The 57671-nt window shown below is 41.5% G+C and carries 55 protein-coding genes (2 of these 55 only partly in view); 15 read left to right on the plus strand and 40 right to left on the minus strand.

Going from position 1 to position 57671, the window contains the following annotated elements; genetic code table 11:
• A protein-coding gene (locus AFM12_RS17460) for an ATP-dependent helicase (protein WP_055151001.1) crosses the window boundary here: on the plus strand, positions 1 to 249 show its end. It extends 2103 nt beyond the left edge of the window; only the last 249 of its 2352 coding nucleotides appear in the window; its start codon lies off the left edge, out of view; its stop codon occupies positions 247 to 249.
• A gap of 173 nt (positions 250 to 422) precedes the next feature.
• Here AFM12_RS17460 and AFM12_RS17465 read toward each other — a convergent pair whose 3' ends face one another.
• The 3 genes from AFM12_RS17465 to AFM12_RS17475 all read right to left on the minus strand — a co-directional run bounded on the left by AFM12_RS17465 (position 423) and on the right by AFM12_RS17475 (position 4130).
• Positions 423 to 1871 (minus strand): sulfatase family protein, encoded by a 1449-nt coding sequence (locus tag AFM12_RS17465; RefSeq protein WP_229308529.1) that lies wholly within the window; start codon positions 1869 to 1871, stop codon positions 423 to 425.
• A 109-nt stretch (positions 1872 to 1980) separates the two neighbouring features.
• Positions 1981 to 2988: a pYEATS domain-containing protein gene (locus tag AFM12_RS17470; protein WP_082391400.1), complete on the minus strand. Its 1008-nt coding sequence runs from the start codon at positions 2986 to 2988 to the stop codon at positions 1981 to 1983.
• A 2-nt stretch (positions 2989 to 2990) separates the two neighbouring features.
• The gene (locus AFM12_RS17475; protein ID WP_131458452.1) at positions 2991 to 4130 is read right to left on the minus strand and encodes a hypothetical protein; all 1140 of its coding nucleotides are present in this window, start codon (positions 4128 to 4130) and stop codon (positions 2991 to 2993) included.
• A gap of 140 nt (positions 4131 to 4270) precedes the next feature.
• Between AFM12_RS17475 and AFM12_RS17480 the strand changes: the two genes are divergently transcribed.
• Positions 4271 to 6265: a tetratricopeptide repeat-containing sensor histidine kinase gene (locus AFM12_RS17480; RefSeq protein ID WP_055151012.1), complete on the plus strand. Its 1995-nt coding sequence runs from the start codon at positions 4271 to 4273 to the stop codon at positions 6263 to 6265.
• Positions 6266 to 6322: 57 nt separating this feature from the next.
• On the plus strand, positions 6323 to 6502 hold the full coding sequence (locus AFM12_RS17485) for a hypothetical protein (RefSeq protein WP_055151015.1): 180 nt from the start codon (positions 6323 to 6325) through the stop codon (positions 6500 to 6502).
• A 31-nt stretch (positions 6503 to 6533) separates the two neighbouring features.
• On the opposite strand, the gene AFM12_RS17490 is transcribed toward AFM12_RS17485, so the two are convergent.
• Together AFM12_RS17490 and AFM12_RS17495 are read right to left on the minus strand one after the other, a co-directional pair.
• On the minus strand, positions 6534 to 8018 hold the full coding sequence (locus tag AFM12_RS17490; RefSeq protein ID WP_055151018.1) for a C1 family peptidase: 1485 nt from the start codon (positions 8016 to 8018) through the stop codon (positions 6534 to 6536).
• A gap of 157 nt (positions 8019 to 8175) precedes the next feature.
• Positions 8176 to 8892 carry a pyridoxine 5'-phosphate synthase gene (locus AFM12_RS17495; RefSeq protein ID WP_055151021.1) on the minus strand — a complete coding sequence of 239 codons (717 nt, stop codon included), beginning with the start codon at positions 8890 to 8892 and terminating at the stop codon, positions 8176 to 8178.
• 77 nt (positions 8893 to 8969) lie between these two features.
• Here AFM12_RS17495 and AFM12_RS17500 point away from each other — a divergent pair, with 77 nt between their 5' ends.
• Positions 8970 to 9422, plus strand: coding sequence for a GatB/YqeY domain-containing protein (locus tag AFM12_RS17500; protein WP_055151253.1), 453 nt, complete (start codon positions 8970 to 8972; stop codon positions 9420 to 9422).
• A gap of 63 nt (positions 9423 to 9485) precedes the next feature.
• Complete coding sequence (locus tag AFM12_RS17505) at positions 9486 to 10031, plus strand: CvpA family protein (RefSeq protein WP_131458454.1); 546 nt, start codon at positions 9486 to 9488, stop codon at positions 10029 to 10031.
• A gap of 48 nt (positions 10032 to 10079) precedes the next feature.
• On the opposite strand, the gene AFM12_RS17510 is transcribed toward AFM12_RS17505, so the two are convergent.
• From AFM12_RS17510 to AFM12_RS17525, 4 genes are all read right to left on the minus strand, one after another.
• Positions 10080 to 10787: a zinc metallopeptidase gene (locus tag AFM12_RS17510; protein ID WP_055151026.1), complete on the minus strand. Its 708-nt coding sequence runs from the start codon at positions 10785 to 10787 to the stop codon at positions 10080 to 10082.
• A gap of 149 nt (positions 10788 to 10936) precedes the next feature.
• The gene (locus AFM12_RS17515) at positions 10937 to 11929 is read right to left on the minus strand and encodes a lysylphosphatidylglycerol synthase transmembrane domain-containing protein (protein ID WP_055151029.1); all 993 of its coding nucleotides are present in this window, start codon (positions 11927 to 11929) and stop codon (positions 10937 to 10939) included.
• Between the two features lie 71 nt (positions 11930 to 12000).
• Complete coding sequence (gene panD / locus AFM12_RS17520; RefSeq protein ID WP_055151032.1) at positions 12001 to 12351, minus strand: aspartate 1-decarboxylase; 351 nt, start codon at positions 12349 to 12351, stop codon at positions 12001 to 12003.
• Positions 12352 to 12445: 94 nt separating this feature from the next.
• The gene (locus AFM12_RS17525; protein ID WP_131458456.1) at positions 12446 to 12790 is read right to left on the minus strand and encodes a c-type cytochrome; all 345 of its coding nucleotides are present in this window, start codon (positions 12788 to 12790) and stop codon (positions 12446 to 12448) included.
• 122 nt (positions 12791 to 12912) lie between these two features.
• Here AFM12_RS17525 and AFM12_RS17530 point away from each other — a divergent pair, with 122 nt between their 5' ends.
• From AFM12_RS17530 to AFM12_RS17550, 5 genes are all read left to right on the plus strand, one after another.
• Entirely contained in the window at positions 12913 to 13821 is a 909-nt protein-coding gene (locus tag AFM12_RS17530; protein ID WP_055151038.1) for a TIGR01777 family oxidoreductase, read from the plus strand.
• Between the two features lie 155 nt (positions 13822 to 13976).
• Positions 13977 to 15344 carry a LamG domain-containing protein gene (locus tag AFM12_RS17535; RefSeq protein WP_055151041.1) on the plus strand — a complete coding sequence of 456 codons (1368 nt, stop codon included), beginning with the start codon at positions 13977 to 13979 and terminating at the stop codon, positions 15342 to 15344.
• 166 nt (positions 15345 to 15510) lie between these two features.
• Complete coding sequence (locus AFM12_RS17540) at positions 15511 to 16389, plus strand: LuxR C-terminal-related transcriptional regulator (protein WP_055151044.1); 879 nt, start codon at positions 15511 to 15513, stop codon at positions 16387 to 16389.
• A 144-nt stretch (positions 16390 to 16533) separates the two neighbouring features.
• Positions 16534 to 16962: a 3-coathanger stack domain-containing protein gene (locus tag AFM12_RS17545; protein WP_131458458.1), complete on the plus strand. Its 429-nt coding sequence runs from the start codon at positions 16534 to 16536 to the stop codon at positions 16960 to 16962.
• Positions 16962 to 17252: a LytR/AlgR family response regulator transcription factor gene (locus AFM12_RS17550; protein ID WP_055151049.1), complete on the plus strand. Its 291-nt coding sequence runs from the start codon at positions 16962 to 16964 to the stop codon at positions 17250 to 17252. Before AFM12_RS17545 ends, AFM12_RS17550 begins: the two co-directional genes overlap by 1 nt.
• Before the next feature lie 66 nt (positions 17253 to 17318).
• Here AFM12_RS17550 and AFM12_RS17555 read toward each other — a convergent pair whose 3' ends face one another.
• From AFM12_RS17555 to AFM12_RS17600, 11 genes are all read right to left on the minus strand, one after another.
• Positions 17319 to 17672, minus strand: coding sequence for a hypothetical protein (locus AFM12_RS17555; RefSeq protein ID WP_055151053.1), 354 nt, complete (start codon positions 17670 to 17672; stop codon positions 17319 to 17321).
• A gap of 287 nt (positions 17673 to 17959) precedes the next feature.
• Positions 17960 to 18172 carry a YgaP family membrane protein gene (locus AFM12_RS17560; protein WP_055151056.1) on the minus strand — a complete coding sequence of 71 codons (213 nt, stop codon included), beginning with the start codon at positions 18170 to 18172 and terminating at the stop codon, positions 17960 to 17962.
• A gap of 78 nt (positions 18173 to 18250) precedes the next feature.
• The gene (locus tag AFM12_RS17565) at positions 18251 to 18877 is read right to left on the minus strand and encodes a Crp/Fnr family transcriptional regulator (protein ID WP_055151059.1); all 627 of its coding nucleotides are present in this window, start codon (positions 18875 to 18877) and stop codon (positions 18251 to 18253) included.
• 727 nt (positions 18878 to 19604) lie between these two features.
• Positions 19605 to 19973 carry a DUF4304 domain-containing protein gene (locus AFM12_RS17570; protein WP_055151063.1) on the minus strand — a complete coding sequence of 123 codons (369 nt, stop codon included), beginning with the start codon at positions 19971 to 19973 and terminating at the stop codon, positions 19605 to 19607.
• A gap of 126 nt (positions 19974 to 20099) precedes the next feature.
• Entirely contained in the window at positions 20100 to 21236 is a 1137-nt protein-coding gene (locus AFM12_RS19950; RefSeq protein WP_374754278.1) for a DUF5677 domain-containing protein, read from the minus strand.
• Positions 21223 to 21276 carry an SEC-C metal-binding domain-containing protein gene (locus AFM12_RS20070; RefSeq protein ID WP_082391407.1) on the minus strand — a complete coding sequence of 18 codons (54 nt, stop codon included), beginning with the start codon at positions 21274 to 21276 and terminating at the stop codon, positions 21223 to 21225. Before AFM12_RS20070 ends, AFM12_RS19950 begins: the two co-directional genes overlap by 14 nt.
• A 166-nt stretch (positions 21277 to 21442) precedes the next feature.
• Complete coding sequence (locus AFM12_RS17580) at positions 21443 to 23308, minus strand: tetratricopeptide repeat protein (protein ID WP_055151069.1); 1866 nt, start codon at positions 23306 to 23308, stop codon at positions 21443 to 21445.
• A gap of 83 nt (positions 23309 to 23391) precedes the next feature.
• Positions 23392 to 23784, minus strand: a complete 393-nt coding sequence (locus AFM12_RS17585; RefSeq protein ID WP_055151072.1) for an EthD family reductase — start codon at positions 23782 to 23784, stop codon at positions 23392 to 23394.
• Positions 23785 to 23873: 89 nt separating this feature from the next.
• A complete protein-coding gene (locus tag AFM12_RS17590; RefSeq protein ID WP_082391402.1) occupies positions 23874 to 26786 on the minus strand; it encodes a M16 family metallopeptidase in 2913 nt (970 codons plus the stop codon).
• 45 nt (positions 26787 to 26831) lie between these two features.
• Complete coding sequence (locus AFM12_RS17595) at positions 26832 to 27686, minus strand: DUF2911 domain-containing protein (RefSeq protein WP_055151075.1); 855 nt, start codon at positions 27684 to 27686, stop codon at positions 26832 to 26834.
• Between the two features lie 117 nt (positions 27687 to 27803).
• A complete protein-coding gene (locus AFM12_RS17600) occupies positions 27804 to 30326 on the minus strand; it encodes a DUF5686 family protein (RefSeq protein WP_055151078.1) in 2523 nt (840 codons plus the stop codon).
• Between the two features lie 74 nt (positions 30327 to 30400).
• Between AFM12_RS17600 and AFM12_RS17605 the strand changes: the two genes are divergently transcribed.
• From AFM12_RS17605 to AFM12_RS17615, 3 genes are read left to right on the plus strand one after another with little or no spacing between them, the layout of a single operon-like run.
• The gene (locus AFM12_RS17605; protein WP_055151081.1) at positions 30401 to 31435 is read left to right on the plus strand and encodes a GHMP family kinase ATP-binding protein; all 1035 of its coding nucleotides are present in this window, start codon (positions 30401 to 30403) and stop codon (positions 31433 to 31435) included.
• Positions 31428 to 32000: a D-sedoheptulose-7-phosphate isomerase gene (locus AFM12_RS17610; RefSeq protein ID WP_055151084.1), complete on the plus strand. Its 573-nt coding sequence runs from the start codon at positions 31428 to 31430 to the stop codon at positions 31998 to 32000. Before AFM12_RS17605 ends, AFM12_RS17610 begins: the two co-directional genes overlap by 8 nt.
• Complete coding sequence (locus AFM12_RS17615; RefSeq protein ID WP_055151087.1) at positions 31997 to 33238, plus strand: HAD-IIIA family hydrolase; 1242 nt, start codon at positions 31997 to 31999, stop codon at positions 33236 to 33238. The genes AFM12_RS17610 and AFM12_RS17615 overlap by 4 nt, the downstream gene beginning before the upstream one ends.
• Here AFM12_RS17615 and AFM12_RS17620 read toward each other — a convergent pair whose 3' ends face one another.
• The 10 genes from AFM12_RS17620 to AFM12_RS17665 all read right to left on the minus strand — a co-directional run bounded on the left by AFM12_RS17620 (position 33239) and on the right by AFM12_RS17665 (position 42363).
• The gene (locus AFM12_RS17620) at positions 33239 to 33868 is read right to left on the minus strand and encodes an SCO family protein (RefSeq protein WP_055151090.1); all 630 of its coding nucleotides are present in this window, start codon (positions 33866 to 33868) and stop codon (positions 33239 to 33241) included.
• A gap of 133 nt (positions 33869 to 34001) precedes the next feature.
• Positions 34002 to 34565, minus strand: a complete 564-nt coding sequence (locus AFM12_RS17625; protein ID WP_055151093.1) for a toxin-antitoxin system YwqK family antitoxin — start codon at positions 34563 to 34565, stop codon at positions 34002 to 34004.
• 4 nt (positions 34566 to 34569) lie between these two features.
• Complete coding sequence (locus AFM12_RS17630) at positions 34570 to 35412, minus strand: YHYH protein (RefSeq protein ID WP_082391403.1); 843 nt, start codon at positions 35410 to 35412, stop codon at positions 34570 to 34572.
• A gap of 59 nt (positions 35413 to 35471) precedes the next feature.
• Entirely contained in the window at positions 35472 to 36125 is a 654-nt protein-coding gene (locus AFM12_RS17635; protein WP_055151099.1) for a hypothetical protein, read from the minus strand.
• 272 nt (positions 36126 to 36397) lie between these two features.
• Positions 36398 to 36916, minus strand: a complete 519-nt coding sequence (locus AFM12_RS17640; RefSeq protein ID WP_055151102.1) for a Spy/CpxP family protein refolding chaperone — start codon at positions 36914 to 36916, stop codon at positions 36398 to 36400.
• A gap of 1 nt (position 36917) precedes the next feature.
• Positions 36918 to 37226: a hypothetical protein gene (locus AFM12_RS17645; protein ID WP_055151105.1), complete on the minus strand. Its 309-nt coding sequence runs from the start codon at positions 37224 to 37226 to the stop codon at positions 36918 to 36920.
• Positions 37219 to 37794 carry an RNA polymerase sigma factor gene (locus AFM12_RS17650; protein ID WP_055151108.1) on the minus strand — a complete coding sequence of 192 codons (576 nt, stop codon included), beginning with the start codon at positions 37792 to 37794 and terminating at the stop codon, positions 37219 to 37221. Before AFM12_RS17650 ends, AFM12_RS17645 begins: the two co-directional genes overlap by 8 nt.
• 276 nt (positions 37795 to 38070) lie before the next feature.
• Positions 38071 to 40170, minus strand: a complete 2100-nt coding sequence (locus AFM12_RS17655) for a tetratricopeptide repeat protein (protein WP_055151111.1) — start codon at positions 40168 to 40170, stop codon at positions 38071 to 38073.
• Positions 40171 to 40305: 135 nt separating this feature from the next.
• Entirely contained in the window at positions 40306 to 41682 is a 1377-nt protein-coding gene (locus tag AFM12_RS17660; RefSeq protein ID WP_055151114.1) for a LamG domain-containing protein, read from the minus strand.
• A 30-nt stretch (positions 41683 to 41712) separates the two neighbouring features.
• A complete protein-coding gene (locus tag AFM12_RS17665; protein ID WP_055151117.1) occupies positions 41713 to 42363 on the minus strand; it encodes a hypothetical protein in 651 nt (216 codons plus the stop codon).
• A 186-nt stretch (positions 42364 to 42549) separates the two neighbouring features.
• On the opposite strand from AFM12_RS17665, the gene AFM12_RS17670 reads away from it, so the two are divergent.
• Positions 42550 to 43812, plus strand: coding sequence for a hypothetical protein (locus AFM12_RS17670; protein WP_131458460.1), 1263 nt, complete (start codon positions 42550 to 42552; stop codon positions 43810 to 43812).
• Here AFM12_RS17670 and AFM12_RS17675 read toward each other — a convergent pair.
• The 9 genes from AFM12_RS17675 to AFM12_RS17715 form a co-directional block, all read right to left on the minus strand.
• Positions 43809 to 44771, minus strand: a complete 963-nt coding sequence (locus AFM12_RS17675; RefSeq protein WP_055151123.1) for a ThuA domain-containing protein — start codon at positions 44769 to 44771, stop codon at positions 43809 to 43811. The two genes, AFM12_RS17670 and AFM12_RS17675, sit on opposite strands and share 4 nt — an antisense overlap.
• An 89-nt stretch (positions 44772 to 44860) precedes the next feature.
• The gene (locus tag AFM12_RS17680) at positions 44861 to 46411 is read right to left on the minus strand and encodes a DUF1501 domain-containing protein (protein ID WP_055151126.1); all 1551 of its coding nucleotides are present in this window, start codon (positions 46409 to 46411) and stop codon (positions 44861 to 44863) included.
• A 2-nt stretch (positions 46412 to 46413) separates the two neighbouring features.
• On the minus strand, positions 46414 to 48006 hold the full coding sequence (locus AFM12_RS17685) for a DUF1800 domain-containing protein (RefSeq protein WP_055151129.1): 1593 nt from the start codon (positions 48004 to 48006) through the stop codon (positions 46414 to 46416).
• A gap of 95 nt (positions 48007 to 48101) precedes the next feature.
• Positions 48102 to 48524, minus strand: coding sequence for a hypothetical protein (locus AFM12_RS17690; protein WP_055151132.1), 423 nt, complete (start codon positions 48522 to 48524; stop codon positions 48102 to 48104).
• A gap of 66 nt (positions 48525 to 48590) precedes the next feature.
• Positions 48591 to 50165: a serine hydrolase domain-containing protein gene (locus AFM12_RS17695; RefSeq protein WP_055151135.1), complete on the minus strand. Its 1575-nt coding sequence runs from the start codon at positions 50163 to 50165 to the stop codon at positions 48591 to 48593.
• 140 nt (positions 50166 to 50305) lie between these two features.
• A complete protein-coding gene (locus AFM12_RS17700) occupies positions 50306 to 51280 on the minus strand; it encodes a hypothetical protein (RefSeq protein ID WP_055151137.1) in 975 nt (324 codons plus the stop codon).
• 161 nt (positions 51281 to 51441) lie between these two features.
• Positions 51442 to 52320, minus strand: a complete 879-nt coding sequence (locus AFM12_RS17705; RefSeq protein ID WP_055151140.1) for an SMP-30/gluconolactonase/LRE family protein — start codon at positions 52318 to 52320, stop codon at positions 51442 to 51444.
• A gap of 136 nt (positions 52321 to 52456) precedes the next feature.
• Positions 52457 to 53329, minus strand: a complete 873-nt coding sequence (locus AFM12_RS17710) for a hypothetical protein (RefSeq protein ID WP_055151143.1) — start codon at positions 53327 to 53329, stop codon at positions 52457 to 52459.
• Positions 53330 to 53422: 93 nt separating this feature from the next.
• The gene (locus AFM12_RS17715; protein WP_055151146.1) at positions 53423 to 54907 is read right to left on the minus strand and encodes a glycine--tRNA ligase; all 1485 of its coding nucleotides are present in this window, start codon (positions 54905 to 54907) and stop codon (positions 53423 to 53425) included.
• 204 nt (positions 54908 to 55111) lie between these two features.
• On the opposite strand from AFM12_RS17715, the gene AFM12_RS17720 reads away from it, so the two are divergent.
• Positions 55112 to 55960, plus strand: a complete 849-nt coding sequence (locus AFM12_RS17720) for a sulfurtransferase (RefSeq protein ID WP_055151148.1) — start codon at positions 55112 to 55114, stop codon at positions 55958 to 55960.
• 429 nt (positions 55961 to 56389) lie between these two features.
• On the opposite strand, the gene AFM12_RS17725 is transcribed toward AFM12_RS17720, so the two are convergent.
• A protein-coding gene (locus tag AFM12_RS17725) for a T9SS type A sorting domain-containing protein (RefSeq protein ID WP_055151151.1) crosses the window boundary here: on the minus strand, positions 56390 to 57671 show its 3' portion. The gene runs 1691 nt beyond the window's last position; the window shows 1282 of its 2973 coding nt (coding positions 1692-2973); its start codon lies beyond the right edge, outside the window — the gene reads right to left on this strand; it ends in the stop codon at positions 56390 to 56392.

A 57671-nucleotide genomic window follows, 5' to 3' on the forward strand; every position in this document is an offset into this window, starting at 1 on the left:
GTACTTAATAATCTGAAGCCTGTAGGTACAGCCAAACCAGCCCCGGAACATAAACCTTCAGGTAATTTTGTGCCTTCAAACCCTTCAGAACTGAAAGCCGGCATCTTGGTAGAGCACCCGAAATTTGGTTTTGGAAAAATTACAAAAATGGATTTGATGGGTAGCAGCCATAAAGCTACCGTGGTTTTTGATTCGCATGGGGAGAAGACACTGTTGTTGAGTTTTGCTAAACTGAGAGTTGTCGAGTAGGTTTGAATTCTAACCAAGTTTCGACGCACTATTGGGCTCTTCGGAAACAGTTGCTTCCATTAAAAGTTTATGCTGTTTCCGAGTCCTCCTCAGAGCTTCAGCAGTATTTTTCCGTGATAGATTCTCCCTGCCTGTCGGCAGACTGGCGTCAGGGACTATGCGGTATTCCCGCTTTACTTATCTCCAAGCTTCCCACCACCGCCACCCAGATAGGGGTAACCATCAAATCCGGTATAATTAGGCTCGTTTGCTCTTGGGTCGTTTAAGTCTGTTTGAATACTTTTTAATTGCTCCCTGAGCTTCATTAAGATGGATTGGTATTGAGCATACTCAGCAACATTATTGATTTGCCCGGGATCATCTGTGAGAATATAAAGCTCTTCCTCCGGTCGTTTCGCGAAAGCCAGATGAAAGGCCTCAGGATACTCCTCTTTGTGCTCAGCAATAAAATCTTTGGTTGGGCCTCCGTCACAGTCGGCATACCACTGATTTGGGAAGTTCGTGAAGCCAATTTTGCCTGTTCCGGCAGGCCACTTTTGAGGTTTGTAATTTCTAATGTAAAGGTATTGAGGAGTCCGTAGTCCTCTGGATGGGTAGCCGCCCATGTCTGGTTTTTCCTGAGCAGGTACATGTCGCTCCCGGCCAAAGGTAATTAGCTGCTGACCTGAGGACTGGCCATCAATAACCGGCTTAAAGCTTTTTCCTGTCATGTCTTTTGGTATTTCGACTCCGGCTGATTCCAGCAGGGTAGGTGCAATGTCGGCAAAGGAAATAAAGGATTCCGTGATGAAAGGTTCTTTGATTTGATCACCCCATCTCAAAGCAAAAGGAACCCGCGTGCCGGAGTCATATAGATTGCCTTTGCCGCGTGGGAAGGGCATGCCGTGATCGCCGGTCATAATGATAATCGTGTTTTCTAAAAGATCTCGTCTTTCCAATTCTCGAATAGCCGTTCCTACCAGCCTATCCCATCGTTCTACTTCATAGTAATAATCGGCGACGTCATTTCTAACGACTTCATGATTCGGGAAATGCGGGAATAAATGGACTTTCTCAGGGTCAATTCCATGTTTTTTACCCGCCCCTTTTTCATAAGGGCGGTGAGGATCAGGGGTGCCCAGCCAGAAGAAAAAGGGCTGATTATCCGGAGTGGCTTCCAGAAAGTCTTCGAGTTCCTCGTAACCTTGTCCGCTAGGGTGCTCTCCATGAGCAGCAATCCAGTTGTCTAAACTTCCGGGTCCCCAGGTCTTTTTAAGGTTTCGACCTATCCGATACCCCTGATCTTTCAGGAGATGAATGAAGCTTTCATGTTCTTCGGGTAGTGTACTCCATAAATTAGCTCCGGAACCGAGCTCCCAATGGTATTTACCGGTAATGAAGGCATTTCGACTTGGTGTGCAGGAAGGACTGGACACATATGCGTTCTCAAAGAGGACGCCTTCGGCTGCCAGACGATCAAAATTTGGAGTCTGAATGGCTAAATCGCCGTACGCTCCTGCATGTGGCCAGCCCCAGTCATCAGCAAGGCAGAAGAGGATATTCGGCCTATTTTTGGGCTCTTCTTTCCGAACGTTTAACCCGAAAAGACCCGCAAGAGATAATAAAAGAGCGAAATATTTCAACAGAGTAGGGTTTTGGTCTAACCGAAGTTAGCCAAAAAATATAAATTTATTTATAGAATAAAAAGAAATTTCAGAAATGATTGAAAATACAATAATAAAGATATTTTCATTATTGGTTTCTTTCTCGGAGTAAATCGTCCTTTTCAATAAGATCAGGAATTTGAATTTTATGAGAGAGGGTTATTGGCTTTTCACCCTTAAAATAGATTCTGGCTTTTAATTCAAAATTTCCCCATACGCGAAGCCCAAGTCCGAAATGATTTTCGAGGTTGGTGCTGATAACCATCGGGTTCTGAAAAGAGTTATGAAGTAGGTACTCGACCGTATCAATTTTGGCTAATTGCTCCTCACTGCTCTGAAGATAGACTTTGACTTCATAGATTTCTTTTCGCCTGTGTTGATAAGTACTTACTAGTTGAATATGGCTCTGTTGCAGATTTTCGGGCAACCCATACAGGCTTTGTAAAGCTTCTTTGTCAATTTCACTCAATTTACCATCATTATTATACCGTGGATTACAGTAATTCAATACAGAGTTGGTGTCACAAGGGGATATAAACCAGTCCCCTTTCCAGCTTTTCTCTCTTCGGGAACAATCAGGGAAGATACATTCTGACCTTTCTTGTTGGTGGGCAAAACCCAGGGCATGACCAAATTCATGAACAGCGATGGATTTAATACATTCTTCCGGGTACCTCTTGCAGCTGGTGTTCCATTTTTCAAAATCAAAATTAAGAACCATTCCTTTTTTTCTGAATCGAAGCTCTCTGCCAAGACCTCTCGTATATGCCCCGGCCCCTTTGTCTTCTACAAAAATATGAATGTCTCCATTTTTTTCGCTTGCAGGGCACCAGTCGGTAAACCGTACCGCAGAGCTTGCCTGCCATGTTTCAGTAATTGCCTGCCGCACCCATTCGCGTTTCAGGGAGTCTTCAGGGGAAGGGTTTTCCCAACAGACTGAAATCGTGTTTCCTCTCCAAAGGGCATTTTTTAAAGGGAATGCATTCAGGATGGTATTTGGAACACTTGGAGTTTCTAGTTCTCTTTGTACCTGATCCTGGGCCCAAAGCATGGTACACGGAAATAAAGCCCAAAAACAAAGGACGACTAGTTTCATATTTAATCAGCCATTTCCTCAATCGAAAATTGTGTTATTTCCATATTGTCAGCGGACCGTTCGACTCCTCCAACGGGGATACGCCGAAGAACGGGTACTGAATCAGGACTTGAAATACGCTTGAAATAATTTTCCACAGTTAAGGTTTTTTCGCTTATCACAGTAGAAGAATTGGGGTCAATGGTTTTAACAGTAACCTTGGCGTCGGAGCTGAAACCTTTTTCTAAAGGAGAAAGTATCTCTTTCTTTTCTGAGGAGGATCTAGCCTTTCCCACTTTAATAATAGCATCCTGAAGAGTGGAGAATAGTACTATTTTGTTGAAATCCGGCTTTTGAAAAACTAGTGATTTTCGAATGGACCGGCAAGGTAAAATCTCCATGACAGGTTCAATTTCTTCATCCCTCGTCTGAGCCGTTAAAGTACCCATTGCAACGAGATGATTGAAATTGAAATTTTCAATAGTTGATAATGTAGCTGAGTTTACAGAGCGAGAGAAGGCCTCGGTGAAGCCAAAAGTGAAAGCCGATGCCCCGACCCTGGACGAAACCGGTACTACCTTGTTTCTACCTGCATTAGCAAGTTTGATGACACCACAGGATGAAAAAAGTAAATTTAAAACGGCCATTTTCGGGACCATATCTTCCAAAATTCCCATGTCACCTACAGCAATTGGAAGATCAAAAATTGAATTGCGGCAATCAGCCATTACAATCCCCAGAGCGTGCTCTTTCTGATCAATGATCCGTGCGACTTCATCCATTTCAAGCTTATTATTAAAAAAGCCGTTCAATTTAAAGGTTGGAAACCGGCTTGATGACCGGGAGGGGAATTCTGACCGTCCGGTATAATAGAAAAGAATCAGGTCCCCAGGCTTTTCACGGAGGTTTGTTAAAGTACTGATTACTTTTCGGGTATTGAAATTGGAATTGCTTAGAACAATGGTATGTAAGGGATAATCCAATGTAGAGCTGGCTTCAGAAGCCATATTAATCATTAATTCTTCATCGGCCCGGCTGGCCATTCCTAATTCCGGATCTTCGATATCTGAAAGAATAATAAGATGAATTGTTCGCTTTTGAGCAGAGAGAGAGAGGGTAAGGGTAACCCAAAACAAGATGAAAGAGAGTGTTTTTATTTTCATGACTTTAAGGTTAGGTAGGGGTTTACTGTTTTCAGCAACTCCCTGTTTCTCAATCAATTTAAGGTATTTAAAGACAATAATTTTCTGATTTGAATATTTTTTGGCAAAAGGCTGCTTAACTTGTCATATACCCTAATGCCATGTTCAAAAGATTACTGTTTATTCTCGCTTTGCCCATTTTATCTTTTGCTCAGTCGATATCACCCACCGACAGCTTAGTTCAGCTTTTAAAGACCCCAATTGCTGATACCACCAAGGTGTTGATTTATGAAGAGGTGGCTCTTCAACTGATCTATGATCAGTCACGCGAGGCTTTGAAATATGCTCAGAGAGGCCTCAAACTCGCAAAAGATATACATTATAAACTAGGTGAAGCCCGATGTTTGAATCGTATTGCCATTATTCAGCGGGTCAATGGAAATTATTCGGCTGCACTTCAGTATCACTATGATGCTCTTGCCATTGCCCGGGAGCTTAACGATCACGAAGGAATCTCAAAAATTCTAAGTAGCATGGGGATTTTGTATGCTGAACAGAACGATTTCAAAAATTCTATTCAGTATTATGCGGAAGCCCGAAAGGAGGCTAAAAAGGTGAATTACCAAAGAATCATTGAAAACACCTTACTGAATACAGCTACGGATTACGCCCTCATGGGGAATCTGGATTCAGCACTGACCTATAATCAAAAAGCTTATGAAAGTGCCTTGGAAACAGGGAATAATCTGAGCATCATTCTTTCAAATATTGCAGAGATTAATTTTAAGAGAAAGAATTATGAGCAGGCTTTTGAGAATTACAGGGCTAGTATCAACGCCGGCGAAGCCTTGGGTCAGAATCACTCGCTGAGTCAGACCTACTTAAAATTTGCAAAGCTTTTTCAGGCCGTAGGTCAAAAGGATTCGGCGGTCTTTTATGCCGGTAAGTCCCTTGAATACAGCAAGGCTACTCAGCATTTGGAATACCTTGTTTTGGCTAACCGGCTTTTATCTGAATTGTATGAACCTACCGATTTACAAAGAAGTTTTGCTTATTACAAGGCGTCTGAGGTTGCCAATGATAGCTTGAATAGTGTGGACAAAACATTACGCCTGCGGCAGGTGGAATTCAATGAAGAAATGCGAAAGCAGGAACTGGAAGTTATCCGGGAAAAAGAGTTGGCTCAAAAGAAACAAGGAATCTTGATCGGCTTGCTGGTCGGTTTTATTTTGCTCGGAGGAATTATCTACCGCAACTACCTTCAGAAAGCCGCTACCAATAAGTTATTGAAACAGCAGAATGAGGCGATACGGGAAAGCAAGAATGAGCTGGAACAATCACTTAAGCAATTGAAAATTACTCAAAACCAATTGATACAGTCTGAAAAATTGGCTTCTATGGGCGAATTGAGTGCCGGTATTGCTCATGAAATACAAAACCCAATGAATTTCGTCAACAATTTCGCAGAGGTAAGTCAGGAGCTCATTGAAGAATTCAGAGAAGAGCTGGATAAGACAGAATTACCCGAATCGCGGAAGAATACTTTTGCTGAACTTTTGGCAGAGTTAGAGACGAGCCAATCCCGTATTTTTGAGAATGGTAAAAGAGCTAGTGGTATAGTACAGGGAATGCTCGAGCATTCCCGTGGTAAAACCGGTGAACGAAGGGAAATCGATCTAAATAAAATGTGTGATGAATACCTGAGACTTTCTTTTCATGGTATGCGTGCCAAAGACAAGAGCTTTGCTTCCGGTTTTGAGCTACAGCTTGATCCAAACCTTCCGAAATACATAGGCGTGGTCCAGGAATTAAGCAGGGTGATTCTTAACCTCATTAATAATGCATTTTATGCCGTGCATAGCAGAAAGAAAAAGATGTCCGAAGATTATCAACCCATGGTAACTGTTCAAACCGTATTTAGAGAAAAAAATACGCTGGAAGTCAGAGTTGGTGATAATGGTGAAGGTATTGCTCCTGAAATTAGGGATAAAATATTTCAACCATTTTTTACAACTAAGCCTGCCGGAGAGGGTAGTGGTTTGGGGTTATCTATTTCATACGATATTATTACTAAAGGACATAACGGCCGATTGGAAGTACAAAGCGAGGAAAATACAGGGACAACATTTATTGTCACTCTTTTCACAGTGTCCTGATTATAATTCGTAACTTGTTTAAGTTAACATTATTAGAAACCATTGAAAATTAAGAACATGAAAAAAAAGACCCTAACCTCAGTTTCTTTTCTATTGCTACCTATTCTTTCACTTGCTGCCCCTATCGGAACACATCGCCCGGATGGATGCCCGGAGTGTGGATTTGATTATACCGGTATTGCCATAGGTGTGGTTGTTGGAATAATAGTCGGATATTTGGTTGGCAAGAGAAAGTAAACTTTTGCGAACTACTTCTTTGGGTTTTGGACTAGAAGAGAGGTTTCCTTTCTACTTGTGAAAATGAAATCAAAAGAGGGACGACTTGACCCTCATGATCACCTTTGAGTTCAAAACCCATTTTATGTTTTAGGTACTGAACCTGATCTCGTGGAACCAAAAGGTCTCCGAAGACTGCCTGTAATTGTTGAGGAAAACTTCCATTCATGGCATTCATGTCTTCAATCAGCCAGGAAATTCGGGGAATCTGTATCGGAGAAAATAAAATACAGATGTACTCCTGACCGAACGGAGGCCTGAGCTGAAGAAAAGATTCATCATTCGGTAATTGGAAGAGACTTTCCGGGCCGATGGGGGGCTGGTCAGTCAATGTTTCGGGATAAAGTTTTTGAACGATTCCGCTTTTCTCACTCTTTGTCAGCAGATAGATGTATACCTGGTTACCGGTTCTTACCTGTACCCTGTAGTTTGTCTGAGTTTCCTGATTGGGAAGAAAGTACTGCACCAGACTGTCTTTGGCCTCTGAGGCCTGAGTCTGAATGGAGTTATTGAGTTCAAAATTAAGAGAGTCTTTTTGTTGTGACATCATGTATTCAAAGTAGAACTCACCTGACATTTCAATTTCACCGGGCTTTGAATCGGGCTTTACAAAGGCCTGATATCCATATTTTGCATGCTTCAGGAAGTCGGAATATCGAATCCAGAAAAAACCTTCGTCTCCAAAGTCAGGTCCATAGCTGTTTACCGCATGAAAGGCTCCACCAAATTTTTGATCATCATAACCAACAATACAGATGGCATGACCGCCCAGAAGTTTTTTTGACTTCTCAGGCTGCCATAGACTGTACCGGTATTCATCGCTAAGGCTAATATTGAATAACTGAAGAATCGAAAACCAAAGTTTCTTGAAAAATCCGGGGCTACTTAATGAACTGGTGGTCACTATGGCAGCCACCACCGGACTTCTTTCGGCAAGGGCTTTCTTAGTGATATTGACCTTGTCCTGATTGTTTTGGATGAGCGTAAAAAGTGTGGTATAATCCAAAATTTTAGAGTCTTCGCCTGTCTCTATTAAGGCAGTTGAAGCACAGGAAGGGTAAGGTAGAAGATTGTAATCAGCCGCCCCATTCTTTTTCATGAAGTCAAAGGCGTCAGTCAGAAAAGTTCCGAATTGACAATCTATATCCAAACTGTCTTTGATGGCATTATAGGTGAAAGAAGGTGAGAATCGTAACTTATCGATTTCGGCCCGGTCTGTCAGGTTTAAATCGATCGCCTTCATGATCGTTCGCATATAATAGGTGGTCGAAATACCCACACAGGTACTGTGTTCGCCCTGATCGATCACCGAAGGAACATACATAGAGAGATCTACACTTGCCGGCAAGGCTGCCGTTTCCAGTTTTAAATACAACTGCTTTTTGGCTTTTAAATCATAGGCCACTGAATCGTCTAAATTAAGGCCTTGGCTGAAAAGAGGAAGAGACAGAAGTAGAAAGAAGATCAACTTGTTCATTCTGAGGGCTTTGAAAGTTGAATGAAAGTACGAAAAAGAAGAGAAAGATTTTGGGAAGCGTTTATAAAATTTTCAATAAATAATTGAAAATTTTATAATTTCAGTAAAAAATGAAAATAATTACTAATAAAAATTAACTTTTCGTAGAATTGAACTTTTACTGTAACTGTCTTAAATACATCTGAATAGTATTTTCCAAACCCAGATAGAGAGCATCAGAAATTAGGGCGTGCCCAATGGAGACTTCCAGTAAGCCTGGTATATTTTGATGAAAGTAGGCGAGGTTATCCAGACTGAGATCATGACCTGCGTTAAGCCCTAAACCGAGCTCATTTGCCTTTTCTGCGGCTTTTACGAAAGGAGCAATAGCCATTTCTTTGTTTTGTGAATAATTAGTGGCGTAGGCTTCAGTGTATAATTCTATTCTGTCAGTCCCCGTTTCGGCAGCCCCTTCTACCATTTTTACGTCAGGGTCAACGAAAATAGAAACCCGAATTCCCTCTTGTTTGAAAGTAGAAATCAGTTCTTTCAGTAAGTCTTTGTTTTTGATCGTGTCCCAGCCAGCATTTGAAGTGATAGCTCCAAGTTTGTCGGGCACCAGAGTAACTTGTGTAGGATTGGTATCAAGCACTACTTCCATAAAACGGCCTTCGGTAGGATTCCCTTCAATATTATACTCGGTGGTTACGATTTTTTTGAGATCATAAACATCATCGTAGCGGATATGTCTTTCATCCGGTCTTGGATGGATGGTGATGCCCTGAGAACCGAAACGCTCACAGTCTTTAGCAACCTTCACGAGGTTTGGTACATCTCCTCCACGGGAGTTTCTGAGGGTGGCTATTTTATTGATATTGACAGATAATTTCGTCATTTTTGCTCGTCCTATTTTTTACAAAATTACAGCGATTCATTCACAATGCTTCGTTGAATCAGAAAAAACCAAATTACATGTCTTTAAAATCAAAAATCGACGCGGATATTAAAGCGGCCATGCTGGCCAAAGATAAAGTGAAATTACTGGCTCTTAGAGATGTCAAAAAAGTGATATTATTGGAAGAAACGGCAGCTGGCAAAAGTGGAGAACTGACAGAAGCGGATGAAATGCGAATTCTTCAAAAGGCCGTTAAACAAAGAAAAGACTCCGCTGAAATCTACAAGCAACAAAACAGGCCTGATCTTCTTGAAAAAGAGGAGGCTGAAATCGCAGTGATTGAAAAATACTTACCTGAGGCCATGAGTGAGGACGACTTGAAAAAAGCTCTGGAGGAGGTGATTGCCAAAGTGGGAGCCACTTCACCCTCTGATATGGGTAAGGTAATGGGTATTGCTACCAAGACTCTTGCCGGTAAGGCTGATGGCCGAGCCATCTCAGCCATGGTGAAAAGCCTGTTGGCTAATTAATGTAATTATTCAAAGTCTGCCGATAAGGCAGACTTTTTTAGCTTTCCTAAAACCTCTACATCCTTGAATTCCATTGACATTCTTTTATTAATTCCCATTATCATGGGGGCATATACTGGCTTCAAACGCGGTCTGCTGGTGGAGGTTATTGGTATTCTTGCTCTTGTCATCGCTATCGTTTTCGGTTTCAGATACCTCGGTTTGGGGATGGACCTTATCGGCGAGTTTACCGGCGTAGATATGTCGGGCAAGGTGATGCCTTATCTGTCTTTTCTACTCATTTTCTTCCCAACCATCTTTTTTGTTAATAAACTGGGGTGGGCTTTTCGAAAGGCATTACGTCTTACATTTCTTGGAACGATGGACGGAATCGCCGGAGCAGCTTTAGGAGCTTTTTTATGGTTCTTTGGTCTGAGTTCTTTGTTGTGGCTGGCCTCTACTGTCGGTTTAGGTCTTCCGCAAAACCTGGTGGCAGAATCAGAAGTTTATCCAATTCTGGAAGGCTTCGCACCCAATATCATTGAAAGACTACGGGGAATTCTTCCTTCGGCAGGTGAGATATTTGATCAATTTCAGGAGTTGAAGGAGTCCGCCATGGAAAGGGCATAAAAAAAGCGGCTTGAAATGATCAAACCGCTTTTAAGAGCTTTATCTCAATTAATCATCCCCTCTCCCAAGGAAAATCATTAGATAATAGGCAAGGTTTGCTACGGCAGCAAGTGCACCGACTACGTAGGTCATTGCGGCCCATTTTAGAGCATCTTTCGCCATTCCATGTTCCTGCTGACTAACCACGTTTCTGGCTTCCATCCATTTCAATGCACGGTTACTGGCGTCAAATTCCACCGGTAGGGTAATCAATGAAAAGGCAGTTATCGCTACGTTAGCAACGATCAAAGCAATCAACAACATGTTGCCGATGGCAGAGCCCTGAGAAATCATGTAGAAACCACCCATGAAGAGAAACATATTCATCATTCCCATCATTCTGGAGGCAAAACTCACGGCCGGCACCATTGCTGATCTCATTCTGAGAGCTGCATAAGCGGTGGCGTGCTGTACGGCGTGACCCACCTCGTGAGAGGCTACCGCAGCTGCTGCGGCACTTCGGCCATGATAAACATCAGTGCTTAGGTTTACCGTTTTGTTTTGAGGGTTATAGTGATCAGTCAGCTGACCGTTCACCTGAGTGATTTTAACGTCATGAATACCATTATCACTCAGCATTTTGTGGGCAATCTCAGCCCCGCTTAAACCATTATGAAGACCGATTTTTGAATATTTTTTGAATTTGCTTTTCAAACGGTTGGAAACAATCCAACTGATTCCCATGAAAACCACACTTATTAAAATGATACCGTTCATTCTTATTTTTTATTTTTTACGAATACTACAAATCTTTTGTCTTGTCTTCAACATTTGTGACGAAAATGAGGAGACTTGTCACATAGAAAAACGACTTTACTCTCTACCAAATTCCATGAGGTCTTCAAACTTTCTTGAAAGGGTGTTTTTCAGGACGACTGGTCTTTTTTTCTGATAAAAAACGAGATCGCCAGAGCCGTTAATCCGAACAAAACGATAAATATAATCCCTTGCATGGTATGCATGAAAGTGGCCAGTGTTATGCCATTTTGAGGGTCTAAACCATACAGGCCCACAATTTTACCGACCAGAAAATGATAACTTCCAATACCGCCTACCGTAGGAGCGGCCATGCCTATAGTGCCCATTACCAGCATGGTTAATCCGGCCAGTGGACCCAGGTTTTCTGTTTGAGGTAAGGAGAAACACAAGAACCATGTCATGAAGTAATACATTACCCAAATAAGCAAAGTATGTCCCCAGAAAGCCACGGGATTTTTGAGATTTCTCACTCCTGTGAAGCCTTCCCAAAGACCTTTAACGATGCCTTTGATTTTAACATAAATCCCGTATTTCTCGAGTTTCTGATCGTTCTTTTTAATCCAAAAGAAAGCAAAAGCAGCCAAGGCAATGAGAATTGCAAATGCTGAGCCGGCTATCACGGGATCAGGAAGTTTATCACCCATCAGCTCCAGGAAAAAGTCTTTCAACCGGTCAAACTCAAGAATGAGATTGAGACAAATCAAAATCAATAATATGAAAACGTCAATGAGTCTTTCGGCCACTACAGCTCCAAAAGATTTCTCAAAAGGAACATTTTCAAGATCTTTCAAACTGGCCGACCTTGCAAGCTCACCGGCACGAGGTAAAACCAGATTAGTAACATAACCAATTAGCACGGCAATAGTGCTTCTGAATGCCGAGGGATTATAGCCTAAAGGCTGCAACATGAGTTTCCAGCGATAGGCCCGGCTCCAATGAGCCACCAAAGCCATTAAGCCTGCCACGATCACCCAGAAGTAATTGGCATTTTTAACATTTTCCCAGAGGATATTGAGGTCAATTCCTTTGAGAACATACCATAATAAAAGGCCTGCAAGGCCAAAGGAAATGACGAATTTGAGGGTGTTTTTGAGACTCATTCAGAATAAAAAAAGGTCAAATGCTGCACAAATGTACAGGATTTGACCTTTATCAAATGTCTTCAAAAGACTTATTTCACAACTCTGTTATTCTCATCAGGAAAAACCACAACGGGTTTATGATTGGCAGCTTCTTCCTGAGTCATCCAGGCATAAGAAATGATGATTACCACATCGCCGGGTTGTGCTTTACGTGCGGCTGCTCCGTTCAGGCAAATGATTCCTGAACCCCTTTTGCCTTTAATGGCGTAAGTTTCAAGCCTCTCGCCATTATGATTATTTACGATCTGAACTTTCTCATTCTCCTTAATTCCGGCAGCGTCAAGCAAGTCTTCATCAATAGTGATGCTTCCTACGTAATTCAGTTCAGCCTGAGTTACCTTCACGCGGTGAATCTTGGATTTGAATATGTTAACAAGCATTTTCTTGTGTTTTGTTTATCTCAAGGGCTGCAAAAATAAGCATCCTGCCCCGGAAAACATAACGAGCCAATGTCTGAAATAATTCAAAAAGAGCTTATTGAAGTCCGCCATCTATCCAATCCTGAATTAATTGGATGTCAGAAGCCGGTAACTTATTGCCGTTTTTTGGCATCAGTGCAGGGTCTCCTTGTTCTTTATTGATTCGGCTGATGATTCCTGATGAAACAGCTGCGGCAATGCTGGCGTCGTTTACAAACTTCGCTCTTGCTTCAAAGTTGGCTCCGGAACCCGCCAAATGGCATGGCTGGCAATTGGCCTGAAAAATAGCGTTTACGTCACTGAAAGTAACAGCTGGTGTGGTGTCATCTTCTTTTTCACAGGAAAACAGGCTGAGGCAAAGACCTAGGCCTATGGCAGTAATTTGTTTTGAGTAATTCATAAAGTTTATGTTTTGATTTGTGGGATTACGGTGAAGCACTCACCGAGGTTGCAATGCGTTGAATTAATCCGGTCTTTTTCTGGTTTTAAAAGCAGATCATTTACATGTAGCAACATTAATCTATGCGATTCTTAATTACAGGTGGTACGGGTCTGGTGGGGAAGGAACTCACCTCCATATTAATAGCTGAAGACCATGAAGTTGGGATTCTTACCCGTTCTAAGAGAGAGAGTAAGAGTAAAGTCAATTATTTTCAATGGGATATTGATCAACAGGAGATTGAGGAACAGGCCTTAGAAGGAGTTGATTGTTTGATTCACCTCGCCGGAGCCGGGATCGCCGATAAACGCTGGTCAGAGAAAAGAAAGCAGGAAATTATTGATTCCCGGGTGAATCCTCTCAAATTTCTGGCGGCGGAATTTCAGCGAAAGGGTAATTTTCCAGCGAAAATAGTATCAGCCTCAGCCATCGGTTATTATGGTTTTGATACCGGTGATCAATTGCTCTCAGAGGTGCACAAAGCCGGCAAAGACTATATTTCAAACGTTGTGGTCGAGTGGGAGAAGGCTGTTAATGCTTTCGCCAAAACCGCAGCGTCACCAGCTGTGAAATTAAGAATCGGCATCGTTCTGGATAAAAATGCGGGGGCATTGCCTCAGCTGGCTATGCCCGTCAAATTGGGTGTGGGCTCGCCTCTGGGTGATGGTGAGCAGTGGATGTCATGGATTCATGTTCATGATCTGGCTCAAATGTTTTACGAAGCTGCCATGAACAAAGCCATGGATGGTATCTTTAATGCTGTAGCTCCAAATCCGGAACAGAATAAGACCATTGTTAAGGAACTGGGGAAAGTCTTAAAAAGACCGATTTGGGTACCCAATGTTCCCAAAATTGCTTTGAAGTTGCTTTTACAAGAGCGGGCTCAATTGGTGCTGGGAGGTAATAAAGTTTCTTCCGTAAAAATTGAAGACACCGGGTTTACCTTTAAATTTAAGGAGCTGTCTGATGCTTTGGCTGATATTTATTCCTGACTATTTTTGAAAAAACGTTTTATTCTATGTCCTGGCCTATTCTGCTGTTTTTTATTGGAGGTTTAATGTTACTCTACGCCATTTGGCGAAAGCGGGGCGGCAAGTTCTGACATAGCCATACAAACAGACTTTCGTTTTTTGTAGTAGATTTGAGTATGCAGCAGGTCAGCACTCTTCTACTTTTACTTTTTTTGGCTTATTCACCGGTCTCCTTAAGTCAAAACTATGCCTTAAAATTTGACGGGGTTGACGATTTTCTGGAACTGGAAAACAGCTCTTTTCAGATTGAATCTGATCAAAATTTCACGGTAAGCTTTTGGATTCAGCTATCAAATTCTACTAATCCTGACGTTGAGAAGGAATACTTGTTTCTCAAAGAAACCGGAGAGCAACACCCGCTAAAAATCTGGATTGATACACGAGTTGATGACCCTGACCGGTTCAAAATTAAGGTTTCAAGATTTGATGGTGAATATTCACCTTCACTGACTTCTTCGGCATCGATTAACGATGGGCAATGGCACCATATAGCTTTGGTGAAAAATCAACGCATGCTTTTATTCTACCTTGATGGCACCATGGATGCGTATGTGCGTGATAATACCAATGGCATTTTAGCTGGTCAAAGTCCCGCTGGGATAGGAGGGGCCGATGAAGCTTACTTTGCAGGAGCTTTAGATAATTTGAGCTTTAGAAATCAAGCTCTGGATGCGGCTGCAGTAAAAGCAGAATTTGTTAATGGGAACAACCGGTCTGATGACCAGATTTTATTTGATTTTGATTCGAAAGAGACGAATGTTATCAGCTCCTCAGCAGGTCAGGGACAGTTGATTATGAAAAACTTTGAAGAAGGTGCCTTCATTGAAGGTTTGCCAGATTTTCAAGAAGGTGGTAGTACGGGATGGTGGGCTGAGTTAACCCGGGCTTATGAAAACTACCGAAATGGTGAGCCGGTGAATCTTTCCAGCCGTTTTATGTGGCAAACCATTTTTATGCTGCTGGGTGCCGCGGCTTTCAGTTATGGGGTATTCAGATGGATTCTTTTTCAAAGACAGAAAGCTGCCAGAGAGCGGGAAGAGAAAATTCAAACCGAACTTAGCTCAAAAAAGAAGGAATTGGTCAGTCAAACTCTTCATCTGGTTAACAAAAATGCTGTTTTGAATGACTTAAAAGAGGATTTGACCAATTACCAAAAAGCCAGTGAAGGCAGTATTAAGGAAATCAATAAAATCATCAGAAACCTCAAAATGGAAAATGCCTCGGAGGCTAACTGGGAGGTTTTTAAGTCGCAATTCATGGAAATGCATGATGGTTTTGACCGAAAACTGCGTGAGAAAAACCAAAGCATTACAGATAATGAAATCAGACTGGCTGCTCTGGTAAAAATGAAGCTCAGTAATAAAGAAATCGCTGAAATGTTAAATGTACAGCCTGAAAGCGTGAAGAAGTCAAAATTCAGACTCAAAAAGAAACTGAGCCTTGAGGGAGTAAAGGATTTGAATGTATTTTTAGAAGGACTCTGAAAGGGCTATCACCAGAAGAAGCTTTGCATTGAACCGGTAAGAAAGAGATTGATTCAACGACTTTTTGTTCTTGATGCCAGGAAATAACCTCTTAAATTTGTGAGTACACTCAGCCCAACGATTTCGTTGATAAAGCCAATTAAGGTTGAACTGACACGCTCAAAAGATGAATGCCACTATTTTAATCGGAGGTTACCTTGGCCTCATTTTCTTCCTATGTATTTTTCAGGCGTACATCTATCTGCTGCATAAAAGGAAATCTTCTCTTTTCTATTTTCTTTTTACCTTCTCATGTGCCATAGGCCTGCTACTAGAGCCGGGATTTACTGAGCAGAAGCTATTCAGCCTTCCCTTTTCAGGAGAGATTAATCTGATTACGCATCTAACGGTACCTCTTTTTGGAGCCCTCTTCGCCATCAATTATCTCAAAGTAAAGAGCAGGCGTATTCATTATTATTTGCTTGGTACAGCATTGGCCATTTCAGGCACTCTTTATCTTTTTCACTATTTAGCTGCCGCCTCCTTTACCTTTTATTTATTGGCCGGTGACCTGATAGCCGTGGTGATTTTAGGGTTTTATTTTGTGTATTCCTTTATTCATTTTTCTAAAAGCACCTCTAAGTTTTTCATCGTTGGCTTTATTTTCACTTTTGCCTTTTCGCTTGATTTTTTTATTCTCAAAAGACTAAATCTCGCTCTTTTTAATACCTCTGAATTTACCCTAATGCTGGCCGGAGTTTTGGAGGCTCTCTTTACCACTTTTGCAGTTCTGTACACCTTGAAAAATGAAAATCAGGCAATGGAATCAAAAAATGTTGAAAGTCTTTCGGGATCACACTTAAGTACCGTAGAGGAACTGATCAATCAATACCGGTTATCTGAAAGAGAGAATGAGGTTTTGCAGCAGATTCTGCTCGGTAAATCAAATTCTGAAATTGGAGAGGCACTCTTTATTTCACTCCACACCGTGAAATACCATTCGAAAAACCTTTACACTAAACTTGAGGTCAGGAATAGGAAAGAGCTTTTTCAGAGATTCCTCTAATTGATAAGAATTAGTACCAAATGGCTGTTTAGGAGTACGAAAATCTAAAAACTATACCAAAGTATAGGTCATTTTAAACTAAAGGGTAGGCGTCAGAAATTTTGGAAATGATTGTTTTGTATTCTGAAAACGTGCCCCAAAACAATGAAAAGACCTTTCCTGAAAACTACGTCTACACTAACTCTATGTTTAATGTTCTCTATGGCTGCCCCTGGCCAGATATCAAATCCAACTCTTTCTTCTGCCGGCTTAACCAGATCCGTTTATCTTACGGCTGAATCTTCTCCGTGGCTAAATAGGGTTGAAACTTCGGTGACTAATCACAGTGGGGAAACTTTTAGTACCGGCAATTCAGCAGAGGCTGCAGCCAAGAGTATTGATACCCCTTGTCCTGAGAACCTGGAAGTGCAAACTGTGACCGATACTGTTTATCAGGCTGCCGGCTATCTTACTTCTAATCTGAACGCCGGAGTCAATCAGAGTTACCTGGCCGGGGAGGCCATAGATCTCGCTCCGGGCTTTGATTCCGGTTATAATGAGTTTTTTGAAGCAAGTATTGAGGGCTGTAACTGATGATGGAAAAAATCAGTATCGGAGGAGGTAAAAAGGCGTATGCCTCTCAAATTGTCTATCTGCAGGCAGACGTAAATTATACCTATGTCTTTCTGAAAAGCGGCAGGAAGGAGTTTGTGGCAACCACCCTTGGGGTGCTGGAGAAACGTTTGAGTGACTTTGACTTTATCAGACCAAACCGAAAAGTAGTAATTAACCGACAATACATTCGTGAAATAAAAGGTGGTAAGGTTATTCTCGAAGGGAGACAGGAGTTTAGGATAAGTCGCCGAAGGAATATCAATTCATGATATTGGTACGAAAAAAGCTGACTGCCCTTGTGGGAAGTCGGCTCTATTGCAGGACTTAAAAGCTTCTTATATGCGAATGACCTCAGCCATTTCCAGCTTTTTTGAAATATCTCTGGCGTACCTCAGATTGCCCATGGGAGCCATTAAATATAGTTTGCCATCTTTGGCCTTGGCGAGTTTGTGATAGAGTTTAATCTGCGACAGCGTGTCTTCAGTTTCTTCTTTTTTAAGTGTGACATGGAAATAGTGTTTCCTGTTATTTCTTGACACTGCCGTCAGGTCCGGAGCGAACTCCGCCTGATCGCTCGACCGGGTGAAGTTAATAGGGTCGTCAAACCCGTCAAGGTCGGCTCTGAATTTTGAAAATCCTTTCTTTTTGGCCCACTGAATGGACTTTTCTATATGCTTATCTTTCTTCATAAATATATTTTGTGATTACGTTTCTCAGGAGTTTTAAGTGAGAAACATTTAATAAAATGGTATGCTAGATAATACGAAAAAAAAAGCATAATTCCAAATGGAGGAGGGGTTTGGGTGTATTTAGAGGGTTGAATATGAGTATTTTATAGGCATTGAGTCATTGTCTTTGGCAAATGCCTGAAAGCCAAAAGTCCGTGTGTTTTTGAAGTAAGTATGAATAAAAAATTATCCATAAAAAAGACGGCCGAACTCACGTAAGGCCGTCTTAATGAACAGGCTGACCTGTCTTATTTCTTATCCTTAACAGGGCAGGTGCTAATGCCAAAAGGTGCATACAGCGGGCAGAAGCTAACCAGGCTGGTTAAAACGAAAATGCCTGCCAGTACCAAAAGAACGATTCCTAGAGTTCCTGAGATAGTACCCGTAAAGTATAGGGCAGCGATAATGACTGCGATGATTACTCTGATAATTTTGTCTGTGGAGCCCATATTCTTTTTCATGTCCTTAAAATTTTGGTGTTTATAATTTGATTATGAACCAAAGGTATAGGCCATGGTTTTCTCTGGCAGTGACCGCAGTCACCACGGGGCAATTATTTTTATTTCGCCTGAGTTCTGACTCACTTTTCCATCAATTTCCAGTTTTTTCAGCACACGGGTGACTACCTCACGTGCCGTGCCCAGTTCATTGGCGATCTGGCTGTGACTCATTTTGATGCCATTGCCACCGGTGAGTTCCCATTTTTTATGGAGATGGTCGTAGAGTCGTTTATCCATCTTGTCGAGCAGCAAATGGCCGATGGTATCCAGCAGCTCTGAGTATCGAAGATTAAACTGATTGTAGAACAACTCATTGAAATCCGGATATTCTTTCAGCCAATCGGGAAGTAAACCAACGGGAATCAGTAAAACGGCGGAATCTTCTTCAGTACTGGCAAAGACCTTGCTGGGTGTGTTTTTTAAAGCCGCATAAAATGTCATGACGCAGCTTTGAGCCGGCTCAATATAGTAGAGCAATAACTCCTTATCATCAAAACGAGAATATACCTTAATAAGCCCGTTTAGCACAATAGGTAAAACCTTAACGGACTGCTCCTCTCTTAAAATCTCGGTGCCCTTAGGGATTTCCTGAACGGCAGACTGCTCCCAGATTTTTTCTACAAGCTCGGGTTTTAAGAAGGAGAGGATGTTTTTGTCAGGATTCATGAATTAACCGTAGAAAGGGCCGAGTTATTTACAAGATTACTAAGTTCTTGGCGGAATAAAAAAAGGTGCCAATTACAAAGAATAGGCGAATGAATCTTTAGTTATGACGGAAGCTTTAGAGAGCAGAGTCAGCTCGCACTTGCTACTGTGGATATTGCAGTTCGTTTTTCTATTTATTTAGTTCGAATTGGTTCATTCTGATTTGAAAGACCAATTCATTATTTCATTCTACCTGGTTTCCGTTTGTGTCATAGAATTCTACAAAAACATTGTCCATATCGATTACTTCCGAGATTGCTCCATTTTATCCAACTCTCAGAACAGAATTTAGATTTGCTGTTAGTTCAATCTTCTTGTCAGCATTTTTTTTAAGTGATTTTTTCGGATTAGTTGTTTTAGGTGGGGACCCCAAAATATTCACTTTTATCCACTCAGCACCTTTTTTATAAGTCTATAAGTGCCAACTATGATTCCTTGGAATATTGCTTCAACGAAAATTCGTCCTACAATCTCTCCAATGATTTCAAATACAATTATCTGAATTAATTCGACTGTTGGGTTTTATTAATTGCTCGAAACAATATCAGGCCTTGCTTTCAGGCGGATTTCTCAAAACGCTAAACTGGTTGTCCGTTTTCAAAGATAGCAAATAATCAAAAACCTTGAGGCAAGACATCAGCCCACCAGAAGGTTAGGTATTGTTGTGCACGGTTTTTTATTTTTTATCCTATTGTTCAAATGGGTCTTTTGTCCACCAATTTTCCGCTTCATCCTGTAAGTCAATTATTTCTTTGGCTCTCTTTTGATAAATGTCAGTAAATAGTTGCTTTTTATCATATTCGAACCAATTGTCCGTATCATTCTTTTCACTTCCGAGTCTAAGTCTTTTTGCCTGGTCATTTCCGGTAAACCTGTTTTTAGGGATTTCTTTTCCCCAATGCGTCATAATTCCATTGCTCGGACAGTTTGCAGTTTCTACTACGAATTTATTGTCACACAAACTGTGTTGAAAAGTCAAAAGATTAATACCATCAGTTTGTTGTTGTCTAAAATGGGTAAGAGATCCTTTAAATCCTTTTTCTCTTAAAAAAGGCACTGTAATTTCTTTCAGAGCTTTATCGATATTTCCTCATTTTTCTTCTTGGTCCATTTTATCAAATATTACCCAATGTATAATTGCAAAAGGAGTGCTCCCAAAGGGAGAGTTCCGTCTTATAAAGTGTTAGCTGTAGGTTTTTATTGTTTTATTTATTCTTATTCTAATATTTTCATTCAATTTACCTATATACATGTCAACTAAATTAAGGGTTTCATAAATTTCCTTATTTTGTTGAACTAAATCTTCCTTTGAAGTTTCAAAGAAACTAGATTCATAGATTTCATGAATTATCATGAAATTAAATATTAGAGTAAATATCAATGGGTCAATATTTGAGTTGTCTTTAAGGTCTGTAAATCCGGAATCTTTGTCGATATATTGAAATGCAACCATAATATCAGGATGTGTATATGAGGACAAGTAGCTATATAGTAGCTTGTAAATTTTTACATCTATATCTTTGAAAACCGGATGAAGACTAATTTTTTCATGATTACTCTTTAGATGAATCTGCTCATTATTTTCTTTATTGATTATCTTTCTCCACTTCCTTTTATGAGTTCCTGTTTTTACACCATTTTCTGCAATTAGTTGTTTTTTTAAATTTTTGCTATCATAATTTGAGTAAACTATTTCAGCATAATTTTCAAAATTAGTTCTTGTTAAATTGAGTGCATCTTCCGGAAAGTCGTTTACCGCAAGGATTGTGATTGCTTTTAAAGTTTTTAGATTACGAGTCAAGCAAAAGAGAATGTAATCATTTGGATTAACATTTTCTATTAGGTCAATGTTTTCAGATTTATTAGCATACTTTCGAATGATTAAGGCATACAAAAATTGTAGTTTATCGATTGCCTTCATTATACTTTCAGTCGCTGACTTTATGTTTTGAGTCTCAATATCTTCCCCATGTTCTTCTATTTCTTCGTATTCCTCAATAGCTAAATTCCATTCCTCAATTTGCTCGTCTGAGTAAAACTCTTCGCCTTCGACCAATGTGTAGCCCAATTTATTAAATGCATAAATCACTCTTGGGTTAACACCAATATCTTCAAGTATTCCAGATATATGCAGTTTATATTCAGATTCAGACATCCTTAACGTAGATGACATGAGTGGGTCGTCTTTAGAAATGTCTCTACCCATAAATGATTTAAAACGATTATTTTCCCTGTCAAATATTTCTTGTATTTCCGATGTAATTGGAATCAAACCATCCTCTTTAATAGATTTTGGCAAACAGCATCTAATATTTTTCATTGCTTCCACAAAGGCAAGGATCATTCCTCGAAATCTTCATTTCGCTATTTATGTTTTACTAAGAGTTAACAATTAGATATACGCCATAATCAAAATTAATTGGTTATCTTTTTTAAAAGTAAAATGCTCGTAAGTTTCTTATAATGAGATTTAAAGGCGATGTTTAATATTTCTTAATTGATAATACCCGTAACCTGTCTTTATTCCTAAATCCCCTCCAAAAACGCATCAAAGTCATCATCCACTTCCAGGTTAAACTTCTTTTTCAGGCGGTATTTAGATTTGGTGATGCTGTCGGGTTGTACATTAAGCATTCCGGCGATTTCTTTGGTACTCAGCTTCATTTTCAGGAAAGCGGCCAAACGAATTTCGTTGTCGGTGATGTCCGGGGCCTTTTGTTTGAGCTTGATGTCGAAGTCGTTATGAACCTGGGCAAAGTGACTTTTAAAGACTTCCCAGTTCGCATCAGACGCGTTTTCCTGTTGAAGGTCTTTAATGATTTTACCGATCTCTTTGGTTTGTTCACCGGCCGTTTTACGTATTTCTTTGAGGTCCTGTTGTAAATTCTGAATCAAGGTGTTTTTATTGACCAGATGAAGGGTTTGACTCACCAGCTCTTTCTTTTTGAACTCCAGTTCTTTGGCTATCAGGGCTTTCTCCTTTTCGTATTCAGCCTTATTGCGTTTGCTCCGTTGACGGAAACCAAAATACAGCAAACCCGCTATTAGAATGGCCGAGATCATGCCTCCGGCGAAAAGTGTTTTCTGCAGGTTTGATTTCTCAATTTCCAAAGCTAGCTTTTCAATCTCTGCCTCCTTTTTCTCTGATTCGTAGATAATTCTAAGCTCTTCTACTTCCTGGCTGTTTTTCTTATGATCCAGACTATCACTGGCGGCATGAAATAATTTGAATTGCTCCAAAGCCTCGGCATATTGTCCAAGTTTCGCAAAAGCTAGGCTTTTGATCTCATGGGCATTAACGATCAAACTCTTTACATCTTTCTGGAGTCCAAATTCCAGAGCTTTGTTGGTCAGCGAGAGGGCTTGTTGCACCTGTCCGGACTGAACAAACACTTTGGCGAGTTGCTCTCCTGTTTCATGAATTTTAAAGGTCTCCTCAGCTTTTTCTGCAAAACTCAGACTTTCTTTTAAAGTTCTGATCGCAGTTGAGGTTTGCCCTTTTTCAAACTGAACCTTACCAAGATTTTGCAGAGCAGAGGAGGTAATGCTAAAGTTATCCATTGACCGACTGATGGTCAGTGCTTCGTTCAGATATTTCTCAGCCAATGAGTAGTTTTTCGCTAATGATGCTGCTAAACCAGCATCATTAAGGGCCTGAGATAGGAAAAGTTGGTCGTTCGCCTCTTTATAAATAGGTATGGCCAGCTCATTATACTCAATAGATTTTTGAAAATTTCCCAGCTCCATCTCAACACCCGAGAGCAGATTATAGGCGTCCGCAAGTCTGATTTGATCCTTTGTTGTCTTAAACAGCTGAATGGCCTCTAGGGTATAATTCAGGGCAAGTCTCAGATATCCGCGGGTAATATAATGTCTCCCCAGTTGAGAATAACTGATTGACATATTTACGGTGTCTTTTCTGGCGATATCCATATCCAGAGACTTTTTAAAAAGACGTTCGCTTTCCTCAAAATCTCCACGTTCCTGTGTAATAATCGCAAGACTACTGATCGCCTGGCCTACTCCAGCACTGAGGCTGTCACCCATGGCCCGGTAATCTTGTAAGGTTTTTTTGTAGAAATACTCCGCAGAGTCACTTTTAGGTGTAAATGAGTAATAAACTCCGAGAAGGTAATTAAAGCTGGTTTCTATTTTTTTGTTGCCGGCCTTTTTACCAAGGTCTATACCTTTCAAGGCATACATCTTGGCCTTTTCAGCGTCGTTATAGAGGTAAGCGTTAAAAAGCCCGTTTAAAACTCTTGATCTTATGGTGTCATGTTTTGCGGTGGCAAATGCTTTTTCAAGGCTATCTGTTTTTCCATTTCCTTGGGCAAAGGAGTTTATACAGAAGAAAACCGCAAAAAGAGTGAATAAAAGTTGGTAAGTCTTCATGGTCTGTTTTTCAAACTATGAAGATATACAATTAAGGATAAAGAAGTTGGCCTTTGGAAGTTGAATCAGACACTTTATCTGGTCTAATAAACTACCTCACTGATGAGTATGACGGGAATTGCATTTGTGTAGTTGGCAAAATCGGCTCGAATTTCAGTAATGTTTGGGCCAATGGCTTTTTGATAATCTTCAACATTTTTAACGTAAAAAGTACCTATGGCCATGTAGGGCAGCGGCTGGCCGGGGATAACATTTGAAAGCCCTTCCTCAATGGTATATTTAATCAGATTAGATCCGAGCATGGCTGCCACATAAGGCATGTGTTTGGTTTTATAGTATTCTATGTTAAAGGTGTTGCCTTCAGCGTTGGGATACATAATCGCAATTTTAAATAAACCTTCATCCGAATGGCTCTGCTGCGAAAAAGCATTGAGAGAGGTCAGAAAAAAGAAAAGAAGAATAGCTTTTAATTTCATACAGTTACTGGTTTTTGCCTCAAGGAGGAAATGTTTTTGTAAAAAACGGGAGCATTCTTTTACAGAAAGCTCCCGTTTAAATGATAATCTTACTCTGCCCCCGAAGTCCCCGCCGGAGAGGCTTCTTCCTCAGCTGCTGGAGCAGCGAATTTCTTGGCGAAATCGCCGGCTTGTACCATTGTCAGTTTTGAATTGTCAACATACTTTCTGAAAGTGCTGTTGACTTCTTCAAGGGTAAGATTTTGAAGTTTTTCATCAAAAGAAGCATCAAAATTCATGGTTCTGTCAAGGTACAGGTAGCCGTTCAGTTTGCCGGCAAGTTCGTCATCTTTAGAGCGGGATAGTTGACGGCTTTGCATCAATCCTTCTTTGGCTTTGGCCAGCTCCTCTTCGGTAAAGCCTTCGTTTCTTACACGATCAATTTCCTCAAAAATTCCTTGCTTGGCTTTTTCACTGTTTTCAGGAGCCAGAATAGCATACACTAAAAATTGACCGTTTTCATCAATTGATGAGGCACTAAACTGCGTACCGGCACCGTAAGAAATGCCATCTTTTTGACGCAAACGAGTGGCAATACGGCTATTTAAAAATCCACCGCCCATCAGGTAATTCGCCACATACATGGCCGGGTAGTCCGGGTCGCTGTCTTTCATTTTAAGGTTGATTCCGCTGATCAGTAAAGCATTGGCTTTATCAGGTGTTTCAATTTTCTCTGTCCCTGACGGATTCGGGTGATATTCATTAGGAACACGGGTGAACTTTGTTGGGTTTTCCCATGATCCAAAACGCTCTTTCAACTCATTCAGTGTTTTCTCCTGGTCAAAATCGCCGACCAAAGAAATCGTGGCATTTGAAGTACCATAATGGGCCTCATGGAAAGCTTTCATAGATGCCGGGGTTACCTGCTGAAGCATTTCAAGCTGCTCTTTAAATGTAGGCACATAACGAATGTCTCCTTTTTTATAGGGTGACATAATGCGTCTGAAAGTAGTGCTTCCAATGGCCATCGGCTGGCTCATATTGGCCTCTATACCCGTTTTGTTTTCGGTAACGAGATTGCTGAATTCTTTCTGATCAAATGAAGGGTTTTTCAAAACATCTTCAACAATGGCCAACACTTCGCTCAGGTTTTCTTTGGTGGTATTAATGCCGACAGAAATTGTATTGCCACCACCACCAATGCTTACTGAACTTTTCATACCGTCCAGCTTGTCTTTGATTTCCTGACGGGTAAGGTTTTTGGTTCCTCTCATCAGCATTGAGGCCGTCAGGTTATCAGTCATTCCTATGTTAGAGAGTGATTTTTCGTTCCCAATTCTGAGCGTCATACTACCTGAAACCACGTTTCCTCGAGTTCCCTTTGAGATGAGCGAGTATTCCATGCCATTGGCAAAAGTGCCGGTGGTATTTCGGCTGTCAATGTTTTCTGGCGTTGCCTCAAAAACCTCAGCAACTTCCTGAATTTCGCGACCTTTATAGTCTTTTACTAATTCCTCCACATCCGGTGCCTCAGGAATATGAACTCTGTCAGGCTCCTCGGTAGGGATAAACATACCCACCGTTCTGTTTGAGGGTTTGAAATACTTTTTCGCTACGCGATTGACATCTTCGAGGGTTACATTTTCGACGGCGTCTCTGAAAATGAAGAAGGTTCTCCAGTCGCCCAGTGCGATAAACTCTGTCAGCATTTTTGCGAAATTCTCCGAATCTCTGGTAACCTGTTCCAGATAACGGGCTGTCTGGCTTTTAGCACGATCTACTTCTTCCTGAGAAAAACCATTAGCAATGGCTTCATCCATAGCTTTCAAAAAAGCCTCTCTAGCAGCATGAATGTCGTTCTCTTTCGGCACCACTGCTCCAAAATAAGAATAGCCGGGTTCATTGAGTGCTCTGGCATAGCCAAAGACCTGAGAAGCTAGTTTGGTATCAACCAAAGCTTTATAAAGCGGGCCACTTGGGCTGTAGCCTAAAGCATCTGAAATTACATCCACAGATGCGTAATCTTCGTGCGTAGCCGGTGGTACATGGTATAAAGCACCTAAAAACTGTACGTCACCTACTCGCTGAAGTACTATGTTTCGCTCAGTATCCTGGGCCGGTTCGATAGTGTAAGTGCCTGATAAAGTTCGTTTTGGTCTCGGAATCGGGCCAAAGTATTCATTGACCAATTCTAAGGTTTCTTCCGGGTCAAATTTTCCGGCGACGATAAGAACAGCGTTATCAGGTTGGTAATACTTTTTGTAGAAGTCTTTAAGCTTATCAACCGGCACTCTTTCCAGGTCTTCTCTTGAGCCAATAGTGCTGTTTCCGTAATTGTGCCATAGATAAGCAGCAGAAACGATGCGTTCACTCAAAATACTGTTAGGGTTATTTTCACCCATTTCAAACTCGTTTCTAACTACGGTATATTCAGACTCCAGATCTTCTTTTTTAATGAAAGAGTTCACCATTCGGTCAGACTCCAGATCAAGTGCCCATCTCAAATTCTCTTCCGTAGCATTGAAAGTTTCAAAATAGTTGGTTCTGTCCAGTGACGTGGTTCCGTTTGGTCGGGCCCCATGATCAGAGAGTTCTTTTGGAATGTCGGTATGCTTGGGTGATCCCTTGAAAACCATGTGCTCCAGCAAGTGAGCCATTCCTGTTTCGCCATAGCCTTCATGGCGACTGCCCACCATATAGGTGATGTTAACGGTAATAGTTTGCTGAGTTTGATCAGGAAGCAAAAGTACTTTCATGCCGTTATCAAGGGTATATTCTGTAATACCTTCTACGGTAACTCCTTTCACAGGTTTGGGTAGCTCTTTTTTACCCACAACAACTTTCTCAATGTTTTTCTGTGCTTCTTCTGAAACAGGGAGAGCCTCTATAGCTTTTTCGAGTTTAGCTTTGAGTTTCTCTACTTTTTTTTCGGCCTTGGTTTGAGCCAAAAGCTGGCTGCCAGGCAAAAGCAAAATGCTGAGGGCTACAGCCTTAAAAATCGATTGTGTTGGTTTACTTATCATATATTACAGGTTTATTCGTACTAATTTAAACGAAATTTTAAGCTATTAATTCAATTCAGTAAGTCTACTTTCCCAATATTCAATACTCACTTTTTTATCGCTTTCACTCATGCTGTCGGAGGCTTTCACCAAAGCTATAGCGGTTTGAATTTCTTTTTCAGCATCGCCTTTTCTTCCCATTTGCTGTAAAACAGCGGCCCGGCTTCCCCGCACATTTTCAGAATCACGAATTTCCAAAGCGTATTCCAGTAACTGAAAGGACTGGTCAAGATCATAATTATTTAAAAGGAGGTATTCAGCAGCCTGAATATAGTTTTCATCATCGGTTTCGATGCGAGTCAACAACTTATCAGCGATATAACTTTCCATTTCCTGATGGGTGGAGGTTTTAATCAGGAAAGAAACCTCGGTAAACTCCCATGAAATTGTCATGAGGGCGTGATTAGGAACAAAATCAATTTTCATAGAAAGTGACTCCTGCACTTCCGGAATCTTTTTTGCGGCGACCTGAAAACGGGCTACGTCTAATTCCTTATTGTACTTGTAAGCACCGTAAAGTGTTGTGTCTTTATTGAGAATAATGACCCAATCGGTTGGCCTTGGAATTGACAAAATAGAGTATGTACCTGCAGGTATGTCAACTCCTTCAATACTAACTTCCTGATCAAAAGATAATGTGCTGCACCAGGCGGCACCCGTTCTCCAAACTTCTCCGTAGGGTACGAGTTCTCCGAAAATTTTGCGGCCTCTTACAGCTGGCCTCGAATAGCTGAGCTCAAAGTTGGTATTGCCAATCTCCTGTTTGACAAACGCCTGCGGGCTCAAGTCAGGAAAGTGTATTTCCTGAGCATAGCTCACCATGCTGAGAGAGAGTGTAAGAAGAATTATAAGCTTTTTCATCGTAGAATGTGGCACTTCGCAGTCAGGCTAAATTAGGCCTTTTAAATGAGAAGATTACCTTAAAATGTGTTAAACGGTTAAAAGCTAATTTGACCCGTAAGAGGGAGTAGACGTTGCTTAAAACACGTTCAAATTAACATTTGGTAAAATCACCCATCTTCTTTTTCCTTCAAAAGTCTGAGAGTAATTATAGGCAGCATTAAATCCAAAGCCTGTCTGTAGTCCAAATAGAGGAATTGTGATCAGGTTATTCAGATAAAGGTCAAGCTCAAATTGCCCTTGTTTAAATGAGTCAATCTCAAAACCTTCAAACCGCGTTGTGCTATCCAGAACAGACCACGAAAATCGATGACCTATCCCTACCTGAGGCTGAAACCATTTGACTTTTGACTTGATCAGGTTTTTGCCGAAATAATGAACATAATCCAGGAAGATATATCGGTTAGAAGCGTAATTGAGGAAATTGCCCGTAATAAAGCCCGGTTTGCTGAAGCCGAAAAATCCCCGGCTTCCACCCAGATTATTATACAGAAAATTATAAGGGGCATCTCCCCAAATCTGACCTCCGTTAATTTTAATCACGTCATAGCCCAGTTTTTTCCAACGAAACTGTTGTGTGATGCTAAAGGAAAACCGTTGAAAAGATTTTGAGTTATTTAGTCCATTAAAATGACCGTAATTAAAGGCCACGATCGGGAAATAATTGCTGACTACATTCTCGAAAAAGCCATTTCTAACAAAGCGTTCTTTACGGGCAAAACGCATATTGACACCGTAGTGTAAGTAGGACTGAGTGCTTTTTCCCAATTCTTCAATCTCGTAATTCAGACCTTCAACATCCTGTTTTTCGGTGTAGAACCGAAACCATGTCCAGCGAATAGGTTTGACATATAATGCCGTGCCTGTCAATTTGTAGCTATCAACGATATAGCCCCGGCGATCAAAAAACAAGGATTGCGGATATGGCGTACTGTAGTTTGGTCCCAGAAAAGAAACCTGTCCCGGAGGGCGAATATCTTTGACGTGGTAAACGCTCAGGCGATTATAACGGTCTTTGGTGATATGCCATGAAGCGGAGGTTCTGTATTTAAAAGTCTGGTCACGAAGCCCAAATCCTGCACTGGCTCTGAAGCCAAATCTGGGATTTTCTAATAAGTTGTTTTGAAGACCAAGACCGCCACGCACCAGCTCGTGAAAGTTAGATTGATTTTGATCAAGTAGCAGCAAAAACGGTCCAATGGGCAATGAGGCCTGCATGATCCACTTGCTAGGTTTCTCCATCAGTTCAATCCCTTTTTTGATAATCGGAAGATTTGAAAAGGCGTTGTCGGTTTTTTGGTAAACCTTTTTCTCTTCTTCATTCAGAATCAAAGGCCTTACTTCTCTAAACTGATCAAACGTGATGGTATCCGCTTTAGGAGTAATGCTTTTGGTGCTGCCATCAAAGTAGACGTCTCCCTCTTTTAATTCATTCTCAAAATTTCGTAAGTATTGAAAATGAGTAAACCGGACCCTCATTTTGGCCTTTTGGGTTTCAAAAGGATACTGCCAGCTCATTGTTCGTTTCTCAGGATACCAGCGGCTGTTTCCAAAAACATACTGCTGCTCAATTCGAATATTCAGGGGCTGTAAAGTATCAGCATTTTCTGCAATAATTTCCTGTATGGCATAACCGTTTGAGTTGATTTTTAAAACACCTTTCAGAGCTTCCTGTGTTTTTTTGAAAGGCCAGAATTGTATAACAAAAACGGAGTCTTTATCCTGAAACAAAGTGTCTGTCAACTCAAAATCATAATAGCTGAAAGTACCGTTCTTGATGGGATTAACATAGTTTCTTTCTACACCTACGCCATCGGTATTGGCAGCACTGAGAAAGAAAAACTTGTAGAAGGGCTGGTAGAACCCAATCGGGTTTTGTTCGTCTGTAAATATCAGATTCGTTGGGAAAAACTTTGGCACATTGGTGATGCTATGGTTCACCACTTCTTTTTGCTGCCCTTTTTTGAAGTAGAAGTTGCCCTCGTTTTCAAGCATCAGCAAATTCAAATAGTCTTGCTGACTTAGAGAATCTTGTTTGGGGAGTTTGAAATAGCCTTTCAGTGTTTCACCATTACCGGAAGTGTCCGCATACATTAGGCTATCAGCCCGGAGTCTGATTTTAGTATAGCTGAGTGCTTTAAACTCATCATACTTCAGCGGGTTATTATTGCGTTCATTTCTTCTGACTTCCCGAATGATTCTCCAGGCCGGGTTCTCTCCGGGTCTGACCAAAACCTCATCGAGTTCGTTTTTGCTTTTTGAGAGATAAACGATGCTTCCATTTTTGAAATATTGAGCATCAAAACTTCGGCTATCATAGCCGACTATACTGAACTTTAATTGCCCGGTGAGCCGGGTAGCTAATGAAAAATGCCCCAGTGAATCAGATTGAGTGCCCGTATTTTGAAGAGTAATATTGACAAAAGGAAGCGGCTCGTCAGTCTCAAAATCACGGATTCGGCCTTCAAAAGTGGATTGTTGAGCAATCAGCTGAAAGCAAGCTAAAATAAAAATGCCGATGAGAGGTAGCCGTGCGATATTGCTCAGGTTTGATTTAATAACGAAAGTGTAAGTTCCAAAATTACCGCAACCGATTGACAATTGCTTTAGTTCGTTTCGCCTTTTTCAGGTGCTAAATGCTGATTATCTTTGTCGCCCAACTAATTTGCTTTTGCATGATCATACGAAGCAGAGCCCCGCTCAGACTGGGACTTGCCGGTGGAGGAACAGACGTTAGCCCGTACTCTGATGAATACGGAGGGAATATTTTGAACGCCACCATTAGTTTGTATGCTTACGCCACCATTATCCCTCGAAGTGACGGGAAAATCAAACTGATCTCTGAGGACCGGGAAGAAATGGTAGAGGCCGAAAGTGCAGAAAGTCTGGAGTTTGATGGGAAACTTGACCTTCTCAAAGGCGTATACAATCGTGTTGTAAAACAATACGCTAAAAAGCCTTTAGCCTTTGAGCTGCACACGTTTGTAGATGCTCCTGCTGGCTCAGGCTTGGGGACATCTTCCACGCTTGTGGTCGCGATTATTGGAGCTTTCGCTGAGTGGCTTGAGATTCCTCTGGGTGAATATGATATCGCCAAAATGGCCTACGAAATTGAACGTGTGGAAATGGGAATGAGCGGCGGAAAGCAAGATCAGTATGCCGCCACTTTTGGAGGCTTTAACTTTATGGAGTTTTATGCCGACGATAAAGTGGTAGTTAACCCTTTGAGAATCAAGCAGACCAGTATTCTGGAGCTTGAGAGTAATATTGTACTGTATTATACGGGTACCAGCCGTTTGAGCTCAAAAATCATTGATGCTCAAATTAAGAATGCCACTTCCGGGGTTAAGAAAAGTGTGGAGGCGATGCATCGTTTGAAAAATCAGGCCATTCAAATGAAAGAGGCTTTATTGCTGGGCAAACTCAATAAACTGGGAGAGAACCTGCATGAAGGCTGGGAGTTTAAAAAGCAGATGACCAAGCAGATTTCAAACCCGATGATTGATGAAATCTACGATGCTGCGAGAAATGCAGGCTGTACCGGTGGGAAAATATCCGGAGCGGGCGGTGGCGGGTTTATGTTTTTCTACTGCCCTGAAAACACGAAACAAAAAGTAATTAACGCCCTTAAACCTTTCGGGGGATTGATAAAACAATTCAATTTTGTGGAAGATGGGGTTACGACCTGGAAAATAGACGAAAATGATTAAAGAAACGCTTAAGGAGTCTATCTCCGTCAAAAAGAAAATACTTGATAACGAAGAGCTTATCGCCAAAATAGAAAAGGCAACCAAAATGATAGAGGCTGCCTTAAGAGCTGATAAAAAAATTCTTTTCTGTGGTAATGGTGGTTCTGCGGCAGACGCCCAGCACCTGGCTGCCGAGCTCAGCGGACGCTTTAATTATGACCGTGACCCCCTATATGCTGAGGCTCTTCATGTGAATACTTCTTACCTCACCGCTGTGGCCAATGACTACAGCTATGATGATATTTACTCCAGGCTGATAAAAGGGATAGGCCATTCGGGTGATGTTCTGGTTTGTCTGTCTACATCCGGTAACTCACAGAACATAATTAGGGCCATTAATCAGGCAAGAAAAATGCAAATGCTTACCATTGGTTTCACCGGGCAAACAGGTGGAAACATGAGTGAGCTGGTAGATTTGCTCATTAACATACCTTCAAAAGAAACTCCTCGTATTCAGGAGGCACACATTACCGTGGGCCATGCTATCTGCGAAGTCGTAGAATCCAGAATTTTTCCCAGATCATGATGCAGGAAGCCATCATTCTGGCCGGCGGCAAAGGAACCAGATTACAAGCGGTAGTTTCTGATGTGCCAAAACCCATGGCTCCTATTGGTGAAAAGCCTTTCCTGTTTTATCAGATGAAATACCTCGTTTCCAGAGGTGTTGATCGAATTATTTTGTCTGTTGGCTATAAATCAGAGGTGATCAGCGATTACTTTGGAAATGAATTTCAGGGTGTCCCTCTGGTGTATGTGCATGAAGAAAATCCATTAGGCACAGGTGGCGGAGTTCGGTTAGCTCTCAATGCCGCCAATTCTGATGAGGTTTTAGTGTGCAACGGTGATACTTTTTTTGAGTTTGAGCTTTCAAAGCTTCACTTTGCCCATCGCCAGTTTCAGGGTACGCTTACGTTTTCTGTTCATGAGATTGAAAACAATGGTCGATATGGCGGGATGAGCATAGGTTCTGATGCTAAAGTCAATGGTTTTATTCCTAAAAACGTAACAGGCAAAACCTATATCAATGCCGGTATTTACCTGATTAACAAAACTGAGTTTTTAGCACAAACTCCCACGGATATTCCCTTCTCTCTGGAAGATGATTTTCTGGCAGTTAAAGTCGATGAGGGTCGTTTTTATGCCTGTCCGTTTAGTGATTCTCAATTTATAGACATTGGTATTCCGGAGGACTATGAGAAAGGGCAATCATTAATTCCGGCGTGGTCTTCAAAGGAGTCAGCGGAGTTTAAAACCGTCTTTTTAGATCGTGATGGGGTGCTCAATCGAAAAATTGATGATGGATATGTCACAAAACCAGAGGAGCTTGAGATTTTACCCGGAGTCAGAGAAACTTTGAAAAAGTGGGGTGACGCGGGTAAGGAGTTCTTTATTGTGACCAACCAAAGAGGTGTAGGCCGCGGTTTAATGACCATTGAGGAGCTTCATGCTGTTCATTTTACGCTTCTCAAAGAAATGGAGTCCGAGGGTGTAAAAATTCGTGACATCAAATTCTGTACAGATACCAAAAACTCCTCGCCATGTCGTAAACCTAACCCCGGGATGCTTCTGGAACTTTTTAAGGAATACCCACATATAGAAAAAGACAAAGTGATTTTTATTGGCGATAGCCTTTCCGATTTACAAGCCGGTAAAAATGCCGGGGTCAAAACGGCATTTCTGACCAAGAATAAGCCATTGAATTTTGAAATCTTGCAAAACGCTGATAATGTGGCCCGAGAACTTTCAGGTTTGGCTTTGAACTAGTCAAAGTTCTTTTTTAAGTATCCTGATATCTTCAATCAACTGCTCAATTTCCAGCGGCAGGCTGCCATTATAAATACCTCTGATTTGAAGATTTTGATCGACAAGAATGACGTTCTCCGTATGCAGAAAATCGTTTTCATTTAACTCAGTTCCGATGTTTTCGTCTACAAAATAGCTTTGGCGGGCCGTCTGATAAATCAACTTTTTATCGCCGGTGAGAAGATGCCAGTTTGAGGAACGAATTCCGTTTAATTCAGCATACGATATGAGTCGACTTATTGAATCTCTTTCCGGAGTTACGCTTAAAGAAATCATTTGAATTTCCGGATCACCCTTGAAGCTATTTTGAACTTCCATCAGATTGCCCATAAGGGTAGGGCAGAGGCTGGGACAAGCTGTAAAGAAGCAGTTCATTACATGGATTTTACCTTCCAATTCATTGGTGCCATATCCCTCTCCGTTTTGATCAATGTATTCAAAATCAGCGATATAATGCTGGTAGGCGGTTGAGTTTTCCCAGACAGGTGTGAAATCAGGACTGTGATAAACCGGAAGCTTTTCTGATGGTTCTTCGCAGGCTGCCAATAGTACACTGATTAGACAGACTGTACTGATTTTTAAGGTTTTCATAATTCTCGTTCTTTAAAATTTCAGGAAGTGGATGGCCACAAATGCATGATTTTTTTGAAACACATTGCCGCTTGACTTCGGTCTCCGGTCATCCGTCTCCAGTCATCGGTCATCCGACATCAAACACCCCGCATCAAAAATCCACCCCCTGCCTCTCATTCTCTCCCATACAGCCTTTGGCTCCGAGAAGTCCGTATCGTCTTCCGTTTTTGACCACGTAATTGGCCCTGGTTTTACCGGAAGGGAAATAGAGTTTTTGTTCCCCTTCCGGCTGTCCATCGGAGTTATAATTACTTATGGAATAGAGTTGACCATCTTCAAGCCACTCTTTATGTGTTCCTATGGGTAACCCTCGGTTGAAATCGTACTCAAAACGCTTTTGACCATTTTCGAAGTACCCAACGTGCCGTCCGGTTCTTTGATTTTGATGGTAGTACCTTTCTTCGGTCAATTGACCTTCGGCGGCCCATTTTTGAGATACACCTTCAAGCTTTCCGTTCAGGTAACCTGTTTTAGAAATCAGCTGACCGTCATTTAAGTAAGTGACCAAATATCCGCTAAAAGCCCTCTGATTCAGGTGAAGAATACCTTTCTCTTTTTTTAATCGGGAGTCAGGTCCCAAGACTTGATGTTCAGGAATCTCATTCTTTGAGAAACCCAATAAACCGGCGAGTATGATGAATAGGAAGATTCGCATTTTTCTATCGACTTATTGTCCCGGGGTTGCCATAAAAACCGCTTCCATTGATATAGGGGTCGGCATCGGTGATATGATAATGATAGATGCCATTGGGGTAATCTGCGGTGGCATGAGCATGGCCGTGGTAAGCATCAAGTTCATTATTGCTTACGGTATTTCCGTTTTCTTCCGGACCGTAAACCGGGAAGCCATCAAGCAAATAACCCAGCAAGGCATCTTTGCCTTTATTGAGCGTAAGGTAAAGCGGCTCCACATGGTAGTGGTATTGCCCCTGCTGCTGAGGGTGGCCGTTGTATTGATCAAAAGTATTGATCTCGTTAGTCAGCGGCGACCTTCCGGCGGCGTATTGATTGTAAAACGGAATACCGTTTAATGCCACACCTATAGGGCCTAGCGGAGTCGCTTCTGCACTACTGGCTTTTGTGGGCGATAGCGGAATTCTGTAGGTCAACGGGCTGTTGGAAATGCTGTTTGGTGCCGTAAAAAACTGACTGTTGCTGCCATTATACGCTTCATAGCGGCTATCGGAGCTGTTGAAATACGGGCTACCATGATTAGGGATTCCGGTCGTATTTATCACCATATAATCACCTTCCTGATAGACTTCAACATTGCTTTCAAAATACTTATATCCTGAGGCGAGGTCAGTGTTATTATTGTCAAAACTCTGTTCGCCTGCGGTTCCCGAGTTGGTTCCGGCATTATTATTCTGACCTCCGTTTTGCATGCCCATGGGTGGTGGGCCTTGAGGTGGATTACCATTTGGTAAAGAGGGAGATGCAGCTTCCTGGATGTCGCAACTGCATAGTATGCCCAGCGATAGTATTATCGATAATATTTTCATAATTGAAATAATTTGAATGAGAGCCCCCGTTTTGTAGTAACGGGGGCTTTGAAAATGAATTACTGACCTGCTTCAGGTTGACCTTCTGGTCGATGAGGTGGAGGTGGAAGTTCTTTCTCAAAACCACCTTCGGCATTGAAAAGAAGACCCGTTTTAGTATCTCCATTGCTCACTAGAACCATTGTGTTTCCTTCTGGATCTGTACCTGCTTTTTCTATTGAGAAATCGGCATAATTGGCTGAGATATAGTCTGAAATGGTAGCTGAAAGGGCAGAGATGTCCAGTTCAGTCAGTTCAGGTCTTTGTCCCATTTTATCACCTGGTCCTTTTCCTTCAGGTTTTTGTTTTTCTTCGACAAAGTTGCCCGAGGCATCAAACAGCAATCCACGATGGCCTTCATCGCTCAGACTGATACCCAAGAGGAAGTTGCCTTCGGGGTCGGTGCCTGCCCGGTCAATGGTTGCCCCGGCATAATTGGCGTTGATGTATTCCGTGATGGAGCTGCTGAGTTCTTCTACGGCGACTTCCGTGATTTCCGGCCGCTGGCCTTCCATTCCTCCGGGGCCGGGTCTTTCTGATCCTGGCTGACCACCGCCGGCCGTTGCCATGTCAAAGGCTTCCGTCAGGGTGCTTGCGGGTGAAACTTCGTTTTGATCGCAAGAGGTTAAATTGACTGCTACTGCTACAAGAGCTGTTACTATGATCTTTTTCATTTTGATAAATTTTAAAAGGTTGAAGGGTTGTCACGACCCAAAATTTCAAGAAATAGTAAACCGGTTTTACTTGTAGAGTTTTATCAAAGGCGATGTTTTTGATTGGTATAGAAGGTTAGATGTGATTGGTTTTAAAAACTTGCGGGGCAGTATTAAAATTTTTAGACATATTCTTTAACTAACTTATTATGAGAGCTTTGTGGTCTAAAAAAAATAACCTCCTGTGGTTTTTAGGAGGTTATTTTGAAAATTGAATTTCAATATTCAATGAATTAAAATGGCCGGCCGCCGGGACGTTTCGAAGGTGGTCCCGGGCCTCTGTTCCCGTCAGGCGGACCCATTCTTGGAGGCCCTTGTTGTGACATTCCTCCATGAAGAAGGTCGGTGATGATCAAATCAAACTCCTTCTGCTGTTCAGGAGTACAAAGAGCCCGAACCTCCTGAAAATGCTCAAAGGTGATCATATCGATTTCGGCGACTAATTCACCTATTCTTTTATTGATAATTTCTGTTTCAGTTTTTGCAACGTCTCCTTTTAAACCATCAAAAAACTGGTCTTTAAGTTCTTTGATTTCTTTGTTCTTTTCCATCATTTGTTGATGGTGCTCGTTTCTGAGGGCATGAAATTCCTGCTTTTGCTCAGGGCTAAAACTCAAAGCTTCTTCAAGAAAAGGACTTGGTTCTGGCCTGGTGTCACTGCCTTTTTGTAGAAATACGGTGACCAATAAAACGAGGTTTAGGAGCAGCAAAGCCCCGATTCCCCAAAGCCATTTTGTGTTAATTGTTTGCATCTTAGTAAAGGTTTACACCATAGGTAGCACTTAAATTGTATTCATTGATGAACGCCTCTTTTTCACTTGTATCAGCTGATCTGTTTTGGAGTAAAGTGCTTATGGTTAGACTGTTAATAGCAATGGTGATCGCCAGCAAAGGAATCACAAACGCCGGTTTCAGCAGCCAGGCTACTTTTGGATTCGCCACAATTTCTTTCTCCATTCGGGCCTTAAGGCGTGTGTAAAAAAATGGTGGCATTTCAGCTTTGTCTATCTTGTCAACCAGCTGAAGCGTTTTTTCTATTTCTTCTTCGGTTCGTTTATTCATGATCTTGTTCGTAAAATTCTTTCAATAATTTTCTCAGGTTTTGTTTCGCTCTGAAGAGCAATGATTCTACCGACGATTTGCTCAAATCCATCACCTCGGTGATTTCCTGGTAACTCAAACCTTCTAAATGGTGAAGGGAATAGGCAACCCTTTGGTTATCTGCCAGTTTTTCAATGGCCCCAAAAAGTACTGCGGCTCTTTCTTTGTTTTCAAGCTGCACTCCCGGGTGCTCAAAATGCGAGGGCTGTACCTCTAATTCATCGTTTTTACCAAACAGACTACGGACAAAAGCGAAGCGTTTCTGAGCTTTATTTTTTCTCAAAAACTCCAGCGATTTATTACTCGCAATCCGGTAAATCCAGGTGCTCACTTTAGAATCTCCCCTGAAACTTTTGGCCCCGGCATACACCTCCATAAACACTTCCTGACAGATATCCTCGGCTTCCAGACGGTTCTGAATAATGCCCAAAACAGTATTATAGACCCGGTGCTGATACATTTCCACCAGTTCTCTAAAGGCTGTTTCCTGCCCGTTCTTAATCGCCAGTATAAGTTCTCTTTCTGTCAAATAGGGTTATGCTTGATGTTTGCTCACAGAGTCCTGCGGAATGTCAGCTCGCAGAGTCCTGCGGAGTGTTGGCTCACAGAGTCCTTCGGAATGCCGGAAGTTTTTTTAATTGCCGTCTCCTTTCTCCCTGTTCCATTCTCCCTTTCTCCTCTATATCCTTAGATGAAATTAACAGAAAAAACTTGCGGGCTCGGGTAGTTTTTTTAGCTATTCTTGAAGAAATGTATTCTGCAATAGCGTTTCGAGTGACCCCAAAATTGTTATTCGCAGAAGGAATTATGGTATTTCAAGATTTCGCTTTCTCATTTTATTAGAGACTTTTTCCTCCCAAAAAACGAGTCCAGAATTCTTGGCTAACTGAAGTGCTTTGTTCAGGATTTTATTAGATTCAATAAAATTCAAAGATTTGGCCTTGATATCACTAAGTAATATGAAATCACCGATTGCTCCACTTATGTTACCCAGCGAAGTTTCTATTTCAATTGACTTTTGAATTTCTGTCTCAGCCTTCTCGTAATCTCCCTTGTCTAAAAATAGTGAAGCCAAGTTACCATGTGCATTAGCCAAGCCTGAAAGGTTATCAATATATGAGTTGAGGTGAATGGATTGTTTCAGCATATTTTCTGCCTCGATATATTTTCCCATTTTGATGAATAGAACTCCAATATTTCCAGTTTGATTGGCTAATCCTAAGTCGTTGTTTATTTCTGAGTAGTATTCAAGCGATTTGCTGAGGTTTTTTATCGCAGAATCAAAGTCATTATTTGTAACATCTATGTTACCAAAATTTCCGAAAACAGCTGCCAATCCTTTCTTGTCTTGGCTTTTAGAATAGAGCTTCAATGCTTCCTCATTGTTTTTTCTGCAATTATCATAGTCTTGTATTTGAAAATGATACTGAGCCAAGTCGAGAAGAGCGGAAGCGATTATCTTGTCATTATTCAAACCTTTTGCCCTAGTCACGGCTTTCGAGAAGTATTCAAATGCGGTCTTGTAGTCTGAGTTTAGCAAACAAATTCGGCCAAAATTCGATAATGAAATGAGTAAATTCTCTGATTCTTCATCCAAACTATCAATTTCTAGAGAATTGTCTGTTATTGTCCAAGCTTCATCTAGTTTTCCAACATAAATAAGATTTCTGGCCGCCTTTAATTTCGAATTGGAATAATCCTGAAGTTTATTAAGTTCCTTGTATGAAGATGAAGCCTCGATATATGAATCGGCTGCTTTCTGAAATTTACATTGAGCAGCTAATATTGTACCAGTCCATTCATGACATTTAGCCAGTTCATAAGTAAAGTTATTTTGGCTATTAATTGAGATAGCCTTCTCAAGGCTTTCCAATCCCAGTTTAAATTGATTACTGGAATACTGAACAATTCCGAGCATTTTATGACCATAGGCCATTTCAAATGAAAAATCACGTAGAGTCGATAACTTTATTGATAAAGTAAAGTATTTTATACCTTCTAAATAGTCCCTTTGTTCGTAATAGTACTTTCCTTTTAGGTTATAAATAATTACCAGTGAAAAGTCTGCTTCAAGCTGAGAGGCAACAATTTCGGCTTCATTTAAAAGGTTTAGGCTTTCTGTGTCTCGCTTCAATCTTCTTAAAAATTTCGAATGATTTAGAGACGTAATTATATTATAATTTTTAAACTGTAGGCTGCTAAATACTAGTTCTGCTTTTGTAAGGTTACCATTATTATAATATTCCCAACCTTTTTCTACTTTCCGTATTTCCTCTTTTGAGATAGATAAACTGTCTTTTTCAATCAAGTCGAGATAGTAAATGAGATCACTTGTAGTTTCTGTTGATTCATTTAACTGAATTTTCTGATTCGGATTTGAGCTCCAATCAATAAGATGCTCTCGAATTATTTTTTCAAAATCCTGAATGTTTGAAAAAGTATGATAAAGTAGATTTTTCCCTTTTTCTATTGACTGTCTAAAATTTAGGACCTTCTTTATTTCCTCGTCTGGATTTTCCTGCTCATTGAGTGACAAAGACTTGAAAACCACTACGACTTGTTTCATTGGTTTATCTAAATCGTGAAAACACTCAAGTGCTAAAAGGTATTCTTCCTCAGATCCAGACGTAGCATTAAATCTATTATTACCTGGGTGACTACCCCATTTATTGTGTAACACTACAACAAAAAAGTCACTTTCAATCACTTGTTGATTTATGATACTTTGTGGTCTCCCTATGCCACCTAGTGTCCTTTCCCAACCATCCGGATTGAAAATAATATTTTTTCGAATTCCTTCAATAGAATTAAACTCTTGAAGGCACTTTCGAAAAACTTCTCTTTCTTTATCCAATCCACTTGGGGACGCTATAAATACGTTGAAGCCTTTTATGTCTTTTGCCATGAAGATGAAATTAGCCTATTATGAACAAAAGAACTCAAGGAATTGCCGATTGTTTTAAATCAAAACGCTAGATAACGCCAACCTCAAAGGATCCATAAACTATTTCATTTTTTTCGTAAAATAAATTTTTAACTCTCACTCCCTCACAAACTCATACTCCTGCCCGCCCTGGGTGAAAATCAATAGCTTTTGCTCAGGTTTAAATTGAAACTTCAAGTTTTCTTTTTCCAGCTCAAACAGGTGATGGCCGCGATAGTCAATTTTCAGGGCATCTGTCGGCTGGTTTGAGGCTTTAACAAAGAGCTTTCCGTCCTGGTTGGTAAAGGTCATGGTTACCGGAAAGGACTGTGTAGCGTACGTACCGAGGTATTGATTCATATCTTCAATGGCTACTACCGGCGGTGGTGTGTATTTTTCAATGGAAAGCAGATTGTCTGTTTCTCGCAGGCGTGCCATAAGTCCCCAGCCATAAAAGTCATTGGCGAGAGCCACAGTAATTGTATTTTTCCCTTCCTTCAAATGGAGAGGCACAGAACCGTTTTCAATGGAAAGGCGGCCTTGCGGGTATTTTTGCATGTCTTGCAGATAGAGGTTTTTGTCCACGTAAGTCATCTGATTATTCAGAAACAGCCATATTTCATCACTGAAGCCCAGTTGTAAATCAATGGTCTGAGGCACTTTACTTTCCACCTCGGCTTTTAGCCAGATCACCCGTCGCTCTTTACTCATGCCATGTTCGCGGGTGATATTGATCATGCCCAGTCTTTCAGCGGAAATCGTTTGGGCAAAATCTTCGCCTGTTGGTAAATCATCCCGTGTTACTTCTTTACCCCTCGGTAGGTTTTGAGGTTCTGTGATAGCCCATTCCCGTATGTAATTCGACTGATATTGGGTCAAATCAGGTAAAGCCTCCGGGTGAAGTCCTTCGGTTTCATTGGGTTTGACCGACAGATTCGTTACGTATGAGTTTCCTTCAAAGGCAATTTTTCCATCGTTGGTTCTGCCTTCCAGTTCGGGGATGTCCAGCACCTCTTTGCCATTACAATACACCTTCATACGCTTTCCAGAAATAACCAGTTTTAAATGGTTCCAGCCTTTCAATTTTGCGGGTGCCGGTGCCTGATAATGCGGATGCATGTCCCATAGATTAACACCGTCCAGATAAGTGGTGTACTGAATAGTCTCATTGCTCAGCGGATCCTCGAAATCTTTCAGTCGCAGATAGACAATCTCTTGTTCCAGATCGTCTTTTCGGTGAAAATAGAGGCTGATGGCAAAACCTGGGGTGGTGGCTTCCTGATCAAACTCTACGGTGCCATCTTTGAAATTAAGGTTCCTGATTTCCACCGGCCCTGATCCGGCAGAAAGCTTCATGCTTTTCATGCCCTTGTAGGTTACGAATTCCACGTTTTCGGGTTTCGGGATGTCAAAATTTTCTGCTTTCATTTCCACGTTTTGTGCGAGAGCATTTAGAGAAAGGCAGAGTGTTAAGAGAGAAATTGCTTTGTTCATTGTATTTGTGTTTAGCTTTAAAAAGATGCACTAATCGGGTTGAATGAGGAGGTTGGCAAACGTGCCGTCTGATCGGTTTCCTACCCAGAATCCCAATTTTCCATTGGAGTCAGGATTGATCGGTTTTACGTCCAAAACCTCGGAGACCCAGTCGTTCACATAAACCAGTATTTGTTCTTCATTGATACTGATTCTGACATGAAACCAGTCGTCTGGGTTAACCGGTTGAGGAAGTGGATTTTCATATTTGCCTGGATAATTTTCCCGTAAAGTGTACCATTCAAATTCGGGCATGAAAATGTATTGGACCGAGTGGCTTCGCCTTATTTCCTCCTGACTATTGAAGTTAAAAGGCCTGAAATAGATGGCTTCATAGGTGCTGTCGTTCTGCCCATGGAAAGCAAGCCCGACAAAACTCTTCTGCAGGACATCCTTGCCTTTTACGTCAAACTCGATGGAACCGGTAGATAGCCAAATATTCTCCAGCCAAATCACTCCCGGTCCTTCTTCACTATTGACAAACACAGTTGGGCCTTTGCTACCGTCTTCGCTTAGGACAAATTCCCGATTTGAGGCCCTGAAAGTTGATGTCATTGAGAGATCAGGTTGAAGAGTTTGACCCAGCCCTTGAAAACATAGGATAGTCAAAAGACCTGTGATTGAAAGAATCGATTTTTTCATTTCTATGAATTTGTTTGCAATCGCAATTTCAAGGGTTAGGCCATCAAAAACCTGTTCAAAACCAGTTCATATTGGTTTCAATTGCATTTCCAGCCCGTTCGGTAGCGGGTGAATATGTAGATTTGCAATCCTTCTAAATTCATTAAATTTGTAAGGATGAGCCTCTCAAATGGCCTAAATTATGAAATGAAAGCTATCACAAAACTTAAGGAAAAGATTGAAACCAGACTCGGTTGGGGACCGGTTGAAGACTGGTCGAACTACGACTTTGAAAAATTAAGTGAAGAAATTCTCAAAGTCACCGGAGTCAACCTGAGCGTTTCTACGCTAAAGCGTTTTTTTGGAAAAGTTAAATATCAGAATAAGCCTTCTTTCACCACGCTGAATGCACTGTCTGCTTTTGCCGGCTATGAAGACTGGCGAGCTTTTGAATCTTCTGAAATAGAAGAAAAGGTCGTTGAAAATTACATTGAGCAACCGCAGGTTCAGCAGAATCCTAAAAGCGATTTTCGCTTAAAGCCCTATTTGTTTTCCAGTCTTGTTCTGTTGATGGCGGTAGCTGTTTTCATGTTTGTGAAATCACGGCCCAAATATGATTCTCAGGACTTTGAGTTCTCTTCGAAAACCATGATGACCAGCGGCTTGCCCAATTCGGTGGTTTTTGAATATGATGCTTCAAAAGCAGATGAAGATGACAGCGTTTTTATTTCGCAAAATTGGGATGTCAGCAGAAAAGTTCTCGTTGATCGGAACGGCAAAAATCATTCTTCCATATACTATTATCCCGGCTATTTCAGAGCTAAACTTTTGGCCGGAGATCATATTTTGAAAGAGCATGACATTCAGATTACTACTGATGGATGGATGGGCATTCTGGCTGCTCCGCAGGGTGAAAAGCCCCTTTATTTTAGTAAAGATGAGATTTATAAAGAGAATGAAGTAGGTGCTGAGCCTGAGCTTTTTGAAAAGTATAATATTGAGCTTACCCCTGATTTACCGGAGGTTTGGTTTACCAATCTGAAAGACATCAAAGGCTTTAAAACAGATAACTTTGAGTTTGAAACCGAGGTGAAATCTACTTTCTCCGGTGGCAAGGCTGCCTGCCAAAATGTACGAATAATGCTTCAGGGGCAGGATGATATCCTGATTGTACCGCTAACACAGTCGGCCTGTGTGGGGGATATTTTTCTTTCGGCCTATGGTTTTGGAGTGCATAGTAGCTCGGCAGACCTTAGTGGTTTTGGTACAGACATGGATGAGTGGACCAACCTTCGTGTGGTCTGTAAGAATCGTAAAGTAGAATTTTTCGTGAACGGTAAATTGGCCTATGAGGCCACAACCACCAACGCTGTCAATGACATTGTTGGTGTCCATGTACGCTTTGAAGGTCCGGGCAGTGTTAGAAATACCGTTTTGAAATCAGGAGAGCAGGTTTGCGTTTTTGATTAATCAAACTTGCGTTTACTGATAAATCGCTCTGTCGGAAAATCCTCCGGAATAGGAACTGTTACTTTTTTAGTGGCCGCCCATTCGGCACCTCTAAGGAAAGTAGTCATCAGACCCACACATTCCCAAGACTCGTCATCGTGCCCCATTGGCGTATGAAAGATTCGGCCTCTCTTATAGTCGATGGTCATCATCATGGGCTCATGGCGGTTAGTCCCTCTTTTAAACGGAGCTGAGAAAGCCGTAGCCAGAATGGTCATCTTTTGAGCGGGTCCGCGTAAGCCGTCATAGAGTTCGTCACTTGAATGTCTCCAAAGCTCCGGCATGCCTTTGGTGATGGGGTGCTCAGGTTTTCTAATTTCTACTCTGAATTCATGCTGAGGACCATGTGAGCCGGCGGGGCCGGGTTTCATATCTCTTTGTAGCACGCCCTGGCGGTCAAAATAAACATAAGGACCATCTTTCTCATTGCGATCTCCCCAGCCACCCAGGCCGATCATTTTATTATAAGCCTCCCATTCAGGGAAAGAATTATCAGCAGCATGAACAATGACTACGCCGCCACCTTTTTTGACAAACTTCTCAAAGCTTTTTTGAGTGGATTTTGGCCACGGAGCCGCATCCCAGCCAAAATTGATCACCACAAGGTCATATTCTTTAAACTCCGGAGCGAAATTGGGGTCTTGCTTAGATTTTTCCAGAGCCTCAGTTTGAGGCATTCCTTCAATTTGGTATTCAGGGAGAAATTCTTCTCCACGCCAGGTGTACTGAGTTCTTTGGATATCAACCTCAAAAAGCCCGGTTTTTTCCATGTAGGTTTTCATCATGACCGTGATTTTGGGCCAATGTTCATGGTTGTTTTGACCGTCGACTATCAGAGCTTTGATTTTATTCTGGGCAAAAGAGCTGCTCGCCAAAAGAGCAAAGAAAAGTAGGGAAAGGACGCTTTTTGGGGTATTCATCAGGAAATATTTTTCTATAAAAGTAAATGAAATATCAAAAGGTATGCCGTTTGAGTTAAATAAGCGATGAAGGGCGAAAATCAGCCGATTTAAATTTTAATAATTCTGATAACCTTCTGTTCCAGAGCGTTTTGCCATCTCAGAAAATACATGCCTTTAGGCCAGCGACTTGTTTTTAGAACGGCGTTTTGCAGGCCTTTCGGGTAGTCTGCCGAAACCGGGCTTCCTATTTGCTGACCCCTGGAGTTAAAAACCTGAACATAATTATAGCCTCCCTTGCTCTCAAATTCAATAGTCAAAAAGTCTTCAAAAGGGTTTGGATAGGCCTTAAAAAGAATTTCAGGCTGTGGCTCGTTAGCTGTGATAAAACCGCAAGGGCCTCCCTGAATCAGTGGCAACGATTGAAAAGGCTTTAACATCACATCAGAAACAGAACCGGTATCCAGACAGAACCATCGCTCCAGAACCGAAGCGTAAACCGACCTGAAATCATATTGCATCGGTACGTTATCCTCTGTTTGTGGATTATCTGGCAAAATGGGATTTTCGCCAAAGACTTTGGAGTTCACATGGCTTCCAAACAGAAACATAGGTGCTGCGGCACCGTGGTCTGTTCCTAAACTGGCATTTGACCTGATTCTTCGACCAAATTCTGAATAAGTCATCGTCAGCACCCGTTCGCTTATTCCTTGTTTCTCAAGGTCTCGAGTGAAAGCAAAGACAGCTTCTGAGAGTTTTTGAAGAAGTTCAGCATGCTCACCTTTAGTGACGTCACCGTTTTGAACCTGATTATCATGAGTATCAAAACCACCGATCTGAACAAAGTAGAACTTGGTACGCAACCCGCCTGCTATCAGTTTAGCCACTATTTTTAATTGATTGGCTAACGATTCATCAGGATAGCCGGATTGATTTGTGATTCTTTGACCTGCATCTCTGATCACGCCGGAGTATTGGTTGGTTTGATTGGCCACTTGTTTTAGAAAAGCCAACTCTTTTTCAGCGTACGTGGAGGTGGTAGCTACCGGTGTTTCAGCAATCAGTTCATAAAAGAAGTTAGGGTCAGCGATGGCCATGCCCATCGGGTACACGGGGCCTTGTAAACTGGTATTTAAAACAGAACCGATCTGAATGGATAAAGGGTCAGGGTGATTGGTGTTTGGGTAACCGTTCGGATAATCAGGGTTTTCTATCGAAAGATATCTACCCGCCCAGCCACTTAAAACATGCTTGTCTGAATCTGATGCGGTGTTCCAAATGTCTGTAGACCTGAAATGCGAAAAGTCGGGATCAGGATAACCAACATCCTGAATGATGGTTCCTTTACCTTCTTCAAAAAGTTGGGTGATTTTCTCCAGAGAAGGGTGAATGCCAATCTTGTCTGATTGAGGAATGCTCAATAATTTATTTTCAGGAATTGCGATGTTTTTGCGGGCTGACTGGTATCTGGAATATTGATCCACAGGGATCAGCGTGTTAAGTCCATCGTTTCCACCAGCCATTTGGATAACCACCAGAACCTTGTCATCACCCAGAGCAGTTTCATTCAATTGACCGAAGGCCGATAAAGGCAACCCGCCCATGAAGTATGGAGCAATACCACCAGCAGCCATATTTTTCAGGAAATGTCTTCTTTTCATGGTCAAATCAGTTGGTATTCAGGAAGGCCGGTTAGGTATAGTATTAAAATTCGGAGGCGTTGCTCCACCATGTTTTTGAGGTTTTCATCGTCAGGTTTATTTTGGAAATTATCCCAAAGCTGGGTCCAGTAATAATCATTGGACTGGCCGGAGAGAAGAATATCTTTTTTAAACTTCTGCTTTACCGCCTCATCAACGGCGATGGGTAATAAAATACCAGACAGTTCATTGATTAGTTTATTTGGTTCACCAGGATCTGTGGTTTTAGAAGCCAAATGGATGACATCAACTTTTACTTTGTAGCCCTCGCTTTTGACCTCATTGAAAAGCAAGGCCAAAATACCCTGGTTTCTTTTTTGATAAGTATCTGAGTTGATCCAGAGTTGATGATAGAGCGGAGCCTGATGATAAGCCGGCCAGCCGGAAACCGATGGTGGATCACCGATGATCTGCTGTGTAATACCGGCAAAATACATGAAAACATTACAAACCGAGTAATACAAAAACACATCAGTTTCTTCCGGAACTTCAGGCTTCAGGTGTCTGAAAGTTTTGACAATAAAATCCAAAGGGCTGGCAATGACGGCACCATGAAAGGCGGGATCATGAAAATGTTGGCTGCTGAAAAAGGCCTTCAACAGGGGTAATAGTTCATAATTCTGTTCTCTGAAGAGCTTTGCCAGCGGTTCAATAAATTGCAGTTCAACGGCATCGGAGATCTCATAATAAATGAAAAAGCGATAGAGTTTTCTGACGATAAATTTGCTGACCTCTGGCTGTTGGAGAATCATCTCAATCAGTTCATCAGTTTCACCGGCACCCTCTTCTCGGGCCTTGCCAGTAATGGTTTGATTATGAAAAAAATCAGAGAATTGTTTGTCGCCTGTGTCGTGCCGTGAAGCATCAAAGCTGTATTTACCGTCAAGCCTGGAGTAATTATGACCGGTGAGCACCCTTGCCGCCTCACGCACGTCGTGCTCAGTATAGTTTGAGTTTTCGCCCTTACCCAGCATGAAAAGCTCTTGCAGCTCACGTGCGTAGTTTTCGTCAGGAGCCTCCTTTGTGTTCCGCTGCCCGTTAAGGTATTCAAGCATAGCCGGGTCAAGGGTTATGGCTTTCACAAAGTCCCTGAAATTGCCCACGGCATACGTTCTGAGGAGGTTTTGATAATCAAAAGCGAATTTGGCTACTTCATAAATCTCCATTTGCGTAGCAAAATGATTATGCCAAAATAGAATCAGTTTTTCGTGAACGGTTCTTTTTTGAAATAGTAATTGCTGTACCCACCAGCTTCTCAAAGAGGCAACCCGCCGGGCATTTATTACTCCATTGCCATAGGGGGCGTTTATCCAGGTTTGTCCATAGGCCACCCCGGTGGTATCCGGCTCCTGATTTTGATAATGATTCAGAGGGGGAAAGGGAGCCGGCGAAGGTTGGATTAGCTCCTCAATACACTGCTCAAAAGTTTTGTTTTCCAGCGACTGAAGGTCATCCTGAGTGCATCCAAACAGAACACGATTGAGAAAATGTTTTTTCTCGAGGTTTGTCCAGGGACCACTGTATTTTTCAGCACTAAAACTTTTGATGGCTTTCATGAGGGGCTTTTTACAGGCTGAGTAGTCCCAAATAATACGCCAAACAGGGTCAAATCATTGTTTAAAAATGAAGAATTCTAAAAGCACCGGTTAAATCAATCTTTTTCAACCCTGAATTTAAATTCCGTGTTGAGTAAATAGGCTGTGGGGTTTAACCTTGGAAGCACCTGAATATTATTCATTTCAGTATTAGAAGCCTGGAAAGTCCACCACATATGATCGGCAGGAGTTATGCAAGGGGCAAAGATTTTATAACTTTTGGGATAGGCCCCGTTATTCACCAAACTTATTCCATAGGTGCCATCACAGCTCAGTGAGTCTGTTTCCACAAAAAGAGTAGAGTCCGTTTTAAAGAAGAGGTTGAGTTTTTCAGTTTTCTCAACCATCTTCCAGCCCTGATTGTTGAAGTTGATTTCGTTCAAAACCCAAACTTCCTGATAACCTTTATGGTCAATTTTTTCTTTTTGACAACCTGAAGTTATCAGGAAGAGGGGTAGTACAGCAAGGAGGCATTTCATTTTGGACTAAGGTTACCAGTGGTAAAATGCCTCCTTGCAGGTTTTGGTTGGTTTGGTAGTTGAGAATCAGGCCTTACCTGAGATAGACCCTCTGGAATCTTCGGTCTCACCGTTATTTGCCGAAACAGAATTATTGAAGCTCACTGTAACCTGATCCCCTTCAAAAGTACAGGTCAGTGTATCGCCGTGTATGGCTTCAATAAATTTACGGTTGATCTGCAAAGTTTTGTCATCAATCCAGGTAGCGGTAGAAGCAATAAGCGAAGGTACATGAATACGGCCCTGGAGAGGGAAGTTATTTTCTGTAAACTCGTCATTGACAAGCCAGTTTTCTACACCAAACCGAAGAGTGTTTTCACCATCCTCCGTTTCAATCTTCAACTCGCCCTGATCGGCGGCAATATCAAAAGTGAGTGCTTTAACTCCGAAATCATTTTCAGTAAGCCCGAAGCGTTTCTGATTGATTTCAGCTGCCAGTTCAGAGGTTTTACGCACTGCCGGCACCGGAAGGCTTAGTTTTTCGCAAGCTTCTTTTAGATTATTTGTTGCGGCTTCATTCTCTGGCAAAGGATCCTGATGAACACCCGGTAGAATATGATCCCACATGATTTGCATGGATTTGCCCATATCAAAAGTTTCAGAATTAACCGCAAGCACCATGTCGTATTGAGGAATCATGATACAATATTGACCGAAGGCTCCATCACCCCTGAAAAAACCAGGCTCTGGTTTGCATCGCCAGAATTGATAGCCGTAACCTTGTCCCCAATCGCTGTCATTATCCTGTGAGTCAGTATGTTTTCGGGTGGCTTCTTCTACCCATTCTTCTGAGAGTAATTGTTCGCCCTTCCAGTTTCCTTTTTGAACATAGAGCTGACCGAACTTGGCAATATCGTTGGTCGTAACTCTCAATCCATAACCCGCAGTGTTTAATCCCTGAGGGGATTTTTCCCAATCGTAATTCGTGATTTCTAACTTGTCAAAAAGCCTAGGCTTTAGATATTCTTCCAGCGTTTGACCTGTCTTTTTATGTAAAATAGCTCCGAGTATGTAGGTACCCCCTGTGTTATAGAGAAAGTGACTGCCTGGCTCATGTAATACAGGATGAGCCAGAAAAGACTGCACCCAAGGCTGGTCAGGGTTTTCCCGTATCGGGCCCATGGTGTCGGTTTCGTGGCCCGTATTCATGGTCAGGAGATGCTTAATCTTCATTGTGTTAAGGTTCTCCGAAATTTCCTCAGGTAAATCATCCGGGAAAAAAGAGATGACCTGATCTTCTACCGTAATGAGTCCTTCAGCTACCGCAAAACCAATGGCGGAGCTGGTGAAACTCTTACTCAAAGAGTATAAAGTATGTTTCAAGCCTTCTTTGAAGGGTTTCCAGTAACCTTCAGACAAAACTTTGCCGTTTCTCAAAATCATAAAACTATGCCACTCCAGTCCGCTTGTGTCGGCGGCCTTTACAAAATCCAGTATGGCCTGAGAATCTACACCTTGTGATTCAGGACTTACAGGGTCAAATACAAAAGGGCCATTGGCCGCCGATTCGCCTGATTGGCATTGAGTTAAGAAGGGCAAAGCCGCCAGTCCAAGGGAGCCAAGTCCGGCCTGTTTTAAGAAAATTCTTCTGGTTGAGTTCATTTGTTAGGGTTTTTAAAGAAGTTGAGTCTGATCAACGATTCAAATTTGCTATTGAAGTTAACTATTCTGTTACTGACCAGAACCTAAAGTCCATCAACAGGAGAAATGTGTAGCCGATGTCTTGAATCCGGGAGCTTACACTAAAATTGGTTGCATCGGTTGGGTGAAATGGTTGCTGTCGTGTTTTTCTGCTGACCAAATTGCAATACTCTGAAATACTTTGCAGGTATTTTCTTTAAAGAAACCAGACTTTGCTCTCCCCAGAATTCACCATATGGATTTTCAGCATAGGAGTTTGCATTAACTGCGTAAAGCTGAAGGCCACCTCCATCGTCAGCACAGTACATTCCATAGTCTTGCATGGCTTTGGCGATCGTTTTTTCGTAGTTGTTCAGATTTAAACTGTCGAGGTCTAAATCGGGACTGAGCTGAACCAAGGCTCCCTCAGGGATGGCTTCTCTGCCACTAGTGGTCCCATCACTTTCTGTAGCCGGCCAAACCGGTCCACCTGATTTTGTGTGATTAAAGCTAAAAACTAAAGCGTGTTTAATCTCATTATTTTTTAACTCCTCCGGCCAAATTATGCCTTGCAACAGAGCGAAGCCTGATCCTCTGGCAGAGAGTCCTGAGGAATAAATCCCATCTGATTCAATGGGTAGTGCGTTTGCCCATGCAGCCTTCCATCCACTTTTGGTTTTTTGAGCCTTCCAAAAGTCGTAAACGCAGCCTTTTTCTTTATCAATAATGGAAAGGTGGCCATCGGACGCCGGGTCGGGTTTAGCAAAAGCAGGAATGCTGACCCCCTTAATTTCTTCAACAGGTGCCCATCCGGCTTTTAACGGGATATCGAAAGTTTGGTCTGCTGAAGTAGAATAGAATACCGGTACCGTCCATTCTTTGACACTCAAGACAAAAGACTTTTGAGACTCTTTTACAAGAGAATTTACCATCTTATCAGAGTCTGGATGGATTTGAGGGTTGTCTTTGATTTTTTGAAGGAAAGGCGATTCAGGAAAGAGACCTTCAAATTTTGGTGTTTCTCCAATATTATATTCAGGGATCTCTGCCGGAGAGCACGAAAGTAATAAGGTAGCCAAAATGAGCAGTCTCAACATGACTGCAAAACGTTTTAAGATTTGTTTTTCGTATAGAATGAAAAAAGTCCAATACGGAGAAGTATTGGACTTTTGATTGGTAATTCAATAGCTATATCGCCTTCAGAATTCTTTCAAGAGCAATTTTTTTCAATTCGGTAGCAGGAAAATGCTCCTGACTTTTATTTGATGGTATATGCTGTAATTCTGTTTTCAAAAAACGTAGGAACTACAAGTAGGTTTTTGCTTTCAATGATGTCTATATCTGCCGCATTGATTCCTGCATCTTTAGTGTCTAAAACTTTAGTTTTCGTCCAGTCAGAGGCTAAATGATAGATTTCGCCACTCCAGTTCGAGACAAAATAACCATCCTTATACTTCTCCACGCCATCGCCGCCGCCTATACTGTCTGCTACCATTTGTAGGTCTTCTCCCTCCAGTGTAAAGACTTTGCCTGAAGTAAAGAGTTTTCTATCGCCATCAATAAAAACTCCGTTAAGTCGGCCTAGTTCGTCATTTTTAAATACTTCTGTGATTTCATCGCCTTTGGCCATAAACAGTGTAGCTGTTTCTGTGTCTGTCATGTAGAGAGTTCCATCGCTGTCCACATCGGCATCATTGAGAAATTGAGCTCCTAAAATAAGAGTTTTTGATAAAACCTCACCTGAGTTTAGGTCAATAGTTACCAGTTTATCAATATCGGTCACGTATAGTTTACCATCATAAATTGCCATTCCCTTTGGGGCATCTAAACCAGTCACCCATGGGTTGGCAAGGATCTCTCCTGACGGTCCCACTTTGGCGATATAGCCATCGCCATCATGTGCTCCCGGAGGCATTCCTGCAATGCATGAGACATAAAAAACATCATTTGAAGCGTCGTATATTACTGATTCAGGAGTTACGAGTGTAGTGTCCGTTTGCCAGGCCATTTGAAGTGAAGGAGTTGCCGAAGTTGAAATTTGACTCTCAGCCGATTTTTCGTCTTCAGACTCTGAGTTGGTGACACAACTGTTGAAAATAAGAGAAGTGAAAAGGAGAAGGTAAAGGGATTTTGACATGGTAAGTTTTTTAATAGTTTTATGAATTTATAGAATCCTGTTTTTTCGATAGAAGAGAATCCATGAAGACGTCATTTGTGTAGGCACAGTAGCTTATATTGAAGTATGATTACAAGCTATAGCAACCGATTGCAACCTAATTTAGAAGACTCTCGAGGTCAGTGTTTATTCGGGTGTGAATCTTGCAGCCGTCCAGCACAGCGTTCTCTACCAATAGTTTAGAATCAAGTTTAATCTGGATCTTACTTTCCGATTTATTGAAAAGCAGGTGACCGGCATGCTTTAGAAGTTTCTGGCCATCAAGATTTAGCAATACTTTAAAGACTTTTGAAGAATTAGCTGCTACAGTGACATTGGCGTTGCGTTTGCCATGAAGCACTTTTTTGCTGTCGTTAATCTGTATACTATACTGTGGATTTTGTAGAATTATGGGATCATTATTGAAGTTAATGACTTTGATATAAAAGTACACTTCTCTTTTTGATTGATTCAAAAGGTGTTCAGTTTCAATCTTTTCCAATGAAACCACAGGTAGCTTAAATGTGGGTACCCGCCTGTGATATGTGTAGAAAATGGTATCAGGCAACAGAAATTCAGGAGAAGCTTTCAGGAGTCTGATATTAAAGAAGTAGTCGGTGCTGTCTTTTGATTTCGGGGTCAAATCTTTCGTCTGCTCCTTGATTTTCTTACTGTAAAGTCTCACCGGTACCGTAAAAGAGTTTCTTTTGAATGGAAGTAGAGTAACTGGTATTCTGTCTTTAGTTTCTGCTATTATTTCGTTATTGGCCTCTATGGAGAGCTGTAAGTCGTCGGCCTTAATTTTGACGGGGAAGGCATTTTTTAGGTTAACCTTAAGTTGTATGTCAGTGTGGTCTGTTTCGAGTTGATTGTATTGAAGAATAGATACATTGAGTCTTGGCTGACGTTTTAGGAAATAAAAAAAAGCAAAAACGACTGCCAGAAGCATTACTACGATGACCGAAATACAAATGCCTGCTTTGCGTTTCATCTTTAAATTTTTGAACAGTGGTTCAAATAATCATTCCACAAAAAAAGGTCAACACATTTACGCATTGACCTTTCTTAGAAAATATCGGTTATCTTAAATCGCCTCGAGAATTCTTTCAACGGCAACTTCTTTTCCAATCCTATCTTTGAGTTCAGCAATAGGAACACGCTCCTGCTCCATGCTGTCCCGGTGACGAATAGTCACGCAATTGTCGTCTTTGGTTTCGTAATCAACGGCGATGCAGTAAGGTGTACCGATCAAATCCTGACGAGTGTAACGTTTCCCTATGGCACCACTATCATCATAAACGGCTCTGAAATACGGTTTCAGCGAGTTTGTGATTTCCTCGGCGATTTCGGCCAAACCATCTTTTTTCACCAATGGCAGAACAGCCGCTTTGATAGGGGCCAAGGCCGGGTGAAGTTTAAGGTAAGTTCTTTCTTTTTGCTTATCGCCTTCACCTACCATTTCTTTAGTGAATGCGTTGCAGAAGGTGGCCAGGAATAAACGATCAGCACCGACCGATGTTTCCACCACAAAAGGAATATAGTTTCCAAAAGGTTTTCCTGTTTCAGGATTAACCTCAGGGTCGAAGTACTGTTGCTTTTTCTTCGAAAGCTCCTGATGATTTCTCAAATCAAAATCAGTACGCGAGTGAATTCCTTCAATCTCACGGAATCCAAACGGAAACTTGTACTCAATATCCACAGCCGCATTAGCATAGTGGGCCAGTTTTTCGTGGTCATGGTATTGAAGACTCTCAGTTGGTAAACCAATGGCTTTGTGGAAACTCAATCGGTTCTCTTTCCAGGTTTCGTACCATTCCATTTCTGAGCCGGGACGAACAAAAAATTGCATTTCCATCTGCTCAAATTCACGCATTCTGAAGGTGAATTGACGGGCGACGATCTCATTTCTGAAGGCCTTACCAATCTGTGCGATACCAAAAGGAATCTTCATTCTTCCGCTTTTTTGCACATTCAGGAAGTTTACGAAAATACCCTGAGCGGTTTCAGGTCTCAGGTAAATGGTATTTGAATCTTCAGCCACAGAACCTACCTGGGTAGAGAACATCAGGTTAAACTGACGAACGTCTGTCCAGTTTGAAGTTCCGCTTACGGGGCAAACGATTCCCTCCTCAATAATCAGATTTTTAACGCCTTCAAGATCTTCGGCTCCAAGTAATTGGCCCATTTTGTTCAATAGAGCCTGAGCTTCGTCTTTTTTGCCTTCGTTGGTCAAAACTTCGGCTTTGCCTTCCAAAAGCTGGTCGGCACGATAACGCTTTTTGCTGTCTTTATTATCGATCATTGGATCGTTAAATCCATCGACGTGACCGGAGGCCTTCCAGGTCAAAGGATGCATGAAAATGGCCGCGTCAATCCCAACGATATTATCGTTCAGCTGTGTCATGGCTTTCCACCATGCATTTTTGAGATTATTTTTCAGTTCCACGCCGTTTTGACCGTAGTCATAAACTGCCTGAAGACCGTCATAAATTTCTGAAGAAGGGAACACAAAGCCGTACTCTTTGGCGTGTGCTATAATATCCTGAAGTGTTGTGGCTGGTGCCGACATGTTGTTTTACTTTTCGTTTGGAAGAATAGTTTTTGAAAGACGGAAGAGGGAAGACGGAGGACGGGAGACTTTGAAGTTCAGGACAATTAAATTGTCTGTAAGAGGGAGTCTTTTGTCTTATGTCTTAAATCTTATGTCTTTTCATCAAAAACGAGGTGCAAAACTAAGGAAATGCTGTTAATTTCGGTCAAAATAGACTGAATAATGAACGAACTGAAATTGCCCGAAGGTCCGCTGGTTACTGTTGAATGGCTGAATGAATTTAAGAGTCACCCAAATGTCAAAATTGTGGAAGCCAAGATGAAACCAATCGGGGCTCCTGACGATTGGGAGAGTGGTTTTAAAATTCCGGGAGCGGTGATGATGGATATCAATGCTGATTTCAGTGTTTTGGATACCGATTTGCCGCATATGATGCCCGATGAAGCTTATTTCTCAAATGCTGCCCAAAACATTGGAATAGATAATGACTCAGTAATTGTGGTTTATGATCAGGTAGGGACTTATGGGAGTCCACGCGGTTGGTGGAGTTTCAGAGCCATGGGGCATTCACAGGTTTATGTCTTGAATGGAGGCTTCCCGGCCTGGCAGCAAGCGGGTTTTGAAACAGAGAAGGCCGAATGGCCGGAAGTACCGAAAGGTGATTTTACAGCCCAAAAGAACAGCAAACTACTTTACGAGTCTGAAGATGTGGTTGGAGTATTGGGCAATGAGACGGTTCAGATTATGGATGCCCGTTCTCAAGGGCGTTTTGATGCTACCGCTCCTGAACCCAGAGCTGGTTTGAGAGGAGGTCATATTCCGGGTTCAGTGTGTTTACCCTGGCAAAAGGTACAAGACGGCCTTTATATGAAATCAAAAGAAGAACTAACCAGCCTTTTCAACGAATTCAATCTCGGTGATAAAAAACTGGTGATGAGCTGTGGCTCTGGAGTAACAGCCTCCGTCATTGCTTTGGCTGCTGAAATCGCCGGCTACCCCAATGCAGCCGTTTACGACGGCAGCTGGGCTGAGTGGGGTATGCCGAATGAGAGGTGGCCGGTGGAGGTTTGAGGAAAAAGGTCCATCCAAATGAATTAACCGGCCTTCTTTATTTGCTTATTTCTACTTCTTCATGAGCATCATTCCATCCTTTATTGAAAGCAGCGACATGGGCACCTCAATCCCAGATTACCTCCAGAATTAATAATCACAGTTCGCCATAAAAGAAAAATTTGACGCCTCTTTTAGTGCTTTTTCATGTGGTTTAAATTAAACACATCGAAAGAAGATGATAAAACTTACAGCCTTTTTACCAAAATCATGTAAGTTTCTTTAATGTATTACTTGGAGGAGAATCCTGATTTATAACTGGCTATGGCCTTTAGATACAGTTAAAATCAAAAATACATATGTCGGCTTGAAGATAGGTTTGAGTCCAGAGTTTTAACGACCTTTATTTAAGTTCGGATAAGTCTTTTGAGGCAAGCGTTGTCTAAATCTCTAATTTGAAACTATTATTTTTTTAAACCACAGGCCAGTAGTTTGATTTCCTCCTTTGATGATGTAGGTGCCGGACACTAAATCTGAAATGTCAATATTTTGTTCTTTAAGTATACTTTTCCATTGTTTAACAACCTGTCCAGTCGTTGAAATTATCAGGTAGTTCTCTTCAGATTTACTATACTCATTTTGAATTTTCAAAATTGTTGATGACGGGTTTGGATAAATATCAACACTTACAACCGGTTTTTCAGAGGCTAAGACTTTCTCTTTTATTTTGAGTTTAAGTTGGACTATGGAGTCACAATTTGCAGAGTTTTTTAAAATAAATTTTGGTAGACTGGTTGTTTCGTCATAGGTGTTGCCATCAATCCAAGTTACTGGCTCATCTGATACAATGAAGTCAATACTTTTACTAGTGAAGCATTTATTCTCCGGGTTTTCATTAAAGTAAATGTAGGTGTGGGCGTCGGGATAGGAAATTCCACTAACAATAATATCAGGAGCCTTGTTGTTGTCAACATCAGCAATTTTAACTGTTGAGTATGATAGCTCTTTAAAATACGGAGAATTATTTTTCGGTTGGAAATTCCCTTCTCCATTATTTAGATAAATATTACTTCCACTGGTAATACTTGTGTTGTCCTCGTTCATGAAAATTATTGATGAAAAGAATAAATCAAGATCCTGATCTCCGTCGGCGTCAAATATCCCAAAATCGCTATTATAGAACCGAGGTAATCCTGTGATGGAACTATTCAAACCATTGCTGAAATTCCCCGTACCATCATTATAATAGATATATGTTTCCAGTTCAAAAATTCCATTCTTTTTGATTCCACCAACTACCAGATCAATAAAGCCATCGTTGTTAATATCTCCGAAATGATATTTATTTTCTGCCATACTTTGAATCTGGTGATTTTCGAACAGCGTAAACTCTCCTGAACCGTTATTCTTATAGATGATAAAATCAAATTGATTATTTGCTTCCACCTTAAACACCAGATCTTGGTCCAAGTCATTATCCAAGTCAACTAACCTTAGATCAAAAGCATTTATTTGAGGTAACCCATGTTTTGAAAATTCAAAAAATATTCCCTCACCATTATTTAAAAAGGTTCTGAATGAAAAATGATGTGTACTCTGGGTGTCAACATATCGTTGGTTAAATATTAAATCTGTAGAGCCATCGCAATCTAGATCACCAATAAGATGTTTTGTTGTAAAAAGAGTGTTGTTATCTTCAAGTGTATTTACTTCAGGAGGAATCATTTCATTT

Origin of the sequence: Jiulongibacter sediminis, from assembly GCF_001306455.1 — a bacterium.
In the GTDB taxonomy this organism is placed as follows: domain Bacteria; phylum Bacteroidota; class Bacteroidia; order Cytophagales; family Spirosomataceae; genus Jiulongibacter; species Jiulongibacter sediminis.

Coding starts and splice junctions, on each gene's coding strand:
- AFM12_RS17470 (WP_082391400.1), bottom strand. CDS start 2,988: ATGAAACTAGTCGTCCTTTGTTTTTGGGCTTTATTTCCGTGTACCATG.
- AFM12_RS17475 (WP_131458452.1), bottom strand. CDS start 4,130: ATGAAAATAAAAACACTCTCTTTCATCTTGTTTTGGGTTACCCTTACC.
- AFM12_RS17480 (WP_055151012.1), top strand. CDS start 4,271: ATGTTCAAAAGATTACTGTTTATTCTCGCTTTGCCCATTTTATCTTTT.
- AFM12_RS17485 (WP_055151015.1), top strand. CDS start 6,323: ATGAAAAAAAAGACCCTAACCTCAGTTTCTTTTCTATTGCTACCTATT.
- AFM12_RS17490 (WP_055151018.1), bottom strand. CDS start 8,018: ATGAACAAGTTGATCTTCTTTCTACTTCTGTCTCTTCCTCTTTTCAGC.
- AFM12_RS17495 (WP_055151021.1), bottom strand. CDS start 8,892: ATGACGAAATTATCTGTCAATATCAATAAAATAGCCACCCTCAGAAAC.
- AFM12_RS17500 (WP_055151253.1), top strand. CDS start 8,970: ATGTCTTTAAAATCAAAAATCGACGCGGATATTAAAGCGGCCATGCTG.
- AFM12_RS17510 (WP_055151026.1), bottom strand. CDS start 10,787: ATGAACGGTATCATTTTAATAAGTGTGGTTTTCATGGGAATCAGTTGG.
- AFM12_RS17515 (WP_055151029.1), bottom strand. CDS start 11,929: ATGAGTCTCAAAAACACCCTCAAATTCGTCATTTCCTTTGGCCTTGCA.
- panD (WP_055151032.1), bottom strand. CDS start 12,351: ATGCTTGTTAACATATTCAAATCCAAGATTCACCGCGTGAAGGTAACT.
- AFM12_RS17525 (WP_131458456.1), bottom strand. CDS start 12,790: ATGAATTACTCAAAACAAATTACTGCCATAGGCCTAGGTCTTTGCCTC.
- AFM12_RS17530 (WP_055151038.1), top strand. CDS start 12,913: ATGCGATTCTTAATTACAGGTGGTACGGGTCTGGTGGGGAAGGAACTC.
- AFM12_RS17535 (WP_055151041.1), top strand. CDS start 13,977: ATGCAGCAGGTCAGCACTCTTCTACTTTTACTTTTTTTGGCTTATTCA.
- AFM12_RS17540 (WP_055151044.1), top strand. CDS start 15,511: ATGAATGCCACTATTTTAATCGGAGGTTACCTTGGCCTCATTTTCTTC.
- AFM12_RS17545 (WP_131458458.1), top strand. CDS start 16,534: ATGAAAAGACCTTTCCTGAAAACTACGTCTACACTAACTCTATGTTTA.
- AFM12_RS17550 (WP_055151049.1), top strand. CDS start 16,962: ATGATGGAAAAAATCAGTATCGGAGGAGGTAAAAAGGCGTATGCCTCT.
- AFM12_RS17555 (WP_055151053.1), bottom strand. CDS start 17,672: ATGAAGAAAGATAAGCATATAGAAAAGTCCATTCAGTGGGCCAAAAAG.
- AFM12_RS17560 (WP_055151056.1), bottom strand. CDS start 18,172: ATGAAAAAGAATATGGGCTCCACAGACAAAATTATCAGAGTAATCATC.
- AFM12_RS17565 (WP_055151059.1), bottom strand. CDS start 18,877: ATGAATCCTGACAAAAACATCCTCTCCTTCTTAAAACCCGAGCTTGTA.
- AFM12_RS19950 (WP_374754278.1), bottom strand. CDS start 21,236: ATGAAAAATATTAGATGCTGTTTGCCAAAATCTATTAAAGAGGATGGT.
- AFM12_RS17580 (WP_055151069.1), bottom strand. CDS start 23,308: ATGAAGACTTACCAACTTTTATTCACTCTTTTTGCGGTTTTCTTCTGT.
- AFM12_RS17585 (WP_055151072.1), bottom strand. CDS start 23,784: ATGAAATTAAAAGCTATTCTTCTTTTCTTTTTTCTGACCTCTCTCAAT.
- AFM12_RS17590 (WP_082391402.1), bottom strand. CDS start 26,786: ATGATAAGTAAACCAACACAATCGATTTTTAAGGCTGTAGCCCTCAGC.
- AFM12_RS17595 (WP_055151075.1), bottom strand. CDS start 27,686: ATGAAAAAGCTTATAATTCTTCTTACACTCTCTCTCAGCATGGTGAGC.
- AFM12_RS17605 (WP_055151081.1), top strand. CDS start 30,401: ATGATCATACGAAGCAGAGCCCCGCTCAGACTGGGACTTGCCGGTGGA.
- AFM12_RS17610 (WP_055151084.1), top strand. CDS start 31,428: ATGATTAAAGAAACGCTTAAGGAGTCTATCTCCGTCAAAAAGAAAATA.
- AFM12_RS17615 (WP_055151087.1), top strand. CDS start 31,997: ATGATGCAGGAAGCCATCATTCTGGCCGGCGGCAAAGGAACCAGATTA.
- AFM12_RS17620 (WP_055151090.1), bottom strand. CDS start 33,868: ATGAAAACCTTAAAAATCAGTACAGTCTGTCTAATCAGTGTACTATTG.
- AFM12_RS17625 (WP_055151093.1), bottom strand. CDS start 34,565: ATGCGAATCTTCCTATTCATCATACTCGCCGGTTTATTGGGTTTCTCA.
- AFM12_RS17630 (WP_082391403.1), bottom strand. CDS start 35,412: ATGAAAATATTATCGATAATACTATCGCTGGGCATACTATGCAGTTGC.
- AFM12_RS17635 (WP_055151099.1), bottom strand. CDS start 36,125: ATGAAAAAGATCATAGTAACAGCTCTTGTAGCAGTAGCAGTCAATTTA.
- AFM12_RS17640 (WP_055151102.1), bottom strand. CDS start 36,916: ATGCAAACAATTAACACAAAATGGCTTTGGGGAATCGGGGCTTTGCTG.
- AFM12_RS17645 (WP_055151105.1), bottom strand. CDS start 37,226: ATGAATAAACGAACCGAAGAAGAAATAGAAAAAACGCTTCAGCTGGTT.
- AFM12_RS17655 (WP_055151111.1), bottom strand. CDS start 40,170: ATGGCAAAAGACATAAAAGGCTTCAACGTATTTATAGCGTCCCCAAGT.
- AFM12_RS17660 (WP_055151114.1), bottom strand. CDS start 41,682: ATGAACAAAGCAATTTCTCTCTTAACACTCTGCCTTTCTCTAAATGCT.
- AFM12_RS17665 (WP_055151117.1), bottom strand. CDS start 42,363: ATGAAAAAATCGATTCTTTCAATCACAGGTCTTTTGACTATCCTATGT.
- AFM12_RS17670 (WP_131458460.1), top strand. CDS start 42,550: ATGAAAGCTATCACAAAACTTAAGGAAAAGATTGAAACCAGACTCGGT.
- AFM12_RS17675 (WP_055151123.1), bottom strand. CDS start 44,771: ATGAATACCCCAAAAAGCGTCCTTTCCCTACTTTTCTTTGCTCTTTTG.
- AFM12_RS17680 (WP_055151126.1), bottom strand. CDS start 46,411: ATGAAAAGAAGACATTTCCTGAAAAATATGGCTGCTGGTGGTATTGCT.
- AFM12_RS17685 (WP_055151129.1), bottom strand. CDS start 48,006: ATGAAAGCCATCAAAAGTTTTAGTGCTGAAAAATACAGTGGTCCCTGG.
- AFM12_RS17690 (WP_055151132.1), bottom strand. CDS start 48,524: ATGAAATGCCTCCTTGCTGTACTACCCCTCTTCCTGATAACTTCAGGT.
- AFM12_RS17695 (WP_055151135.1), bottom strand. CDS start 50,165: ATGAACTCAACCAGAAGAATTTTCTTAAAACAGGCCGGACTTGGCTCC.
- AFM12_RS17700 (WP_055151137.1), bottom strand. CDS start 51,280: ATGTTGAGACTGCTCATTTTGGCTACCTTATTACTTTCGTGCTCTCCG.
- AFM12_RS17705 (WP_055151140.1), bottom strand. CDS start 52,320: ATGTCAAAATCCCTTTACCTTCTCCTTTTCACTTCTCTTATTTTCAAC.
- AFM12_RS17710 (WP_055151143.1), bottom strand. CDS start 53,329: ATGAAACGCAAAGCAGGCATTTGTATTTCGGTCATCGTAGTAATGCTT.
- AFM12_RS17715 (WP_055151146.1), bottom strand. CDS start 54,907: ATGTCGGCACCAGCCACAACACTTCAGGATATTATAGCACACGCCAAA.
- AFM12_RS17720 (WP_055151148.1), top strand. CDS start 55,112: ATGAACGAACTGAAATTGCCCGAAGGTCCGCTGGTTACTGTTGAATGG.